The sequence below is a fragment of the Novosphingobium profundi genome, from assembly GCF_018491765.1.
Lineage (GTDB): Bacteria > Pseudomonadota > Alphaproteobacteria > Sphingomonadales > Sphingomonadaceae > Novosphingobium > Novosphingobium profundi.
Window position 1 is genome coordinate 1 of record NZ_JABWCU010000021.1, and the last position, 57205, is coordinate 57205.

The 57205-nt window shown below is 69.0% G+C and carries 49 protein-coding genes and 1 pseudogene (1 of these 50 cut by a window edge); 32 read left to right on the forward strand and 18 right to left on the reverse strand.

The features are described from left to right. A pseudogene (locus HT136_RS21280) lies at positions 1 to 277 on the reverse strand (sugar phosphate isomerase/epimerase); the annotation flags it as partial. Positions 278 to 308: 31 nt separating this feature from the next. Further along, positions 309 to 1421, reverse strand: a complete 1113-nt coding sequence (locus HT136_RS21285; RefSeq protein ID WP_214201873.1) for a Gfo/Idh/MocA family protein — start codon at positions 1419 to 1421, stop codon at positions 309 to 311. Positions 1422 to 1592: 171 nt separating this feature from the next. On the opposite strand from HT136_RS21285, the gene HT136_RS21290 reads away from it, so the two are divergent. Further along, positions 1593 to 2816 (forward strand): MFS transporter, encoded by a 1224-nt coding sequence (locus tag HT136_RS21290; protein ID WP_214201874.1) that lies wholly within the window; start codon positions 1593 to 1595, stop codon positions 2814 to 2816. A gap of 427 nt (positions 2817 to 3243) precedes the next feature. On the opposite strand, the gene HT136_RS21295 is transcribed toward HT136_RS21290, so the two are convergent. Together HT136_RS21295 and HT136_RS21300 are read right to left on the reverse strand one after the other, a co-directional pair. Continuing rightward, on the reverse strand, positions 3244 to 5424 hold the full coding sequence (locus HT136_RS21295) for a TonB-dependent receptor (protein ID WP_214201875.1): 2181 nt from the start codon (positions 5422 to 5424) through the stop codon (positions 3244 to 3246). Positions 5425 to 5645: 221 nt separating this feature from the next. After that, positions 5646 to 6323, reverse strand: coding sequence for a TetR/AcrR family transcriptional regulator (locus HT136_RS21300; RefSeq protein ID WP_214201876.1), 678 nt, complete (start codon positions 6321 to 6323; stop codon positions 5646 to 5648). Between the two features lie 92 nt (positions 6324 to 6415). On the opposite strand from HT136_RS21300, the gene HT136_RS21305 reads away from it, so the two are divergent. The 3 genes from HT136_RS21305 to HT136_RS21315 are packed head-to-tail and all read left to right on the forward strand — an operon-like array spanning position 6416 to position 10502. After that, the gene (locus HT136_RS21305) at positions 6416 to 7528 is read left to right on the forward strand and encodes an LLM class flavin-dependent oxidoreductase (protein WP_214201877.1); all 1113 of its coding nucleotides are present in this window, start codon (positions 6416 to 6418) and stop codon (positions 7526 to 7528) included. Next, positions 7525 to 8121, forward strand: a complete 597-nt coding sequence (locus HT136_RS21310; RefSeq protein ID WP_214201878.1) for an NADPH-dependent FMN reductase — start codon at positions 7525 to 7527, stop codon at positions 8119 to 8121. The genes HT136_RS21305 and HT136_RS21310 overlap by 4 nt, the downstream gene beginning before the upstream one ends. Next, positions 8118 to 10502 (forward strand): beta-glucosidase, encoded by a 2385-nt coding sequence (locus HT136_RS21315; protein WP_214201879.1) that lies wholly within the window; start codon positions 8118 to 8120, stop codon positions 10500 to 10502. The genes HT136_RS21310 and HT136_RS21315 overlap by 4 nt, the downstream gene beginning before the upstream one ends. Positions 10503 to 10569: 67 nt before the next feature. On the opposite strand, the gene HT136_RS21320 is transcribed toward HT136_RS21315, so the two are convergent. Next, a complete protein-coding gene (locus tag HT136_RS21320) occupies positions 10570 to 11628 on the reverse strand; it encodes a YeiH family protein (RefSeq protein ID WP_214201880.1) in 1059 nt (352 codons plus the stop codon). A gap of 110 nt (positions 11629 to 11738) precedes the next feature. Between HT136_RS21320 and HT136_RS21325 the strand changes: the two genes are divergently transcribed. Continuing rightward, positions 11739 to 12704, forward strand: coding sequence for a LysR substrate-binding domain-containing protein (locus HT136_RS21325; protein ID WP_214201943.1), 966 nt, complete (start codon positions 11739 to 11741; stop codon positions 12702 to 12704). Here the strand turns inward: HT136_RS21325 and HT136_RS21330 are convergent. From HT136_RS21330 to HT136_RS21350, 5 genes are all read right to left on the reverse strand, one after another. Then, positions 12626 to 13426, reverse strand: a complete 801-nt coding sequence (locus tag HT136_RS21330) for a hypothetical protein (protein WP_214201881.1) — start codon at positions 13424 to 13426, stop codon at positions 12626 to 12628. The two genes, HT136_RS21325 and HT136_RS21330, sit on opposite strands and share 79 nt — an antisense overlap. 136 nt (positions 13427 to 13562) lie before the next feature. After that, complete coding sequence (locus HT136_RS26665; protein ID WP_214201882.1) at positions 13563 to 14099, reverse strand: RcnB family protein; 537 nt, start codon at positions 14097 to 14099, stop codon at positions 13563 to 13565. A gap of 91 nt (positions 14100 to 14190) precedes the next feature. After that, on the reverse strand, positions 14191 to 15519 hold the full coding sequence (locus HT136_RS21340; protein WP_214201883.1) for a sensor histidine kinase: 1329 nt from the start codon (positions 15517 to 15519) through the stop codon (positions 14191 to 14193). A 10-nt stretch (positions 15520 to 15529) separates the two neighbouring features. Beyond that, a complete protein-coding gene (locus HT136_RS21345) occupies positions 15530 to 16294 on the reverse strand; it encodes a response regulator (protein WP_214201884.1) in 765 nt (254 codons plus the stop codon). Between the two features lie 122 nt (positions 16295 to 16416). Beyond that, positions 16417 to 16683 carry an EF-hand domain-containing protein gene (locus tag HT136_RS21350; RefSeq protein WP_214201885.1) on the reverse strand — a complete coding sequence of 89 codons (267 nt, stop codon included), beginning with the start codon at positions 16681 to 16683 and terminating at the stop codon, positions 16417 to 16419. A gap of 289 nt (positions 16684 to 16972) precedes the next feature. On the opposite strand from HT136_RS21350, the gene HT136_RS21355 reads away from it, so the two are divergent. From HT136_RS21355 to HT136_RS21370, 4 genes are all read left to right on the forward strand, one after another. Continuing rightward, entirely contained in the window at positions 16973 to 18085 is a 1113-nt protein-coding gene (locus HT136_RS21355; protein ID WP_214201886.1) for an efflux RND transporter periplasmic adaptor subunit, read from the forward strand. Next, on the forward strand, positions 18082 to 21195 hold the full coding sequence (locus HT136_RS21360) for an efflux RND transporter permease subunit (protein WP_214201887.1): 3114 nt from the start codon (positions 18082 to 18084) through the stop codon (positions 21193 to 21195). The genes HT136_RS21355 and HT136_RS21360 overlap by 4 nt, the downstream gene beginning before the upstream one ends. After that, entirely contained in the window at positions 21192 to 22541 is a 1350-nt protein-coding gene (locus HT136_RS21365) for a TolC family outer membrane protein (RefSeq protein WP_214201888.1), read from the forward strand. The genes HT136_RS21360 and HT136_RS21365 overlap by 4 nt, the downstream gene beginning before the upstream one ends. A 76-nt stretch (positions 22542 to 22617) precedes the next feature. Further along, the gene (locus HT136_RS21370) at positions 22618 to 23799 is read left to right on the forward strand and encodes a GGDEF domain-containing protein (protein WP_214201889.1); all 1182 of its coding nucleotides are present in this window, start codon (positions 22618 to 22620) and stop codon (positions 23797 to 23799) included. 10 nt (positions 23800 to 23809) lie between these two features. On the opposite strand, the gene pip is transcribed toward HT136_RS21370, so the two are convergent. Continuing rightward, the gene (gene pip / locus HT136_RS21375) at positions 23810 to 24751 is read right to left on the reverse strand and encodes a prolyl aminopeptidase (protein ID WP_214201890.1); all 942 of its coding nucleotides are present in this window, start codon (positions 24749 to 24751) and stop codon (positions 23810 to 23812) included. Positions 24752 to 24805: 54 nt separating this feature from the next. Beyond that, entirely contained in the window at positions 24806 to 25678 is an 873-nt protein-coding gene (locus tag HT136_RS21380; protein WP_214201891.1) for a LysR substrate-binding domain-containing protein, read from the reverse strand. Between the two features lie 152 nt (positions 25679 to 25830). Between HT136_RS21380 and HT136_RS21385 the strand changes: the two genes are divergently transcribed. The 5 genes from HT136_RS21385 to HT136_RS21405 all read left to right on the forward strand — a co-directional run bounded on the left by HT136_RS21385 (position 25831) and on the right by HT136_RS21405 (position 31663). Continuing rightward, on the forward strand, positions 25831 to 26715 hold the full coding sequence (locus HT136_RS21385; protein WP_214201892.1) for a transketolase: 885 nt from the start codon (positions 25831 to 25833) through the stop codon (positions 26713 to 26715). A gap of 29 nt (positions 26716 to 26744) precedes the next feature. Next, entirely contained in the window at positions 26745 to 27755 is a 1011-nt protein-coding gene (locus HT136_RS21390) for a transketolase family protein (RefSeq protein ID WP_214201893.1), read from the forward strand. A gap of 128 nt (positions 27756 to 27883) precedes the next feature. Next, entirely contained in the window at positions 27884 to 29200 is a 1317-nt protein-coding gene (locus tag HT136_RS21395; RefSeq protein WP_214201894.1) for an MFS transporter, read from the forward strand. A gap of 22 nt (positions 29201 to 29222) precedes the next feature. Further along, complete coding sequence (locus tag HT136_RS21400) at positions 29223 to 30098, forward strand: NAD(P)-dependent oxidoreductase (protein WP_214201895.1); 876 nt, start codon at positions 29223 to 29225, stop codon at positions 30096 to 30098. Between the two features lie 188 nt (positions 30099 to 30286). Continuing rightward, positions 30287 to 31663 carry a carbohydrate porin gene (locus tag HT136_RS21405; RefSeq protein ID WP_214201896.1) on the forward strand — a complete coding sequence of 459 codons (1377 nt, stop codon included), beginning with the start codon at positions 30287 to 30289 and terminating at the stop codon, positions 31661 to 31663. A 25-nt stretch (positions 31664 to 31688) separates the two neighbouring features. Here HT136_RS21405 and HT136_RS21410 read toward each other — a convergent pair whose 3' ends face one another. Then, positions 31689 to 32378 carry a winged helix-turn-helix transcriptional regulator gene (locus HT136_RS21410; protein ID WP_343222273.1) on the reverse strand — a complete coding sequence of 230 codons (690 nt, stop codon included), beginning with the start codon at positions 32376 to 32378 and terminating at the stop codon, positions 31689 to 31691. Between the two features lie 171 nt (positions 32379 to 32549). Between HT136_RS21410 and HT136_RS21415 the strand changes: the two genes are divergently transcribed. The 8 genes from HT136_RS21415 (at position 32550) to HT136_RS21450 (ending at position 40671) form a co-directional block, all read left to right on the forward strand. Continuing rightward, a complete protein-coding gene (locus tag HT136_RS21415) occupies positions 32550 to 32921 on the forward strand; it encodes a DUF1428 domain-containing protein (RefSeq protein WP_214201897.1) in 372 nt (123 codons plus the stop codon). A 3-nt stretch (positions 32922 to 32924) separates the two neighbouring features. After that, complete coding sequence (locus tag HT136_RS21420; RefSeq protein ID WP_214201898.1) at positions 32925 to 33740, forward strand: VOC family protein; 816 nt, start codon at positions 32925 to 32927, stop codon at positions 33738 to 33740. After that, on the forward strand, positions 33737 to 34216 hold the full coding sequence (locus HT136_RS21425; RefSeq protein WP_214201899.1) for a VOC family protein: 480 nt from the start codon (positions 33737 to 33739) through the stop codon (positions 34214 to 34216). Before HT136_RS21420 ends, HT136_RS21425 begins: the two co-directional genes overlap by 4 nt. Before the next feature lie 4 nt (positions 34217 to 34220). Then, positions 34221 to 34895, forward strand: coding sequence for a dihydrofolate reductase family protein (locus tag HT136_RS21430; RefSeq protein ID WP_214201900.1), 675 nt, complete (start codon positions 34221 to 34223; stop codon positions 34893 to 34895). A 143-nt stretch (positions 34896 to 35038) separates the two neighbouring features. Then, a complete protein-coding gene (locus HT136_RS21435; RefSeq protein WP_214201901.1) occupies positions 35039 to 35983 on the forward strand; it encodes a helix-turn-helix domain-containing protein in 945 nt (314 codons plus the stop codon). A gap of 185 nt (positions 35984 to 36168) precedes the next feature. Then, positions 36169 to 38772, forward strand: a complete 2604-nt coding sequence (locus HT136_RS21440) for a TonB-dependent receptor (RefSeq protein WP_214201902.1) — start codon at positions 36169 to 36171, stop codon at positions 38770 to 38772. A gap of 19 nt (positions 38773 to 38791) precedes the next feature. Next, positions 38792 to 39355 carry a VOC family protein gene (locus HT136_RS21445; protein ID WP_214201903.1) on the forward strand — a complete coding sequence of 188 codons (564 nt, stop codon included), beginning with the start codon at positions 38792 to 38794 and terminating at the stop codon, positions 39353 to 39355. Beyond that, a complete protein-coding gene (locus HT136_RS21450; RefSeq protein ID WP_343222274.1) occupies positions 39352 to 40671 on the forward strand; it encodes an MFS transporter in 1320 nt (439 codons plus the stop codon). The genes HT136_RS21445 and HT136_RS21450 overlap by 4 nt, the downstream gene beginning before the upstream one ends. Here HT136_RS21450 and HT136_RS21455 read toward each other — a convergent pair. The 5 genes from HT136_RS21455 to HT136_RS21475 all read right to left on the reverse strand — a co-directional run bounded on the left by HT136_RS21455 (position 40668) and on the right by HT136_RS21475 (position 44874). Then, positions 40668 to 41678 carry an alcohol dehydrogenase catalytic domain-containing protein gene (locus tag HT136_RS21455; RefSeq protein WP_214201904.1) on the reverse strand — a complete coding sequence of 337 codons (1011 nt, stop codon included), beginning with the start codon at positions 41676 to 41678 and terminating at the stop codon, positions 40668 to 40670. The genes HT136_RS21450 and HT136_RS21455 overlap by 4 nt on opposite strands. 24 nt (positions 41679 to 41702) lie before the next feature. Then, positions 41703 to 42557: an SDR family NAD(P)-dependent oxidoreductase gene (locus HT136_RS21460; RefSeq protein WP_214201905.1), complete on the reverse strand. Its 855-nt coding sequence runs from the start codon at positions 42555 to 42557 to the stop codon at positions 41703 to 41705. Further along, on the reverse strand, positions 42557 to 43714 hold the full coding sequence (locus HT136_RS21465) for a Rieske 2Fe-2S domain-containing protein (RefSeq protein WP_214201906.1): 1158 nt from the start codon (positions 43712 to 43714) through the stop codon (positions 42557 to 42559). The genes HT136_RS21460 and HT136_RS21465 overlap by 1 nt, the downstream gene beginning before the upstream one ends. A 72-nt stretch (positions 43715 to 43786) precedes the next feature. Next, positions 43787 to 44320 (reverse strand): 2,4'-dihydroxyacetophenone dioxygenase family protein, encoded by a 534-nt coding sequence (locus HT136_RS21470; protein ID WP_214201907.1) that lies wholly within the window; start codon positions 44318 to 44320, stop codon positions 43787 to 43789. 14 nt (positions 44321 to 44334) lie between these two features. Continuing rightward, on the reverse strand, positions 44335 to 44874 hold the full coding sequence (locus HT136_RS21475; RefSeq protein ID WP_214201908.1) for a 2,4'-dihydroxyacetophenone dioxygenase family protein: 540 nt from the start codon (positions 44872 to 44874) through the stop codon (positions 44335 to 44337). A 470-nt stretch (positions 44875 to 45344) separates the two neighbouring features. Here HT136_RS21475 and HT136_RS21480 point away from each other — a divergent pair, with 470 nt between their 5' ends. From HT136_RS21480 to HT136_RS21525, 10 genes are all read left to right on the forward strand, one after another. Beyond that, a complete protein-coding gene (locus tag HT136_RS21480; protein WP_214201909.1) occupies positions 45345 to 46106 on the forward strand; it encodes an IclR family transcriptional regulator in 762 nt (253 codons plus the stop codon). A gap of 27 nt (positions 46107 to 46133) precedes the next feature. Further along, entirely contained in the window at positions 46134 to 47597 is a 1464-nt protein-coding gene (locus HT136_RS21485; RefSeq protein WP_214201910.1) for an amidohydrolase family protein, read from the forward strand. Between the two features lie 72 nt (positions 47598 to 47669). After that, a complete protein-coding gene (locus HT136_RS21490; protein ID WP_214201911.1) occupies positions 47670 to 49040 on the forward strand; it encodes an MFS transporter in 1371 nt (456 codons plus the stop codon). Continuing rightward, positions 49040 to 51883: a M14 family metallopeptidase gene (locus HT136_RS21495; protein ID WP_214201912.1), complete on the forward strand. Its 2844-nt coding sequence runs from the start codon at positions 49040 to 49042 to the stop codon at positions 51881 to 51883. The genes HT136_RS21490 and HT136_RS21495 overlap by 1 nt, the downstream gene beginning before the upstream one ends. A gap of 6 nt (positions 51884 to 51889) precedes the next feature. Continuing rightward, entirely contained in the window at positions 51890 to 52723 is an 834-nt protein-coding gene (locus HT136_RS21500) for a carbon-nitrogen hydrolase family protein (protein ID WP_214201913.1), read from the forward strand. Continuing rightward, the gene (locus tag HT136_RS21505) at positions 52720 to 53577 is read left to right on the forward strand and encodes a creatininase family protein (protein WP_214201914.1); all 858 of its coding nucleotides are present in this window, start codon (positions 52720 to 52722) and stop codon (positions 53575 to 53577) included. Before HT136_RS21500 ends, HT136_RS21505 begins: the two co-directional genes overlap by 4 nt. Then, on the forward strand, positions 53574 to 54263 hold the full coding sequence (locus HT136_RS21510) for an RraA family protein (RefSeq protein WP_246544074.1): 690 nt from the start codon (positions 53574 to 53576) through the stop codon (positions 54261 to 54263). The genes HT136_RS21505 and HT136_RS21510 overlap by 4 nt, the downstream gene beginning before the upstream one ends. Beyond that, positions 54263 to 54757 carry an Lrp/AsnC family transcriptional regulator gene (locus HT136_RS21515; protein WP_214201915.1) on the forward strand — a complete coding sequence of 165 codons (495 nt, stop codon included), beginning with the start codon at positions 54263 to 54265 and terminating at the stop codon, positions 54755 to 54757. The genes HT136_RS21510 and HT136_RS21515 overlap by 1 nt, the downstream gene beginning before the upstream one ends. A 187-nt stretch (positions 54758 to 54944) precedes the next feature. Then, the gene (gene metC / locus HT136_RS21520; protein ID WP_343222275.1) at positions 54945 to 56144 is read left to right on the forward strand and encodes a cystathionine beta-lyase; all 1200 of its coding nucleotides are present in this window, start codon (positions 54945 to 54947) and stop codon (positions 56142 to 56144) included. A gap of 79 nt (positions 56145 to 56223) precedes the next feature. Next, positions 56224 to 57205: the beginning of a TonB-dependent receptor plug domain-containing protein gene (locus tag HT136_RS21525; RefSeq protein ID WP_214201917.1), read on the forward strand. The gene runs 1484 nt beyond the window's last position; only the first 982 of its 2466 coding nucleotides appear in the window; its start codon is at positions 56224 to 56226; the stop codon falls past the right edge of the window.

Genomic DNA, 57205 nt, shown 5'->3' on the forward strand with positions numbered 1-57205 from the left:
AGGCCGGGTGGACCGCGACGAGCTGGCCCTGGAGGTGGGTCGAGAGCTCGGTGATCGCGATCCCCTTGTCGGCGAGCATGCCGGTGATCTCGTCGCAATAAGTCTGGCTTTCGGCCGCCTTCTCAAGATCGAACAGGCGCGCGTCGTTGCTGGGCAGCTGGATCCCCTCGTAGCCGAGCGCGGCGGCCCATTCGGCGATGCTCTCGAGGCTGTTGAAAGGGGCTTGCGGCCCGGCGAACTGGGCGAGGAAGATCGCCGGTCCCTTGATGGTCTTCATGTCGTGCTGGCCTTGAAACGGGAGGAAACGGTTAGGGGAACGCGACCCAGCCGAGGTTTTCGCGGCTTGCGCGCACGGCGGTGTCGATCAGCTGCATGCCGCGAAGGCCATCGGCCATTCCCGGCACGAGCGCACCTTCCTCGCCGCGCAGCATTCTTGCAAAATCGCGGTAGAGGTTGGCGAAGGCCTCGAGGTAACCTTCCGGGTGTCCGCCCGGCGTGCGGCTGGCGGCCAGCGCGGCGGGGCCGAGCGCGGCGTCGCCCGCCTGGATCAGTTCGGTGCGTCCGTCGAGATGCATCAGGCGCAGTTCGTTAGGGCACTCCTGCTTCCAGTCGAGGCCCGCCTTTTCGCCATAGACGCGCAGGCGCAGGCCATTGCGCTCACCCACGCTGATCTGGCTGGCGAGCAGGCAGCCGCGCGCCCCGTTGGCAAAGCGCAGCAGGATCTGGCAATCGTCGTCGAGAACGCGTCCGGGCACCACCGCACCGAGATCGGCGAGAAGTTCGCTGACCGTGAGCCCGGTGACGAATTCGGCCAGCTGGAAGGCGTGCACTCCGATATCCGCGATGCACCCGCCCAGCCCCGCCCGCGCCGGGTCCAGCCGCCACTCGGCCTGCTTGCCCGCGGCCTCCCCGGCCAGCCAGCCCTGCGGATATTCGACCAGGACCTTGCGGATCGCGCCGAGCTCCCCGGCCGCGATCCGGCTGCGCGCCTCGCGCACCAGCGGATAGCCCGAATAGGTATAGGTCAGCGCGAAAGGCACGCCGCTCTCGGCGACGAGGCGCGCCATCTCGCGCGCTTCCTCGAGCGTGGCCGTGGCCGGCTTGTCGCAGATCACCGCAACGCCCGCCGCAAGCGCCGCGCGCACGGCGGGCAGGTGGTGGAAATTGGGGGTGGTGACCGCGACGAAATCGATCCCGTCGTCGCGTTCGGCCTCGCGCGCGAGCATCGTCGCCAGATCGGGATAGGCCCGGTCAGGGTCGATGCCATAAGCGCTTCCCGCCAGGCGCGAGCGCGCCGCGTCGCTGCTGAAGGCGCCAGCCACCAGCTCGATTTCGCGGTCCATTTCCGCAGCGAGGCGATGCACCGGACCGATGAACGATCCCGGTCCGCCGCCGACCAGTCCCATGCGCAGGCGAGCCATGCGAACCTTTCCTTCTCCCGACGTTTTGTAATTAGTATTCTAATTTGATCGAGCCCCCACGGTCAAGCCGCGAATGGCAAGATTTAAGTCATTGACCTGGGTCAAGCGGAGCGATACCAGATAGGAATATAGGTTCTAATATGCGTCACGTAGAACGCAGTTGGGAGTAGGATGAACCCGATCTCGCGCTTTTTCAGTCGCCTCACGCTCGTCCCCCAGGGGATCACGCTGGTTGCCGCCGGCTTTCTGCCGATCTTTGCGATCGTCTCGATGTTCCCGATCGTCGCCTCGATGATCGGGCACTTCCAGACCGACCCCGACGCCGCCTCGAAAGTGCCGCTGATGGTCACCGCACCGGGGCTTACGGTCGCGCTTCTCGCCCCGTTTGCGGGCTTCTTCGTCGATCGCTTCGGGCGTCGCCGGCTGCTGCTGGGCTGTACGCTGTTCTACGGCGTGTTCGGCACGCTCCCCTTCTTCCTCGACGATCTCGACCACATTTTCGCGAGCCGCCTGGCGCTCGGCATCTGCGAGGCGGGCATCCTGACCATCGTCAACACGCTCATCGGCGACTACTGGGACGACGAGCGCCGCCGCAACTGGCTGTTCCTGCAAGGCGTGGTGGGACCTTTCCTCGCCTCGGGCGTGATCCTGCTCTCGGGCATGGTGGCAAGCGTGCGCTGGAACGGCGGCTTCCTCGTCTACCTCGTCGCCTTCCCGATCTTCCTCGCGATGCTGGCCTTCCTGTTCGAGCCCAAGGGCGCAGCCGCGCACGACAATCCCGAACCCAACGCCAGCCATCACGACGGCAGCTCCAGCGCCTTCCCCTTCGGGGCGGCCATCGCCGTCGCCGCGATGACGCTCTTCGCCTCGGCGCAATACTACGTCTTCATCGTCAATGGCTCGATCGCTTTCGGCGAGATCGGCGTGAAGGATCCCGCCGCCGTCGCCCAGATGAGCTTCCTGCCCAGCCTCTTCGTGATGGTGGGGGCGCTGATCTTCCGCCTGCTCTCGGGCCGGTCGAACGCGGTTCAGCTTGGGACGTTCCTCGGCATCCTGGGCACCGGCCTTGCGATCATCGGCCTGGCGCGCGGTCCGGCCGAGATGATCACGGGCCTGTGCATCCAGCAGACCGGCGCGGGCATGGCCGTGCCCACGCTGATCGCCTGGGCGCAGACCAAGTTCCCCTTCGCGCATCGCGGACGCGGCATGGGAATCTGGACGGGGGCGTTCTTCTTCGGCCAGTTCAGCTCGCCCTGGCTGGTGCACAACGTGGTCGGCCTCGTCGGCTCGATGCAGGGCGCGTTCCTGTGCGCGGGGATCACCGCATTGGTCGTGACCGCCGGTGCCCTGGTCCGCGCCGGGATCGGCGGCACCGGAACGCGCGTCATGGCCTGACGCCGTCGCACTTTCGCGGATATCGAGAAGCCCGGCATGGCCAAGCGCCATGCCGGGCTTTTTCGTGGCTGTTGCGGGGCGACGCCCGGCAGCGCCGCAGCGACGACGTGCGACGGGGCAGAACCACCCAATGGCGTCGCGAAGGCCTTCCGCGCGAAGGCCCAATGTCCGGGGACCGGTCCGCCGACCCCACCAGGTAGCCTTACCTCGCAATTAGCCGACGGATCCACGCGCTGGCATTTGCAGCCAAAAAGGGTTCGCCCCGCCTTGCGGCCCCGCCCCTCGCGCACCACGACACCTCGGCAAACCAGCGCACCGCAGCCCTCCCCGGCCCCACATACGAAAAGGCCCCGCCGGACATGTGTCCGGCGGGGCCTTTTCGCGATCACTCCGCCCCCGGGGCTTAATCCGGGGGCGAAAGCCGGGATCAGAAGTCCACGCTGCCGCGCACACCGAAGGTGCGCGGGGGCTGGAACTGGTAGGTGTTGAGGTCGGAATTGAAATTGCGCGCCGCGTAGGAGAGCACGTTCTTGTCGAAGATGTTCTTCACGAAGGCGGTCAGCTTCCAGCCGTTGTCCGAGGCGTAGCCCAGCGTGGCGTTGGCCATGGCGTAAGCGGGCGAGCGCGTATCGGCGTTGTTGAAGACGCTGAAATAGTAGCTCGAGGAATACTTCACGTCGACGTGCGCGGTGACCTTGCCGGCGGGCATCATGAAGTCCTGGTCGACCGAACCGGTCACCACGAACTTGGGGGCGTTGGGCAACTGGTTGCCACCGATCTGCTGGGCCACGCCGCCGCCGTCGTTCACCTCGATGTTCTGGCCGAACTTGGTGTGCAGGTAGGTTCCGTTGACCCCCAGGCGGGTGTGTTCGGCCACGAGCGCGTTGATCGAACCTTCCGCGCCATAGATCTTCGCGCTGCCCACGTTGAACGTGCCCGCGCTGCCGTCGAGCGCGTCGGCGGTCTGCGAGGCCTGGTAGCCGCGATAGTTGGTGTAGAAGATGTCGGCGTTGATCTGGAGAGTGTTGCCCAGCAGCGAGTTCTTGGTACCCAGTTCGAACGCGTCCACGGTTTCCGAGCCATAGGGGATCGAGGCGGCGCTGCCGTTCGAGTTGAAGCCGCCCGGCTTGTAGCCGCGATCGTACTTGCCGTAGATCATGGTGTCGGGCGTGGGCTTGTATTCGAGGCCGCCGTGCCAGGTTGGCTTGCTTTCCTTCATGTTGCCCGAGCCATCCACCGAGAACGGCACGGACGAGAGCATCGGGAAGGCCAGCGCGGCGAGATTGAGCACCGACCCGCCCTCGCGAACCTTCTTGTCCCAGGTGTAGCGCCCGCCAAGGCTCGCGGTCAGGGTGTCGGTCAGATCATACTCGAGCTGGCCGAACACCGCCTTCGAGCGCGTCTTCACGTCGTAGTCGAACTTGATCCCGTAGGTGCGCGAGAAGTCGAACGGCGTACCCGCGAAGGGCGCGTACATGTCGTAGTCGAAGACGCCCGAATCGATCGTGTTGTCTTCCGAGAAGTAGAAGAAGCCGGCCTGCACGAAGAGACCGTTGGTCTTCTCGTTGCTGATGCGCAATTCGTGGTTCCAGGTCTTGGGCTTTTCGTTCTGGCGGAACTGGCGTGACGCGAAGGGATAGGCGACGCCGGTCGCGTCGAGGACGTTGTTCCACTCCGCGGTGTCATAGCCCCCCTGGTACATGAAGTTGAGGCCCATGTCGGCGGCATAGGACAGTTCCCAACGGATGCGGTCCAGGGTGACACTGGTCGACTGGGGCACGTTCGAGCTGGCCTTGCCGATGTTGTCGACGTCGATCGCGGTCTCGAGAGGGCGGGTGAACTGCGCGTCGCCATCGACGGTGCGCGAATCGTGCTGGTAGGAGACCAAGGCGCTCAGGCCGCCCGACTGATAGAGCGCCTGGATACGACCCGAGGCGAAGTTCTCGTCGTCGAGGCGGCGCATCACGCCGTCGGAGCGGCGATAGCCATCGTGGCTCTGGAACGTGCCCGAAGCGCGCACCGCAAGGGTGTCTGTGAGCGCGAGATTGGCGCCCAGCTCGCTGTTGAACGTGCCGTAGTTGCCCACTTCGAGCGAGGCGTAGCCGCCGTTCTCGAAGCTTGGGCGCTTGGTGATGATCGAAATCAGGCCGCCGGTGGAATTGCGCCCCTGCAACGTACCCTGCGGGCCCTTGAGCACCTCGATGCGATCGAGGTCGTACATCGAGGAGGCCAGCGAGAACGAGCGGTTGGTGAAAAAGCCGTCGCGCGCGACCGGCACCGAAGGGTCGCCGATCTCGGTCACGTCGGTCGAGGCGATGCCGCGCACCGCGACATAGGCCGAACCGGTCGAAGTCGCCATGTTCACGCTGGGGTCGATCGCGGTCAGGTCGCGGACCGAGGCGATGCCCTGGTCGCGCAGTGCATCGCCCGAATAGACGTTGAGCGCGGTGGCGGTGTCCTGCGCGCTCGAGGCGACGCGGTTGGCGGTCACGATGATGTCGCCAAGGCCCTGCTGCGCGGCGGTGTCGCCTTCGTCGGCACTTTGCGCCAGGGCCGGCAGGGGCACGGCGAGCGCGGACACGGAAATGAGCAGGTGATGAAGCTTCACGGCATTCCTCCCAAAATGCGCGGTCGGGAATTTTCCCATACCGTCAGTTATTAAAACTCGAATTTGAGTTCTAATTAAGGGTGGGATGGGGAGCCGTCAAGCCTCATGACAAACGCCTGCATCGCGCAAGCGCGAATGCGGATTTCAGGCAACACCGAGCGCGCCGTCTCCCGTAGGGAGGCCGCGCGAGGCAAGTCGTCAGGAGGGTTCTGGTGGGGCGCTCAGGGGTTGCAGGTCAGGTAGGCAAGGCACATGCGCCCCAGCTCGACCTTGAGCGAACCCCAATCCTGCGGGTGGACCGATTCGCCGGTCGAGCCGAGGCTGAGTTGCCGGGCCAGCGTCGCAAAAATGATCTGGTAGGCGGCATTCGCGCGGACTTCGTTGTCCTCGCCTGCAAATTCGCCGCGGAACACCAACATCGTCTCGGTCGCGAGCTTTGCCGCGCGATTCGCGCTGGCGCGGCCCGGTTCGGCCACCAGGGGATCGAAGGCGGCGCGCATCATGCTGAGGCGCAGCAGCGGGGCATGTTCGCGCAACAGCTCGGCAAAGGCCTCGACGTAGCGCGGCACGAATTCGGATAGCGTCGAGCTTTGCGCGCGCAAGGTGTCGATCATCGCGTCCTCGGCCTTGGCGATGTCGCCAAGGTGATCGGCGATCACCGCGCGCACGAGGTTCTCCTTGCTCTCGAAGCGAAGGTAAATCGAACCGATCGAGACGTTGCCCTGCTTGCTGACGTCCTGGAGCGTGAATTCCTCGCTCCCACGCTCGAGCATCAGCTTGCGCGCGGTGGCGAGCATCCGTTCGAAGGAGGCCTTGCTGCGCCCCTGCAGGGGCGTGCGGCTCACCGTATCGACGGCAAACGTGTTTTTGCCGGAACGCGGCGCGGGCTTGATTGACATGGGTGCCATCATCAGCTTATCAAAATCAGAACGTCAATTCTAATTGAGAGTCGCCGCCCCAAGGCGGGACCTATTCACCGGGGGAGGTTCCTTTGCGTTTTTCCGTTTTCCTGAACGCCCGTTCGCTTGGTCCCGAGCAGGATCGCCAGTTGATGAAGGATCTGGAAAGCCACGCCAAACTGGCGAGCCAGAACCATTTCGACGCGATCTTCCTGCCCGACCACCACTTCAACGGCTACATGCCGGTGGCGAGCGACAGCTTCATCTTCGCCGGGTACCTCGCCGCGCAGATGCCGCATATGCACTTCGGCTTCTCGGTGGTCTCGGTGCCGCTGCACCATCCGGTGCGCCTTGCCGAGCGCATCAACGTTCTCGACCAGTTGACCGACGGCAAGCTGCTCGTCGGCGTGGGTTCGGGCACCACGCCCGAGGAGATGATCGGCTTTGCGGTCGACTATCGCGATGCGGGCCGGATCTCGGACGGCAACCTGGAGATCATCGAGCAGCTCTGGGCCAAGCAGATGGAAGACCCCGCGGTCGTCATCGACAACGGTCCCTACAAGGGCCGCGTGCTCCAGCGCATCACGCCTGCGCCCTATAGCCCCGGGCACGCGCGCCTGATGCCCGTCGCGATGAAGGAGGCCAGTTCGCGCCGGGCGGCCGAGAACGGCTGGCCCGCCTTCATCCCGGCGTTCACCCCGCCCCGGATCGGCGGCACCGAGCCGTTCGAGCACGTCGCCAAGTGGTTCGGGATCTACAAGGGCTTCCTCGAGGACGCGGGCCATGCCCCCGAAGTGGTCGCCTCCGCGCTCGACTGGACGACGCACACTTACCAGTGCGTCCACGTTGCCGAGAGCGATGACCAGGCCCGCGAAGAGCTTGAAGTGATCCTGCGCGCCTATCAGGACGCGGTCGAGCGCGAAGCCGAGTTCAACGCCCGCGCCGAGAGCGACGCGGCCAACACCAAGACCGACCGCACCCCCAACGCGCTCTCCGAGGACTGGATCGGCACCTGGTGTCTCTACGGCTCGCCCGAGACCGTGATCGAGCACCTGATGCCGTATCAGGAGCTGGGCATCGGCAATATCCTGTGCGGCACCACCACCGGCCCGCTGACACAAAAGCGCCTCGAACTGGGCAACCAGACCGTCGAACTGCTTTCGAGCAAGGTCATGCCTGCCCTGCGCGCGGCGGTTCCGGCATGAGCGCGCCGCGGATCGTCGGGATCGGCGGCACCAACCGGCAAGGTTCCTCCAGCGAGCGCATGGTCCGCGCGGTGCTCGAGGCCTGCGCGGCGCGGGGCGGCGAGGTGGTCCTGTTCGACGGCCCGTTCCTCGCCCGCCTGCCCCATTTCAATCCCGAGGACCCGGCGCGCACGCCCGAGGAAAGCGAACTGGTCGAAGCGGTCCGCACGGCCGATGCGCTCGTCATCGGTTCGCCCGGCTACCACGGCGGCTATTCGGGCCTGGTGAAGAACGCGGTCGACCTGCTCGAGGACTTGCGCGGGGACGCGCGCTGCTATTTCGACGGCATGCCGGTCGGCCTGCTCGTCACGGCGGCGGGCAGGCAGGCTTGCGGCACCACGCTTTCGGCGCTGCGCGACGTCGTCCACGCGATGCGCGGATGGCCCACCCCCATCGGCATCGCGGTCAATTCGGTGGCGCAGCGCCCCTTCGCGCCCGACGGCGCGCTGGCGGATCCGCAGATCGCCGAGACGGTCGACGCGCAGGCCGCCCAGATCATGGACTTCGTCGCGAACGCCCGCGCGCGCCAGGCGAGCGCGGAGGTCGCCGCATGACGACGCTTGACCTCGGACAGTCCTGCGCGCTCACCGCGGGCGGCGCGATGTGGGCCTCGCAAGCGATCGACTACGCCGGCATTCCCGCCTTCACCATGTCCGACGGGCCGCTCGGCATCGCCAGCGGCAAAGTCGACGAACGCGACGTGGCGCGCCTCTCCCCCTGCCCGACGCTGCTCGGCGCGACCTGGGACCGCGAGCTTTGCCGCCGCGTCGGCGAAGTGACCGGCCACGAGGCAGTGGCGCGCGGGATCGACGCGGTGCTCGCCCCCAACGTCAACCTGGCCCGCAGTCCGCTTGCCGGGCGCGCCTTCGAATACTTCTCCGAGGACCCGGTGCTGACCGGCGTGCTCGCGGCGGAGTGGACGAAGGGCCTGCAGGCAACGGGCACCGCCTCCATTCCCAAGCACCTCGTGTGCAACGACAGCGAGACCGACCGCGACAACGTCAATGTGCGCGTCGACGAGCGCACGCTCCGCGAAGTCTACCTGCTGCCCTTCGAATACTGCGTCAACGCGGGATGCGCGGGCCTCATGGCCGCCTACAACAAGGTCAACGACGCCTGGTGCTCCGAACAGGCGCACGTCCTTACCGACATCGTGAAGGGCGAATGGGCCTTCCCCGGGCTGGTGATGAGCGACTGGTTCGGCACGCATTCGAGCGTGGGCACGATCTCGGCAGGCCTCGATCTCGAGATGCCCGGCCCCGCCCGCTTCATGGGCAGCAAACTCCTGCCGCTCGTCGAGAGCGGCGAAGTCGAGGCCACGCGGATCGCCGATGCCGCCGCACGTGTCGCATATACCGCGCGCAAGGCGACCGGCGCCAAGGCACCGGCCCCGGACGCGCACGACGTCGACGAGACTTTGGTCGAAGCGGCGGCGGCGGGCTTCACCGTGCTGCGCAACGAAGGCAGCATGCTCCCGCTCGCTCCGGGAGAGGTGAAGCGGCTCGCGGTGATCGGACCCAACGCCTTCGCGCCCTGCTTCCAGGGTGGTACCTTCGCCAAGATCTCGATCTCGCCCGAGGCGCCGACCCCGGTCGAGACGCTGCGCGCGCTCTATGGCGAGACCTGCGAAGTGGTCTGCGAACCGGGCATCGACCCACAGCCGCGCCTGCCCGCGATGCCCCTCGTGCCCGCGCACGACCTTGGCGATGGCTGCACGGCAGGCCTCACCGTGCGCTATTACGACCAGCCCGGCTGCGCGGGACCCGTGCGCAGCGCGGAGACGCGCAACACCAATTCGCTCGTCTGGTTCGTGGGCGTGCACGACGACACCGCCGACTTCGCAAGGCCCGGCTCCTTGCGCGCCGAAGGCCGCTACACCGCGCGGCATACGGGCCTGCACAGCTTCCACCTCGGCTCGACCGGGCTGGCGCGCATCCTCGTGGATGGCGAGGAAGTGATCCGCTGCGGCGGCGCGGTGCCAGCCAAGGACGTGATGGGCCACCTCAAGCGCGGCGACAGCGACGCGGTGACGCTGCGCCTCGAGGCGGGGCAGGAAATTACCGTGACGGTCGAGTTCGACTGGACCGGGGGCCGGGTGGCAGGCCTGTGGTACGGCCTGCGCGGGCCGGACAGCGCCGAGGAAATGCTCGCCCGCGCCGTCGAGGCCGCACGCGATGCCGAGGCCGTCTTGCTCTTCGTGGGCGAGACCTCCGATTCGAGCGTGGAAAGCAAGGACCGCAAGGACACGCGGCTCCCCCAGGGGCAGCTTGACCTCATCGACGCGGTCTCCGCCGCCAACCCGCGCACGGCGGTGATCGTCAACGTCGGCCATGCCTTCGACGCCGGCTTTGCCGACACCGCGCAGGCGCTGCTTTCGGTGTGGTATCCGGGCGAAGGCTATGCCCGTGCGCTCGCCGAAGTGCTGAGCGGCCAGCGCGAACCCTCGGGCCGCCTGCCGGTAACCATCGCCGCGCAGGAAAGCCATTACCCCGCCTTCGATCTCACCCCCGAGGCCGACGGCAGCCTGCCCTATCGCGAGGGGACGGCGATCGGCTATCGCGGCCTGGCCGCCGCCGGACACCGCGCCCGCTATCCCTTCGGCTATGGCCTTGGCTATGGCGTGCTCGACTGGTCCGAGCCCGGCCTCGACGGCGACCAGCTCCACCTGACACTGGCGAACCCCCACGCCCGCGAAGTCAGCGACGTCGTGCAGGTCTACCGCGACGAACCCGAACGCGCGCTGGTGGGATTTGCCCGCTTCACCCTGGCCCCCGGCGAAAGGCGGCGCGTCGCCGTGCCGCTCGAAGCCATGGCGCTCAGGATCTGGAGCGAGGACAGGTGGTCGGCGCTTGCGCCTTCCGGAGGCCTGCGTCTCGCGCGCCATTGCGAGGATGAGGGCGTGGTCGTGGCCAACGCCGCGCTCGCTTCGAACTGAGTGTGCCCCGGAGCCCTGCCCGCGCAGGGTTCCGGAAGGCCCTCCGGAAAGGACGACGGGGGCGCGATCAGGCCAGCCCGAGCAGCGCGAGCAGCGCCAGGCTGATCGCGCCCAGCGCCAGCAACGAGAGGACGACCGCCGCGCTCACGCGCCCTCCCGCCGCGGCCACCGTGCGCACATCGACGCCGAGCCCGAGCGCGGCCATCGAGACCACCGTAAGGCCACTGGCAAGCGCCTGCGCCGGCGCGATCAGCGCGCCCGGCACCAGCTCCAGCGAGCGGGCCGCGACGCACGCCAGGAAGCCCGCGATGAACCACGGCACGAGATGGGCGAGCCCCGGAGCTCGGGGCTCCCCGCCGCCCGCGACCGTCTCGTCCGCGCGCGGCGGCGCCCCGGCGAGGCGCGGCGCGAGAAGCGAGAGCACCAGGCACACCGGCCCCAGCATGAGCACGCGCACCAGCTTGACCAGCGTGCCCGTCTGCACCGCCACCGCGCCCAGCGGCGGCGCCGCCGCCAGCACTTGCGGCACCGCGTAGACGGTGAGCCCGGCCAGCGCGCCAAACGCCACGCCCGTCAGGCCGAGCGCGAAGGCCAGCAGCGGCAGGCCGAGCACGACCACCACGCCCAGCACGGCGGTGAAGGCGATCGCAGCGGCCACCTCGTCGCTGTCGGCCCGGATCACCGGGGCCACGGCCGCGATCGCCGAATTGCCGCAGATGGAGTTCCCGCAGGCAACCAGCAGCGCCATGCGTAGGGGCAGTCCCAGGAGGCGCCCGATCGCGAAACTGGTGAAGATGGCGAGCACCACCACCCCGGCGATACCGCATAGCAGGCCCGGCCCCGCCGCCAGGATCGTCGCCGCGCTGACCGAGAGACCGAGCAGCACGACGGCCAGTTCGAGCAGGAATTTGGCGCTGAAGTCGATCCCCGCCTGAAATCGGCGGCCGGGCGTCCAGAGGCTGCGCACGACTGTTCCGACGAGGATCGCAAGCACCAGGGCCTCCACCCAGGCCTTGCCGAGGCGCGCGCGCTCAAGGTGCTCGAGACCATAGGCAAGCGCGCTCACCAGAAAGCAGAGCAGCAATCCGGGTATGTGCGCGCGGCAGCGATCGAAGAGACGGGACATGCGCGATTTCCTTTCGCACCACGAGCTAGGCCGCCGCGTTCAATCCTTCCAACGGATTGATCTTGTCATTTCAATCGTCAATCATGATCATTCGTGGTAACGCCTTGCGCATGACCCTCGACCAGTTGCGGATCTTCGTGGGCGTCGCGCAGCGCGAACACGTCACCGCTGCGGCGCGCGCCCTCCACATCACCCAGTCCGCCGCCTCGGCGGCGATCGCCGCGCTCGAGGAGCGCCACGGCGTCAAGCTGTTCGACCGGGTCGGGCGCGGCATCGCGCTGACCGAGGCGGGGCGGCTGTTCCTGGCCGAAGCGCGCGCGGTGCTCGCCCGCGCCGCGCAGGCCGAGACCGTGCTGGGCGAACTCGGCGCGCTCGAACGCGGGACGCTCACCCTCGTCGCCAGCCAGACGATCGCGGCCTACTGGCTGCCCCCGATCCTTGCCGCCTTTCACCGGACCTACCCGGCGCTGGGCCTCACGCTCCAGATTGCCAACACCCAGCAGGCTGCGCGGCGGGTGCGCGAGGGCGAGGCCGATCTCGGCATCGTCGAAGGACTGGTCGAGGACCCCGCGCTCGCCCGCTGGACGCTCGGGCAGGATCGGCTCGTGCTGGTGCGCGCCGCCCCGTTCGGACCCGAGACGATCGACGCGCCGTGGCTGCGCGCGGCGCCCTGGGTGCTGCGCGAGGAAGGCTCGGGAACGCGCTCGGCCTGGGCCGCCCACATGCGCGCGCTTGGGCTCGATCCCGAGGAGCTCGACGTCCACCTCACCCTGCCCTCGAACGAGAGCGTGCGCACGGCGGTGGAGGCGGGCGCAGGGCTTGCCGCGCTTTCCGCGCTGGTGGTGGCGCCGGCGCTGGCCTCGGGCACGCTCCACGCCGCATCTCTTGCCTTCCCCGCAAGGCCCTTCTTCGCGCTGCGCCACAAGGAGCGCTACCGCACGCGCGCGGCCGAAGCTTTCCTGAGTCTCGTCGAGAGCTGGCCCGAGAGGTCGGCGAATCAGGGAGCCGGCTGCGTGGCGGGCATCGGCGCTGCGGGCGCGGCTCCGGCGGGAGCCAAGCGGAACGCGAAAGGATAGCGCGCGCCCTCGATCGTCACCGTCAGGCGCAACTGCGCGTACGAGCCCCCGCTCGCCGCGCCGGGCACGACGATCATCCCGCCGTAGCTGCTGCCCGGATCGACCGTGGTCGTCTCGAGCGCCTGCGCGCCGAGTTGCGCAAGGGTGTAGTCGAGCTTGCGGTCGATCCCCCGGATCGCCATGGCGCCGCCCGTCACCGCCATCGCCGCGCCGACCTGGCCGGGTGTGTCGTCGTGCCAGTGGATCGCCTCGACATACCCCGGGCCACCAGGCCCATGGTGCGGATCGCCATGCCAGCGGTAGACGGTCCCCTCGCGCGAGGCGGTCGAGGCGACCCCGACCACGACCCCGGCGAACAGCGCGGTGCCGATCTTGGCGCCGCGCGCCTTGTCCTTCGCCGCGCGTTCGAGCTGCTCGGAGGTGGGGATCGCGAGCGGCGTGCCGTCGCGCGTGACCGCGACATTGGCGGTCCCGAAATTTACCGCGCGCTCGCCCTCGTTGAAGAAGGCCAGCGAGAAGGCGACGCGCCCGTCCTCGACCGGCAGCGGGCGGACCTCGACGGTGCCCTGCGGGAGTTTGAGCGACACTGTCGGCGTGCCGTGGTCGTAGCGCGCGGTCTCGGCGCCCAGGTGTTCGGGGGTAAGCGCGAGCGGCGTCGCCGCCCCGGCCGCTTCGGGCAACAGGGCCAGCGCCGCGAGCAGCGGAAGGAAGGGAGATTTCATGGCGTCTCGCTTGGTCTGGGAAATGGGGGTGGCGCGCGCAGCACGAGGGGGGCTTGGGGGACGGGCTGCGCGCGCCGGATCGAGGCGGGCACGGGCGAAGAGCGCGCCCGGACCTGCCTCGATCGGGGACCTGGAACTACCAGCCGCCCGCGACGGACTGGACGATGACCCCGCTCGACTGGCGGATCAGCACGAAGTTGGTGCCCGCAAAGTACCAGCCGTAGCCAGGAGGAGGCGGGGCGAGGCCGTAACCCGCCGGATTGACCACGACGTAGCGGCGCATCTCGACCGGGAACGTGACGCCCACCACCCAGGTCGTGTGCACATAGGCGCGCGGCACCGCGTAATAGCCGTAGCCGGGCGCGAAGTAGTACCCCGCGCGCGGGCCCTTGTAGTAGACGAAGCCCGGATGCCCGCGCCACCATCCCGGCCGCCCGCGGTCGACCACCACGACGTTCGTGTGGCCGTGGCGGGGCGGCGGGGGAGCGCCGTGGCCGTCATGATGGTGCGGCGGCGGCGCGTGGCCCGACGGGGGATGGCCCCCCGGCGGGGGACCACCTTGCGCGTCGGCGGGCAGCGCGAAGGCAAGGGCGAGGCCGCCGACCAGCGCAGCGACCAGCGCAACGCCATGGCGCGAGCGGCGCCGGGTGAGGAAAGGGTCTGGAACATTCACGTCGGGGGGCTCCTATCTGGTACTCCCCGAGGTTGGCCTCCCCGTGCAAACGCCGTTCGCGCACAATGTAACGATTTTTCTCAGGCCCCGCTCAGCGCTCACGGCGCAGCGTCAGGATGGCGCGGAAGCCGCCTTCGCGGCGGTTCTCGAGCCGCAGGTCGCCCTCGTAGCGGCGCGCCAGCGCCTGCACGATCGAGAGGCCCAGGCCCACCCCCCCGGTCTGCCGCGCGCGCGAAGGCTCGCTGCGCTCGAACGGGCGCAGCAGCCGCGCGAGATCGCCTTCGGCAACCCCGGGGCCCTCGTCCTCGACGAGGATGTGGACGCAGTGCGTTTCCACCAGCACGCGCACCCGCGCGCTGCCCCCGCCATAGCGCAGCGCGTTGTCGAGCAGGTTGGCCATCATCCGCTGGAACGAGAGGTGCGAGGCGCACACTTGCACGTTTTCGCCCACCGGCGCGATCGCGATGTCCTGCGCGCTGCGCCCCCGCTCGAGCGCGAGCGCGGCCAGTTCGGTGCGCAGCTCGCAGCTCGCGAGCTCGGTCGCGCCGCTCGCGGATTCGCGCGCAAAGGTCAGCGTATCGGCGAGCAGGTCGCGCATTTCCGCAATGTCCTGCGCGGCGAGGCGGCGCTGTTCGGGGTCCTCGATGAACTCGCTGCGCAAGTCCATGCGGGTCAGATAAGTGCGATAGTCGTGCGCGATTGCGGCCAGCATGCGCGTGCGCTCCTCGAGCAGGACCTTGAGCCGCGCCCTCAGGTCACGGATCGTCTCGCCCAGTTCGACGAATTCGCGCGGACCGGGCAAGTCCACCGTATCGAGCCGATCCTCGCGCACCGCGCGGGCCAGCCGTTCGACCGGCCGCGTCGACTGCGCCGCGAGCCAGAGCACGACGAGAATGTCGAGAACGGTGACGACCAGCAGGAACAGCACGAGATTGCTCAGGATCTTGGTGATCGGCGCGGTCACTTTCTGCTCGACCGCGAAGGCCTGCCCATCGGGAAGCTGGACCGTGACGCGGATCGGGCTCGAGGTGATGCCGGGCTGGTCCTCGAAGCTGCGCGGCACGTCCGAACCGAAGACCTGGACCCGGAACGGGCGTCCCCCGAGCGCGTCGCGGTAACGCACGAGCGTCTCGGGGGTGACCGCGCCGGGCATCGCGGCCGGAAGCGCGGAGCGCAGCGTGACGCGCAAGGTGGCGTCGCTGAAGGCCCGGTCGAGCTGCGCGTGGGTTTCGGGCGGGGTGCGCTCGAAGGCGGCTGCGATCAGCGCCACCTTGGTCGGGTCGGGCAGCCGGTAGAAGGGCTCCATGTGCGCCGGATCGGCGAACTTCAGGAAGACCCCGATGATTGCGATCATCGCCAGGAGATGGAGGACGACGATGACCGCGATGCGCTCGCGCAGGCGGATCGAACGCAGGCCCATCAGCCGCGGCTCACGTCCGCACGACGCTCGGCACGAAGAGGTAGCCGTCGCCGCGCACGGTACGGATCATGCCCGAGCCGCGCGGCTGGTCGCCCAGCTTGCGGCGAAGCCGGCTCATCTGCACGTCGATCACCCGGTCGAACGGGTTGGCCGCCCCCCCGCGCGTCCAGTCGATCAGGAGATCGCGCGAGAGCACCCGGCGCGGATGGAGCACGAGCGCGTGGAGCAAGTCGAACTCGCTGGTGGTCAGCAGCACCGGCTCGCCCGCCGGGTTGGTGAGGTCGCGCGCGCTCGCGCGCAGCACCCAGCCCTCGAAGCGGAAGGTCTCGCCGATCTCCTCGCCCCCGGCGGCCACGATGTCGCGCGTGCGGCGGATGATCGAGCGCAGCCGGGCCAGCAGTTCGCGCTTGTTGAAGGGCTTGGCGAGGTAATCGTCGGCGCCCAGCTCGAGCCCGATGATGCGATCGATCGGATCGTCCTTGGCGGTGACGATGAGGATCGGCAGGCGCGGCATTTCGACGCGCAGGCGCCGGCAGATGTCGAGCCCGTCCTCGCCGGGCAGCATGAGGTCGAGGATCAGGCAGTCGAGCCGCGCCAGCACGTTCTCGTCGAGACCGCGCGAACCTTCGAAGGCCATGACCGTGAAGCCTTCGCGCTCGAGCAGCGACTTGACCAGCTCGCGGATGCCCGGATCGTCCTCGACCACCGCGATCGTGCCCTGCGAGGGGGCCTCGTGCGCGACCTGCGCGCGATTTTCCGGGAATGGGACGGTCATCGGGTCGGGTCTTCCTGGCGCATCGGGTAGCGGAGAGCTGGGGCGAATACCCCCTCCCGCACGTCCGGGCGAGGCCCGGATGGTGCGGGAGGGGGGCGACCCGCGAGGCGGAGTGGGTAGGCTCAGCGCCGCTTGGCGGCGGCGGCGCGCAGTTCGGCGGGGGTGACCTTGCCGTCCTTGTCGGTGTCGACGAAGGCAAAGCCGCGCTCACGGTGGCCCGAGGCCGTCCATTCGGCGAGCGAGAGCGCACCATCGCCGTCGGTGTCCATCTTGGCGAACATCGCGCGCGCCTGTTCCTGCTGTTCGGGCGTGGGGGCGGTCTGCGCGCGTACGCCCGTCGAACTCGCCGCCAGGGCGCCCAGGGTGAGCAAAAGGGGAAGTGCCTTCATCGAAAATCCTTCGTGTTCGCGTCACTCGCAAGGTGAGCTGCCCCTTCCTTAGCCGGTCTGCGCGGCTCCCGTTCGCGACAAACGTGAAGAGACATTTCCGTTTGTAACGAACCTGCGCCCCGCCGCCAACAGCACGGGTTCCGGCCGAAAATGGCGCGCATGGCCCCGGGCCGCTCTGCAACAATCGGTTACATTGGCCATGATCGGCTGTTGCACGCACCCGCCATTGCCCGGGTCTCGACCTGCACCGGGGCGCGCCGTCGCCCCCCTCCCCGGCCATGGAACCACGATGCCCCCCCTTCGCCCCCTGTTTCCCGCCAGCGCGCTGTTGCTGCTGCTTGGCGCCTGCTCGCACGACGCGCCCGCCAAGGACGAGCGGCGCCCCGTCGCCGTCCTCACCCTTTCGCGCGAAGCCCATAGCTACGAGACGCGCTTTACCGGCACGATCCGCTCGGCCTTCGAAAGCCAGGTCGGCTTCGAGGTCGCCGGACGCATCGTGGCGCGCGCGGTCGAGCCGGGCGACATGGTGCGCGCGGGCCAGGTGCTGATGCGGCTCGATGCGCAGGACTACGCCCGCGCGCTCGACAGCGCCGAGGCGCAGAGCGCGGCCGCGCGGACCGGGGCCGCCACCCAGCGCGCCGACCTCGCCCGTTCGCGCGAACTGCTCGCCAAGGGCTTCATCTCGCCCGCCGAATTTGACCAGAAGCAGGCCGAGACCGCGCAGGCTAACGCGCAGTTGCGCGCCGCCGCCGCGCAAGCAGGCACCGCCTCGGCGCAACTGGGCCGCACCACGCTGCGCGCGCCGCGCGCGGGCGTGGTGACCCAGGTCGAGGGCGAAGTCGGACAGGTCGTGGGCGGCGGCCAGGGCGTGGTCATGCTGGCCGACACGCGCAAAGTGGAGATTGCGGTAGCGCTGCCCGAAGGCGGCCTCGACCAGGTCCGCCGCGCCGCCGCGCTCAGCGTCAGCAGCTGGAGCCAGCCCGAAAAGCGCTATCCCGCGCACCTCCACTCGATCGCCGGGGCCGCCGATCCGGCGACGCGCACCTTCGCGGCGCGGGTCACGGTCGACGTGCCGCCCGGCGTGCTGGCGATGGGCGAAAGCGCCGAGCTTCACGTCGTGTGCGAACCGGCCCGGAGCGGCGATAGCCCGGCGAGCTTCGACGTGCCGCTGAGCGCCGTCGCGCAAGGCCGCGACGCGAAGAACGGCGCGCGCGCGCAGGTCTGGGTGGTCGACCGCAAGACCCTCACCGTGTCCCCGCGCCCGGTGCGCCTCGGCACGCCGAGCGGCCATACGATCCGCGTCGTCTCGGGCCTTAAGCCGGGCGAAACCCTCGTCACCGCCGGGGTCCAGCTCCTCCACGCGGGCGAGAAAATCCGCATCGTCGACGTGCCCGCCTCATGAGCGACACCTGCGAAAACGCCGCGAAGCCGCGCGACGGCAACTTGTCTCGCTGGGCGCTGGGACACCGCCAGTTCGTCGGCTTCCTCATCGCCGTGGCGAGCGTGGCGGGCCTCCTCTCCTACCTTTCGCTCGGCCGCAAGGAGGACCCCGAGTTCACCGTCAAGACGATGATGATCACCGTCGGCTGGCCGGGTGCCAGTGCCCAGCAGATGGGCCAGCAGGTGATCAAGCCGATCGAGACGATGCTGGCCGAGAACATCCCCGAGATCGACTACGTCAAGAGCAAGGCCCTGCCCGGCCGTGCCACGATCAACGTCACCCTGATCTCGACCGTCAAGAGCAGCCGCATTCCCGACATCTGGTACGACGTGCGCAAGACCGTCACCGACAACCGCGCCGATTTGCCGGGCGGCGTCGTCGGCCCCGCCTTCAACGACGAGTTCGGCACGACTTACGGCAACATCTACGCCATCACCGGCGAGGGGTTCGGCGAGCCGACCCTGCGCCGCTACGCCCAGACCCTGCGCGACCGCGTCCAGCAACTGCCCGACGTCGCCAAGACCGAACTTGTCGGCGACCAGGACGAGGCGGTCTACGTGACCTACGACAGCGCGCGCCTGGCCGGCACCGGGATCACCCCGCAGGCGATCGCCGACGCGCTCGAGGGCACCAACGCGGTCGCGGCCTCGGGCATCGTCGAGGCCGGGCCCGAACGCGTGCGCCTGCAGGTCAGCGGCGCTTACGACGCGCTCGCCGACATCACGGCCACCCCGATCCTCGTCGACGGGACCAGCGTCCGGCTCGATTCGATCGCGCGCGTCGAGCGCAAGCCCGTCGATCCGGCGAGCTTCACGATGCGCTTTGGCGGTCACGATGCCGTCGCGGTGGGCATCAGCCTGCGCTCGGACGGCGACGTTGCGCGGCTGGGCGAGAACTTGCGCGACACCGTCGCGCAGCTCCAGTCCGAGATGCCGCTGGGAATGAGGATCGCGACCGTCTCCGACCAGACCCGCGTGGTCGACGAATCGGTGGGCGAATTCACCCGTTCGCTGTTCGAGGCGATCGTCATCGTGCTCGCGGTGAACTTCCTCTCGCTCGGCTGGCGGCCGGGGATCGTCGTCGCCTTGTGCATCCCGCTGGTGCTGGCGATGACCTTCACGGGCATGTTGATGATGGGCATCGACCTCCAGCGCATCTCGCTGGGCGCGCTGATCATCGCGCTCGGCCTGCTCGTCGACGATGCGATCATCGTGGTGGAATCGATCGCGACCCATCTCGAGGCGGGCTGGACGCGCCTGCGCGCGGCGGTCAGCGCCTATACCGTGACCGCCAAGCCGATGCTCATCGGCACGCTGATCACCGTCGCCGGGTTCCTGCCCATCGTGATGAGCCAGGCGACCGCCAGCGAATACGTGAAATCGCTGTTCCAGGTGATCGCGCTCGCGCTTGTGCTCTCGTGGATCGTCGCGGTGATCTTCACCCCCTACATCGCCTTCCACCTGCTGCCCCAGCGCGAGAACGCGCGCGAGGACGCGCCCGAGCCCGACGAACAGTACACCGGCCGCTTCTACGCCTGGTTTCGCCGCGTGCTTGAACACTGCCTCACCCACCGCAAGCTCGTGGTCGGCGTGAGCGCGGCTCTCTTCGTGGCCTCGCTCGCGCTGTTCCAGTTCGCCGTGCCGCGCCAGTTCTTCCCCGCCTCGGACCGGCCTGAAGTGGTCGTCGACCTCCAGCTTTCGCGCAACGCCAGCTTCGCGCAGACCCAGGCGCTGGCGACGCGCATGGAAGTGCTGCTTGCCGGCGACAGCCGGGTGACGTCGGTGACGAGCTACGTCGGTGGCGGTTCGCCGCGCTTCTATCTGCCGCTCAACGTGCAGACCCCCGACCTGACGCTCGCCGAACTGGTGCTCCAGACCACCGGCGAGGAGGCGCGCGAGGACGTGATCGCCCATGTGCAGGACCTGCTCGCCACCCGTTTTCCCGAGGTGCGCGGCCGCGTCAGCCGGCTCGAGAACGGGCCTTCGGTGGGCCAGCCGGTGCAGTACCGCATCGCAGGCGACGACCTGGCCGCGCTCGAACCCGTCGCCGAGCGGCTCGAGACGCTGCTGCGCCAGGAGGCGAGCACGCGCGACGTCAATTCCGACCTCGGCGAACCGCTCAAGGCCATCCGCGTGCGCCTCGACCAGGACAAGGTGCGCGCCCTCGGGCTCTCGACCAAGACCGTCCAGCAATCGCTCCAGACCGCCCTTTCCGGCGCAGGCACGACGACCTACCGCGACCGCGACCTCGGGCTCGACGTGATCCTGCGCCTCGACGAAGCCGAACGCACCGATCCCGCGCGCATCGCCATGCTGCCCATCGCAACCCCGCAAGGCACGGTGCCGCTCGCGCAGCTTGGCCACGTCGAGGCGGCGAGCGAACCCTCGGTGCTCTACCAGCGCAACGGCCAGCCCACGATCACCGTCTCGGCCGACGTCGAGGGCGAACAGGCGAGCGAACTCACCCGCCGCATCGAACCCGAGATCGCGAAGCTGCGCGCGCAGCTGCCTGCGGGCGCCTCGATCGTCCAGGGCGGCTCGCAGGAGCAGAGCGCAATCAGCCAGCGCGCCACCCTGGCCGCCGTGCCCTATGCCGTCTTCGCGATCGTCGTGCTGCTCATGCTGCAACTCCAGGACGTGCCGCGCATGCTGGTGGTGCTGGCAACGGGGCCGCTGGCGATGATCGGCGTCGCGCTCATCATGGCCGCCTTCCGCATCCCCTTCGGCTTCGTCGCCATGCTCGGCTCGCTTGCGCTGTTCGGCATGGTGCTGCGCAATTCGGTGATCCTGATCGCGCAGATCGACGCGCTCTCCGGCCACGGCCGCACCATGCGCGAGGCGGTGCGCGAAGCCGCCGTCCACCGCCTGCGCCCAATCATGCTGACCGCACTCGCCGCGATCCTCGCGATGATCCCGCTTACCCGCTCGACCTTCTGGGGCCCGATGGCCTGGGCGATCATGGGCGGGCTGATGGTCGCGACCCTGCTCACCCTCATCGTCCTGCCCGCGCTCTACGAGCTGGTCTTCGACCGCCGCAAGGCCGCCCCGGCCGGAGAGGAGCCCACCCGATGAACCGCTTTCTCGCCACTTGCGCCGCCGGCGCCCTCTGTGCCCTTGCCCTGCCTGCGCAGGCCACCGACCTGCTCGAGGCCACCGCCGCCGCGCTGCGCCACGATCCCGACCACGCCGCCGCCCGGGCCGCGCGCGATGCGGGAAACGAGGCCGACGCGCAGGCCCGCGCGCTCAAGCGCCCCGCCGTCCAGGCCCAGGGCGGCTACCAGTACGGCCGCACCGAGACCAACGCCCAGCTGCCCGAGGACCTTGATCCCTATTTCTCGGGCAGCCGTTCGGGCAGCCGGGCGAGCGTCGCCGTCCAGGCGGTGCAGCCGATCTACGACGCCGCCAAGGCCGCACAGGCGACCCAGCTTCACGAAAAGGCGGCGAGCGCGCGCGTGCAGTTCGCGGGCGAGCAGCAGCAGCTCGTGCTGCGCGTGGCGCAGGCCTATTTCGGGGTGCTTTCGGCCGAAGATTCGCTGACCGCCACCAGGCGCCAGTACGAGGCGGCCGAGGAACAGCGAAAGAGCGCGCAGGCCCGCTTCGACGCCGGACGCGCGCGCATCACCGACGTGCGCGAGGCCGAGGCGCGGCGCGACCAGAGCAAGGTCGCGAGCATCGCGGCCGAGACCGACCTCGCGCTTGCCCGGGCCCAGTTCGGCGAACTGACCGGGCTTTCGGGCGAAGGCCTCGAGCGCCCGCGCGCCGATTTCGTCCCCGGCCTGCCCCCCGTCTCGCTCGACACCGCGACCGCGACGGCGCAGGATCAGGCCCCCGCCGTCCTGGCCGCCGAGCACGCCGCGCGCGCGGCGGGCGCCGACGTCGACCGCTACAGTCTGGCCGGACGTCCGGTGGTCGAGGGCGTCGCCAGCTATCAGGGCCAGTACCGGCTTGGCGGCGACAGCGGCAACGGCGTGATCCCCGACCGCATCGAGACCGCCTCGGCCGGAATCCGGGTGACCATCCCGCTCTATACGGGCGGCGGCCTCGCCTCGCAGCGGCGCGAGGCCGAGGCGCTGACGCTCCAGGCCACGCGCGAACTCGAGGCCGCGCGGCGCGACGCGCGCCTGCAGGCGCAGAAGGCCTGGTATGCGGTCGGCAACGGCGCGCGCCGGATCGCGGCGCTGGGCACCGCGACCGGCTCGGCCACGGCGCAGGAAGACGCGGCGGCAACCGGGCTCGAAGTCGGCATCCGCACCCAGGAGGACGTGCTCGACGCCCAGGGACAGAGCATCGGCACCGACCGCGACCGGCTTGGCGCCATCTACGACTACCTGCAGGCGCGCCTCCAGCTCGGCGCGGCCATGGGCCAGCTCGGCGAAGAGGACGTGCGTGCGCTCGAACGCGACATGCGCGGGGACTGAACGCCAAGGGCAAACAGCGTTAACAGGAAATTCGCCAATGGGCCTGTAAGGAGACGGGGAATTCTCGGTAGCCCCCATGCAGGTCGATCTCTACACCCTCTACTTCCTTGCCATCGGCACCCTGCTCCTGAGCGCCGCTATGACGCTGTCGGAGCGACACGCCCGTCCGCAGCGCAGCCGCGAGCTGCGCCTGTTCGCCGCCGGTTATGCCACGCTGGCGGCGGGCTGCGTGTTCGCGCTCGCGCGCACCCGGCTGCCCGGCAACTTTGGCGCGCCACTCGCGAACCTGGTGATGATCGGGGGCTATCTCCTCCTGCTCCAGGGCGCGGCGCGGCTGGGCGGACGCGACCGGCGTGCGACCGCGCTCGCCGTCTACGCCCTCGTCGCGGGAGCCTGGATCCTCGCCGGACCGGGCAGGCAGGTCCTGCTATGGAACTACCTGAGCGCGCTCCCGATCGCATTCGTCAGCGCCCTGACCGCCCGGGAAATCGCGTGCAACGCGGCCTTGCGCGGACTGCGCAGCCGGCGCATCGCGCTCGCCTTCGTGCTGGTGCACGCGCTGTTCTACGCGGGCCGGGCCCTTCTCCTGCCGGTGCTGGTCGAGCGCTTCGGGTCTGCGCTGCTTCCCCTTTCCAGCAACCTCACGATGTACGAAGGGGTGCTCTATTCGGTCGGCCTGCCGATGGGTCTGCTCGCCCTGTTGCGCGAGGAGACCCATGGAGAGCTTCTCGCCGGCACGTATAGCGACTATCTCACCAAGCTCGGCAACCGGCGCTGCTTCTTCGAGCAGGGCGAACGCACGATCCGCGCCAATCCGGCCGGTGCCCGCGTCTTCCTGCTCGCCTTCGACCTCGACCATTTCAAGGCGATCAACGACCGCTTCGGCCATGCGACCGGCGATGAGGTGTTGAAGGTGTTCGCGCGCGTTGCTCAGGCGCGGATCGGCGACAGGGCCCTGCTGGCGCGGCTGGGCGGCGAGGAATTCGCCGCGCTCCTGCCCTGCACCGACGAAGTCGAGGCCGCCGCCCTGGCGCAGGACGTGGTCAGCGGGTTCGCCGAGGCGGTGCGCGCGCGCGAGGCCGGTCCCGACTTGGCCGCCACCGTCAGCGTCGGACTTGCCGAGCTGGGCGCGGACGGCGCCGAGCTTGCCGCGCTGCTCTCGGCCGCCGACGCGGCGCTCTACCGGGCCAAATCCGAGGGTCGCAACCGCGTCATGGCCGCCAGCCCCGGCCGCTTGCGCGCCGTGCGCAGCGCCTGAACGTCCCGGTCTACCGCGCGAAAGCGTCGGTCGCGCGCACGAGCGCGTCGAGGATGCCCGGCTCGTTGTAGGCGTGGCCCGCGCCCTCGATCATCTCGAAGCGCGCCTGCGGCCAGGCGCGGTGGAGCGCCCAGGCAGTCTCGGCCGGGCAGGCCATGTCGTAGCGCCCCTGGACGATGACCCCGGGGATCTCGGCCAGACGGTGCGCCTCGCGCAGCAACTGGCCCTCTTCGAGCCAGCCGTTGTGGACGAAATAGTGGTTCTCGATCCGCGCGAAGGCGAGCGCGAAATCGTCGCCATCGTGGGTTGCCGAAAGCGCCGGGTCGGGCAGCAGGCGGATCGTCTCGCCCTCCCACACGCTCCAGGCGCGCGCGGCGGCGAGGCGCGCGGCGTGGTCCTCTCCGGTCAGGATCGCACGGTAGGCCGCCACCAGGTCGCCGCGCGACTCGGGCGGGATCGGCGCGAGGAAGCGCTCCCACTTGTCGGGATAGATGCGGCTGGCGCCGTGCTGGTAGTACCAGTCGATCTCGCTCTTGCGGATGGTGAAGATGCCGCGCAGCACCAGTTCGCTCACCCGGTGCGCATGGGCCTGCGCATAGGCGAGCGCGAGCGTCGATCCCCAGCTCCCGCCGAACACCAGCCAGCGCTCGGCGCCCGTCATCGCGCGCAGGCGCTCGATGTCCTCGACAAGGTGCCAGGTGGTGTTGCCCTCGAGCCGGGCGTGCGGGGTCGAACGCCCGCAGCCGCGCTGGTCGAACAGCAGGACGTCGTAGCGCGCGGGGTCGAACAGGCGGCGATGCTCGGGCGAGATGCCACCGCCCGGCCCGCCGTGGAGGAACACCGCGGGCTTCGCGCCGGGCGTGCCCACCCGCTCCCAGTAGACCTGGTGGCCCTCGCCGACCTCGAGATGGCCACGGGCGTAAGGTTCGATCGGGGGATAGAGCGTGCGCATGGTCGCCTCATAGCCGCTGGCGCGAGCGGGGGCCAGCGCCCCTGCCACGACGCACTAGGCCCCCTCGCTGGCCAGTTCCTCGTCGAGCCAGGCCTCGAAGGCACGGATGATCGGGCGTTCGGCGTGGATCAGCGGGTAGACCAGCGAGTGGAGCGTCTCGCGGATCGCCGCCTCGGGCAGCGGCGTGACCAGCCGCCCCTCGGCGATTTCGCGCTGGGCGAGCCGCGTCGATTCGAGCGCCACCCCCAAACCGTTCGCCGCCGTGGCGATAACCATGAAGCTGCGGTCGAAACGCATCGCGTAGCTTGCGGGCGGGGGGATCCCACAGGCCGCGCACCAGCGCGCCCAGGTCACCCGGTTGCGATCGCCATTGATGATCGGCAGGCCCAGCACGTCCTCGGGACAGGTGACCCGCTTCGCCAGTTCGGGCGTGCACAGCACGGTCACCGTCTCTTCGCCCAGTGGCACCGCCTTGACCGGACCGGCGAGCGGGGGGCCGTTGACGATGTCGGCGTCCACCTCGTCGGCGGCGAAGCGCGAATAGTCGGTGCTCGCGGTGATGCGGATGTCCATGCCCGGATGGCTGGCCAGGAAGCCGGGCAAGCGCGGGGTCAGCCACAATGCGGCGAAGCTGGGCGCGGCGTGAAGGCGCAGGAACCGCGCGCGCCGCGCCGAGACTTCTTCCAGCCCGCGCCGGATTTCGACGAAGCCCTGCGCGACGTGGCCGTAGAGCGCCTCGCCGTCGGCGTTGAGGCGCACCTGCCGCGTGCCCCGGTCGAACAGGCGGGTACCCAGGCTGTTCTCGAGCTTGGTGATGGCGTGGCTGACCGCGCTCGGGGTCAGGCCGAGCTCGTCCGCGGCCATGCGGAACGATCCGTGGCGGGCGGCGGCTTCGAAGACGCTGAGAGGTTGTAACGCGATGGCCATGAGTGAATCTGATTCATGATATAGTGTGAAAGCGTCATTTGTCACCAACGCAATCACACTTGATAGAAGCGGCACGAGATCAGTGAACCTGACGCGCAGAGAGGATCGCCAGCCAAGGCCTGCGGTTTCCCGGCGCGTCGCGAGGAGAGACCATGTCGCTTTCTGCAAGTCCGTCGACGCCGACGGCATCCGACACCAACATGCCGCTCGCCGAGCTTTCGCGCCGCGCCTACCACATCCGTCGCCACGCGCTGAAGATGGGCCAGGTGCAGGGCCAGGGCTACGTCGGCCAGGCGCTCGGCATCGCCGACGTGCTGGCGGTCGCCTATTTCCGCGCGCTGAACCTGCGCCCCGCCGAGCCCGAATGGGAAGGCCGCGACCGTTTCCTGCTCTCGATCGGGCACTACGCCATTGCGCTCTACGCTGCGCTGATCGAGGCCGGGGTGATCCCGCTCGAGGAACTGGAGACTTACGGTTCGGACGACAGCCGCCTGCCGATGTCGGGCATGGCCTCGTACACGCCGGGCATGGAGATTTCGGGTGGCTCGCTCGGCCAGGGCCTGGGCATCGCGGTGGGCATGGGGCTCGGCCTCAAGCGCAAGGGCACCGGGCAGTTCGTCTATAACCTGCTCTCGGACGGCGAGCTGGGCGAAGGCTCGACCTGGGAAGCCGCCGCCTCGGCCGCGCACTGGAAGCTCGACAATCTCATCGCGGTGGTAGACTTCAACAACCAGCAGGCCGATGGCCCCTCCACCCAGGTGCTGGGCATGGGCGACATCGCCGCCAAGTTCGAGGCCTTCGGCTGGCACGCGCAGTTCGTCGACGGAAACGACATGGAGGCGCTCGTCGCCGCCTTCGACACTGCGCGCGAACTCGACGATCCGCGCCCGCGCGTGATCGTCGCCCAGACCCTCATGGGCCAGGGCGTGCCTTTCCTCGAGACCCGCGAGAAGACCCACTTCATCCGCGTCGACGAGGACGAATGGGACAAGGCGATCGAAGTGCTCGACACCGGCTTCGCCGCCGCGGCCGCCTGATCCCTCTTTTACCGGAAAGACACTTTCGCATGTCCGTTGAGACCCCCGCCAAGCCGCGCCTCAAGACTTCGGCGATGATCGCCTCGATCGCCGCCGAGGGCCAGCGCACCATCTCCGCCCCGTTCGGCCACGCGCTCGCCGAGCTGGCCGCGAAGAAGCCCGAGATCGTCGGCATGAGCGCCGACCTTGCCAAGTACACCGACCTGCACATCTTCCGCGAGGCCCATCCCGACCGGTTCTACCAGATGGGCATGGCCGAGCAGTTGCTGATGATGGCGGGCGCCGGCATGGCGCGCGAGGGCTTCCAGCCCTGGCTGACGACGTACGCCGTCTTCGCCACGCGCCGCGCCTACGATTTCCTGTGCCTGGCGATCGCCGAGGAAGGGCTCGACGTGAAGGTCGCCTGCGCGCTGCCCGGCCTCACCACCGGCTACGGCCCGTCGCACCAGGCGAGCGAGGACATCGCGATCCTGCGCGGAATGCCCGAGCTGACCATCGTCGACCCGTGCGACGCCATCGACATCCAGCAGGCGGTGCAGCCGATCTCGGACCACAAGGGCCCGGTCTACATGCGCCTCCTGCGCGGCAAGGTACCCGCCGTGCTCGACGAGTACGACTACACCTTCGAGCTGGGCAAGGCGAAGATGCTGCGCGAGGGCGCAGACGTGCTGTTCATCTCCTCCGGGCTGATGACGATGCGCGCGCTCGAGGCGGCCGACGCGCTGCGCGCCGACAAGGTCGAGGCCGCCGTGCTCCACTGCCCGACGATCAAGCCGCTCGACGAGGCCACGATCCGCGCGGCGGTGGCCGCCAAGCCCGGACGCCTCGTCGTCGTCGCCGAGAACCACTCGGTGATCGGGGGCCTTGGCGAAGCGGTCGCGGCCTCGCTGCTGGGTTCGGGAACGGTGCCCTCGGGCTTCCGCCAGATCGGTCTTCCCGACCGTTTTCTCGACGCCGGGGCACTTCCCACCCTGCACGATCGTTACGGCATCTCGACCGAACAGGTCGTCGCGCGCACTCTCGACTGGCTGGACGCCTGAGCGGCCAGCCTCCCACGGAAACGTCCCGCGCAAGCTCCTCCCGGATCGGCGCGGGGCGTTTCCACCCTCCCCCTTCCGCACGCTGCCGCATTGCCGAATACCCATAAGAACATAAGAGGAGAGATGACTTGAACTTCGCAACCGAGATGCCTCGGGACCTGACCCCAGCCAGCGACGCACGCCGCGAGAAGGTCTATTCCAGGGTCACCTGGCGGCTCATGCCCTTCCTCTTCTTCTGCTTCTTCGCGGCCTACCTCGACCGGGTCAACGTGGGCTTCGCCAAGCTGCAGATGGCCGGCGAACTGGGCCTGAGCGACTATATCTACGGGTTGGGCGCGGGCATCTTCTTCATCGGCTACGCGCTGTTCGAAGTGCCCAGCAACCTCATCATGCACAAAGTCGGCGCGCGCCTGTGGATCGCGCGGATCATGATCACCTGGGGGATCATCTCGGGGCTGTTCGCCTTCGCGCAGACGCCGATGCACTTCTACATCCTGCGCTTCCTGCTCGGCGTCGCCGAGGCCGGTTTCGCGCCGGGCGTGCTGCTATACGTGACCTACTGGTTCCCCTCGGCCCGTCGTTCGCGCGCGATGTCGATCTTCTTCATCGCCATCCCGATCTCGGGCGTGCTGGGCGCGCCGATCTCGGGCTGGATCATGGACGCCTTCCACGGTTCGTCGGGCTGGAGCGGCTGGCGCTGGCTCTTCGTGCTCGAGGCCGTTCCCGCGCTGCTCGCCGGCATCGCCACCTTCTGGCTCCTGCCCAACCGCCCCGCCGACGTCGACTGGCTCTCCGAGGACGACAAGCGGATGATCGCGCAGGACCTCGCGGCCGACAACCAGGCGACCACGCAGCACATGTCGATCCGCCAGTTCCTCGCCGACAAGCGGCTGTGGCTGCTTAGCCTGCTCTATTTCTGCATCGTCATGGGGCAATATGCGATCTCGTTCTGGCTGCCGACCATGGTCGAGGCCGCCGGGGTCACCGATCCGCTCGAGAACGGCCTTGTCACCACCATTCCCTTCGTCTTCGCGGTGGTGCTGATCCTGGTCCTCGCCCGCAGCGCGGACTTGCGCCGCGAGCGCCGCTTCCACCTGATGTTCCCGATGGGCCTGGGCGCGCTGGCGCTCGCGCTCTCCCCGCTCGCCATCGGCAACCTGCCGCTCTCGGTGCTGGTGCTCTCGTTCGCGACGGCGGGCCTGCTTACCTCGACCGCGCAGTTCTGGTCGATCCCGCCCGCGTTCCTGGGCGGCGTCTGGGCCGCGGCGGGGATCGGCGCGATCAACGCCATCGGCAACGTCGCGGGCTTCGCCTCGCCCTTCGTGATCGGCTGGATCGTCGAAGTCACCAAGTCGCTGCCCGCCGGGCTCTACACCATCACCGCGGTCGAACTGATCGGCGTGGCGCTCGTGCTGCTGATCCCCGCCCGCCAGGTCAACCGCTGAAACTCCCGCAGGAAAGAACAACATGAGCAAAGTCGCCTTCATCGGTCTTGGCGCCATGGGCATGCCGATGGCCCTCAACCTCCTCAAGACCGGCCATGCCGTCACCGGTTTCGACTTGCGCACCGAGCCGATGCAGGCGCTGGTCGCGGCCGGGGGATCCTCGACGACCAGCGCGGCGGCCGCCGCCAGCGAGGCCGACGTGCTGATGCTGATGGTGGTCAACGCCGCGCAGGCCCGTGCCGTGCTGTTCGACGGCGGCGCGCTCGAGGCCCTGCCGAGTGGCGGCGTGGTGCTCCTCACCGCCACCTGCCCCCCCATCGAGGTCGCCGCGATCGCCGCCGAAGTCGAGGCCAAGGGACGCCGCTTCGTCGATGCGCCCGTCTCGGGCGGCACGGCGGGCGCGAAGGCGGGCACGCTCTCGATGATGGTCGCCTGCTCCGACGCGCTCTATGCCGAGCTCCTGCCGGTGCTCGAGGGCGTGGGCGGCAAGCTCTTCCATGTCGGCCAGGAGGCGGGACAGGGCGCGGCGATCAAGGTCGTCAACCAGCTCCTGTGCGGCGTCCACATCGCAGCCGCCGCCGAGGCGCTGGCGCTGGCGACGAAAGTCGGCGTCGATCCCGCGCTCGCGCTCGAGATCCTGGGCGGCTCGGCCGCCTCGAGCTGGATGCTCAACGACCGCGGCCCGCGCATGCTCGAGGCCGAACCCGAAGTGACGAGCGCGATCGACATCTTCGTCAAGGACCTCGGCCTCGTGCTCGAAGCCGGCCGGGGCGCCAAGGCCGCTTTGCCGCTCGCGGCAACCGCGCACCAGTTCTTCCTCAGCACCTCCGGGCGCGGCGAGGGCCTGGCCGACGACAGCCAGGTCATCCGCGCCTACCACCTGCTCAACGGAAACTGAGCCGAGCCGAGCAGAGCAGAGCAGAGCCGAGCTGAGCCAAGCCGGGCGGGGCCCCGACCCCGCTTCCATCCCCACACCAGCAGACGAGCGGCCGGACGAACCGGCACGCCGTCCGGCGCGTGCCTCTCGCGAAGGGGGGCGCGCCGGACGGATGGCCCGCTGCGCCCACCCGAGAGGACCTCCGAAAGATGCCCGCAGCCACCCTTCCCCCCGCCACGCCGACGAGCGAGATCGTCACGATGGCCCGCGCCGACCAGACCCATTCGCCCCGCTCCACGCAAGTCCAGCCCGCCCCGGCTGCCCGAGAATCCCTACCGCCCGAGCCCGCTTCGCTCCCCAAGCCTGCGCCCGCCACGACCGATCCGCACCTGCTTGGCGACTGGGCGGGCATCCGCACCGGCCTCGAGGACATCGGCATCACCCCCAAGGTCAGCTACATCGGCTTTGCCGCCGCCAACCTGAACCAGGGCTCGAACAAGACCGCGCGCTACGCCGGGCAGCTCGGCGCCAGCCTCGATTTCGACATGGGCACGATCGCAGGTCTCAAGGGCGGCACCTTCCACGTCGGCGTCACCAACCGCCACGGCCAGAACATCAACGACACCAATGACCTGGGCCTCCTGCAATACCCGCAAGGGGTCTATGGCGCGGGCGAGATCTGGCGCCTTGCGGGGCTGTGGTACCAGCAGGACGTGGGGCCCGCCGAGATCAAGCTGGGCAAGGTCTCGATGGGCGAGGACTTCGGCTCGACCACCTGCCACTTCCAGAGCCTCTACTTCTGCGGCGTCGTGCCCGGCCACACCAGCTTCAACTACTGGTACAACTTCCCCGTCACCACCTGGGGCGGCCGGGTGAAAGTGAAGGACAAGCTGGGCTACACGATGGCCGGCATCTACCAGCGCAACGACAACGTCTTTCCCGACAACAAGGGCTTCTACATGGGCTTTTCGGGCGGCAAGGGCGCCTTCGTCGCGGTCGAGCGCGGCTTCCAGGTCCATCTCGGCGGCGATCCCAAGCGCCCCGGCGTCTACAAGCTGGGCGTCTTCTTCGACACCTCGAAGAGCGACAACCTCGTCTACGACGCCGACGGCGGATTTGCCGAGCTGACCGGCAAGCCGCTTGCCCGCGAACGCGGCCGGGCCAGCATCTACGCGGTTGCCCAGCAGCAGATCCTCGCGCCCGACGCCGACGGGGCCGGCGGGCTCAACGCCTTCTTCAACTACGTGGGCGCGGACCACCGCACCAACAAGCTGGTCAACGTGATCACCGCCGGGGTCACCTATTCGGGCCTCCTTCCCGGGCGCCCGAAGGACGAGATCGGACTGGCCATCGGCCGCTCGCGCGTGAACCGCAACTTGCGCGACCTCGAACTCGCCACCAACGCCGCGCTGGGCGAGGATCTCCAGCCCCAGCGCAATGAATACGCGATCGAGGCGAACTATGCGATCGCGGTCATGCCCGGCCTCAGCCTGCGCCCGAACCTGCAGTGGTACATCAACCCGGGCGGGCGCAGTTCGGCCGACAACGTCCTCGTCGCGGGAACCGGGCTTTTCGCGACCTTCTGAAACCGTCAGCGCCCGGTGGAGACTTTCAGGCCAGAGGTTCGGGCAGGCGGAACAGCGCCGCGTAGCGCAGCGCCAGAGCGCGCTCACCGGTGATCGTAACGCCCGCCTCACGCTCGAGCTCGTCCCAGGCGATCCCGGCGTAGAACCCGGCGGCGAGAGCGGCGGCGCGCGGTGCGCGAAACACGGCGTCCGCCCCCGCCACATCGCCGCGCACGATGGGAAGGCCCTGCGGAGCGGGCGTCGCGACAAAGCAGTCGCCCGCGCTCTCTTCGCCGATCACGAAGCCGATCCGGCCCGTGATTCCAGCGATCCCAGCCAGCCCGGCCGGATCGACCATCGTGCGCATCGAGAGCATGAGCGAGACCGGCGAGAGCGGCAGCGTGGGATCGTGCGCGCGCGAGCGCGCGGCCCAGCGCCCCGCTTCCTGGATGAACGGCTCGGCGGCGTAGCCCCAGGCGGTCAGCTCGTAGACCTGGACCCGCCCCGGTGGCGGCAGGACCCGGCGCACCAGCACCCCGCCCCGCTCGAGCGCCTCGAGCCGTTCGGTCAGGACCTTGGCGCTGATCCCGGGCAGGCTCGCGCGAAGGTCCGAGAAGCGCCGCGCGCCCAGCATGAGCTCGCGCACGACGAGGAGCGACCAGCGTTCGCCGAGCAGTTCCATCGCGAAGGCGGTTCCGCAGGCGTCGTTGTACCAGCGGCCATGTCCGGCGCGCACATCTTTGGTTTCTTTAAGTAACGACATCGTTGCTTTTAGTAACCAGAGATGAGACAAACGGCAAGGGCCGAGTCGCGACATCCCGGCACCCGCACGCATCCGGCCTCGGCCGCGCGCGCACCGGCAGGCCATTCGCGCATCAGGAGAGCCCCAGACGAGGAGAGCTGAGCCATGTACGTGCAAGGATTCGTCGTTCCCGTGCCCGCCGACAACCAGGACGCCTACCGCGAGGTCGCCGAGAAATTCTGGTCGATCGCGCGCGACTATGGCTGCACCGGCCACATCGAGGCCTGGGAGGCCGACGTGAAGGACGGCAAGGTCACCGATTTCCGCAAGGCCGTCGACCTCCAGGATGGCGAGAAGGTCGTCTTCAGCTGGATGACCTGGCCCGACAAGGCCACTGCCGACGCCGCGCACGGCTCCATGATGGCCGACCCGCGCATGGAAACCGAATTCGGCCCGCCCGACGGCAGCGCCATGCCGTTCGACGGCAAGCGCATGATCATCGGCGGCTTCGACGTCATCCTCGACAGGAAGGCCTGAGCCATGGCGACAGAAAACCAGGCCGGCGCGTTCATCTGGTACGAACTGATCTGCGCCGATCCGGCCAGGGCCAAGGCCTTCTACGACGCCGTCGTGGGATGGAACATTGCCCCCGAGGGCGCGGCCATGGCCTCGGGCGCCACCTACCACATGATCGCGCGCGCCGACGGCGGCAACGCGGGCGCTGTGCTCGGCATGTCTCCCGAGATGCGCGAGCACGGGGCAAAGCCGGTCTGGATGGGCTACGTCGGCGTGCCCGACGTCGACGCCGCGCTGGCGCGCTTCGTGGCGGCGGGCGGCGCGGTTCACCTGCCCGCCTTCGACCTGCCGGTCGGGCGCATTGCGATGGTCGCCGATCCCTGGGGCGCCCTCCTCTACCTGATGACGCCGATCCCGCCCGAAGGTAAGCCCGAGGCGCGCAGCGACGTGTGGTCGCCCGATGCGCCGCAGCACGTGCGCTGGAACGAGCTGTGGAGCACCGACCAGGCCGCGGCGCGCGCCTTCTACACCGAGACTTTCGGCTGGGGCCAGAACGGCGCGATGCCGATGGGGCCCGCGGGCGACTACCTTTTCCTCCAGCACGGCGATGACACGATCGGCGCGCTCGGCCAGGCCCGGCCCGAGGGCGAAGGGTCGCGTTGGGAGTATTTCCTGGGCGTCGCGGACATCGAGAGCGCCTGCGCGGCGGTGGAGGCGGGCGGCGGGACACTGCTGGGCACGCCGCAGATGCTCCCGGGCGGCGAATATTGCGTCTATAGCCGCGATCCCGAAGGGGCGAGCTTCGGCCTCGTTGGCCCCCGCGCGGGAGAGCCGGCATGAGCGGGAAGATGACCACCGTCCTGTGGTTCGACGGCGATGCCGAGGAGGCCGCGCGCTTCTATGCGCAGACCTTCCCCGACAGCGCGATGGGCGCGGTGTTCCGCGCGCCCTGTGACTATCCCAGCGGGCGAGCGGGCGATGCGCTCACGGTCGAATTCACGCTGCTGGGCCAAAGCTTCAGCGGGCTCAACGGCGGCGACCTGTTCAAGCCCAACGAAAGCGTGAGCTTCATGGTCGAAACCGAGGACCAGGCCGAGACCGACCGCTACTGGAACGCCATCGTGGCGGGCGGCGGGCAGGAAAGCGCCTGCGGCTGGTGCAAGGACAAGTGGGGCTACAGCTGGCAGATCACCCCGCGCACGCTGCGCGAGGCGCTGGCCGCAGGCGGCGAGGAAGCAACGCGCGCCTTCGCCGCCATGATGGAGATGGGCAAGATCGACGTCGCGCGCATCGATGCGGCGCGCAAGGGGGAGTGAGGCCATGGCGCGCAAGATCACCGGCGCGGCGTTCCTCTCGCTCGACGGCGTGATGCAGGCCCCCGGCGGCCCGACCGAGGACACCCAGGGCGGCTTTGCACAAGGCGGCTGGATGTTCCGGATCTGGGACCCGGGCATCGACGAGACGCTGGGCCACCTGTTCTCGGGCGACTACGATCTCCTCCTCGGCCGGCGCACTTACGACATCTTCGCCGCCTACTGGCCTTATGCCGAAGGCGACAACACGCCGATGGCCGAGGCTTTCGAACGCGCCAACAAATACGTCCTGACCCGCGGCGACGCGCCGCTCGAATGGGCCAACAGCCATGCGCTTGCGAGCATCGACGAGGTGGCCCGGATCAAGGCGCAGGAAGGCGCGGACATCATCGTCCAGGGTTCGAGCACGCTTTACCCCGCCCTCCTTGCCGCAGGGCTCATCGACGAGCTGATCGTGATGACCTTCCCCGTCACGCTCGGCCGGGGCAAGCGGCTGTTCGGCGAGGGCACCCCGGTCCAGCGGCTCGAGATGATCGACCACCGGGTGACCGCCAAGGGCACCGTGATCGCGACCTACACCCCCGGCCACACGCTTCCCCCCTACCCGCCCGAAGGCCCGATCCCGGCGACCAGCGAACGCGAGATGGTCCGCCAGCAGCGCCTGCGCGAGGGCACCTGGTAAGCGCCGGCCCCAAGTCTGACGAGGCTTGACAAGCCGCGCCCCAAGCGCCGATCCTCCCGGGCGCACCCGCGACATCGACGGTGCACGCGGGACATTCGCACCAAAAGCGAAGCCCGCGCTGGAGAGGACAGGAAAGGTTGGCGATGGAAGCAATCCAGACTTTCGCGACATCCACTCTGCCGCAAAGCCAGCGGCTGAGGTACTGGAACGAACTGGCCGAACGGATTTACTCGGGCACCTATGTGAACGCCGACGAGAGCTTCCACGGCCGCATGCAGACCTGGAATCTGGGCGACCTGCACATGATCCGCCCCACCGGCGGCCACTCGCACGTCGGCCGGCGCGAGCGCGGCCACGGGGCGGACAACATCATCCTCCACCTCCAGTCGCGCGGTTCGTGCCGCCACCGCCAGGACGCGGTCGAATGCGTGCTCCAGCCGGGTGACTTCGTGCTCTCGTGCGCCAACCGCGGCTACGAGATGGAGCTGGCCGAGCACGAACTGCTGGTGATCGAGTTTCCCCGCGCGCCGGTGCTCGAACGCTTCACCGGGCTCGACGGCGTGCTCACCCGCAAGATCCACGCCTCGGGCCTCGCCAGCGGCCGCGTCTTCATCGACTACCTCCACTCGATCTGGCGTCAGGGCGGCGCGAGCGCGCAGCCGATGCCCTGCGACCCCTTCTGGTCGAACGGGGTGGCCGACGTCTTCTACGACCTCCTCGCGATGGCCTTGCGCGAATCCGCAGGGCACGAAGGGGGCCTCGTCACCTCGCTCTCGCTGCAACGCCAGCTGCTCGACCACGTCGAGGCCAACCTCGACGATCCCGACTTGCGCACCGGTACGATCGCGGCCGCGCTCTCCACCTCGCCGCGCACGGTGCAGAACGCCTTCGCGGCAATGGGCACCACGCCTTCGGCCTATATCCTCGATGCGCGCCTGCAACGCGCGGCCGACCGCATGACGGCGGACCCCGCCGCCACGATCACCGCCATCGCCTTCGACCTCGGCTTCAACGACAGCGCCTATTTCTCGCGCTGCTTCCGGCGCAAGTTCGCGATGTCGCCGCGCCAGTGGCGCAATTCGGCCTGACGGTGCGCGGGCGCGCTCGAACCAGGCGCCCGCTTGCGCGCCCATCCTGATCAATCTGCGTCCCCGTCCAAGTCATCGCCCCCAAGGCGCGCTAGCCTCCCCTACCATGCCGGAGGTCGATCACAGCCGGCGTGCCAAGAACGAGCGAGGGGACATGGAGCCCCCCGCCGAATGGGGGAATTGCCATGAAACTGCATCGTATTTCGATGGCCGCTCTGGCGTGCGCGCTCGCCTCGCCGTTTCCATCCACCTCCGCGCTCGCCCAGGACGATACGCCCGATACCGCCCCGGACGCCGCCTCAGCCCCCGCGCCGCAGCAGGCGCGCCCGCGCGCCAATCCGGGCGTCATGGAAATCATCGTCACCGCACAGAAGCGCGCCGAAAACGTGCAGGACGTGCCGATCGCGATCAGCGCCTTCGGCTCCGAGGCGCTGCAGGAGCGCGGCGTGGGCGACGTGTCGCAGCTCTCGGGCATCACCCCCAACGTGACGCTCGACGCCTCGACGCCCTTCTCCGGCTCGAGCGCGGTGCTCGGCGCCACCATCCGCGGCATCGGCTCGAACGACTTCGCCTTCAACATCGACCCGGCCGTCGGCGTCTATCTCGACGGGGTGTACCTGGGCCGTTCGGTGGGCGCCAACCAGGACCTGCTCGACGTCGAGCGCATCGAAGTCCTGAAAGGCCCGCAAGGCACGCTGTTCGGGCGCAACACGATCGGCGGCGCGATCTCGATCGTCACGCAGACGCCCGGCCACGACTTCCGCGTCAAGGGCGACGTCACCACCGGCAGCTACCGCCGCTTCCAGGTGCGCGGCCTCGTCGACATCCCGATCAGCGAGGCGCTGACCTCCTCGCTCGCCTTCGGCGTGCTCAAGCGCGAGGGCTACCAGCGCCGCGTGCCCTATCCGGGCGACACCGGCGCCAACGATCCCTTCACCGCCTTTCCCGCCGCGGGCTACAAGATCAACGGCGATCGGCAGGGCGGCGACGACAACTGGAACGTGCGCGGCAAGCTGGTGTGGGACGATGGCGGCCCCTTGCGCGCCACGGTGACCGCCGACTTCACCAACATCGATGCCGAGGCGACGCCCAACGTGGTGCTGGCGGTCACACCCTATTCGGGCGCCTTCGCGGGGCTTGCCGAAAACAACGCGCCGGGCACCGCGCTCGACGTGACGACGGGCAATTCGGGCTTCCTCTTCGCCGGGCTCTACAACTTCTGCATCGGCGCCACCGCCAGCGAGATCGCCGCGCGCAACGCGCAGAACCTGTGCGGGCCGCGCAACAGCGTGAACGGCTACAATACGCTTGCCGGCCTCGCCAGCCGCAACGTCGACGCCGATCCCACCAACGACCTCCTGCCCTACGACGATCGCTGGGTGACCACCAACATCGACGAGACGTACGCGACGGGCAACAATTTCTCGCGCCTCAAGCAGTCGGGCCTCGCGCTCGACCTGCAGTACGACCTTGCCGACACGGTGACGGTGAAGTCGATCACCGCCTACCGCAAGGTGGACTTCTCGGCGGGCATGGACCTCGACAATTCGCCTCTGCCGATCCTGCACACCTCGATCGTGGTCGACCAGCACCAGTTCAGCCAGGAGCTGCAGGCGACCGGCTCGGCGCTTGACGACAGCCTGCACTTTGCCGTGGGCGCCTACTACTTCAACGAGGCGGGCGACTTGCACGACTACGTGACCTTCTCCGCCGGGCTGCTCCAGGTCGATGGCCCCGGCCGGGTGGAGACCGACGCCTATGCCGGCTACGGCCAGGTCGACTGGCGCCTCAGCGATCTCATCGGCTTTACCTTCGGCGCACGCTACACCACCGAGAAGAAGCACTACTACGGCGCGCAGGCCGACGTGAACGGCTTCAACTACAAGCTGTTCAACTGCACCCCGCCGTCCGCCGCCTGCGCCGAAGCGCTCGGCTTCCCGATCCCCGACGAACCCTTCCGCTACTACCCCGAGGACCCGAGCGCGCAGGACTTCGACAATTTCTCGTTCAAGGCCGGGGTCGACCTGCACCCCACCGACGACGTGATGGTCTACGGTTCCTTCGCGCAAGGCTACAAGACCGGCGGATGGACCACGCGTCTCTCCAATCCCCTGCTCGAGGCGCCGACCTTCAACGAAGAGAAGGCGGAGACCTGGGAAATCGGCGTCAAGTCGACGCTGTTCGACCGCATGCTCCAGCTCAACGCCGCCGCCTTCACCACGCGCTACGAGGGCATCCAGCTCAATTTCCAGCAGGCGCTCTCCCCGGTGGTGCAGAACGCGGGCACGGCACGGATCAAGGGCTTCGAGATCGAGGCCATTGCCGCCCCCGTGCAGATGCTGACGGTGACCGGCTCGGTCGGCTATCTCGACGCCTACTACACCGAGGTTTTGGCGCAGGCGCAGGTCGCGCCGAGCGCGCTGCAGGCCGGCGTCTACAAGGGCGCGGACCTGCCCAAGACCCCGCACTGGAAGTTCAACGTCTCACCCCGCCTCGAAGTGCCGCTCGGCAAGGGCACGCTCGTCGCGCTGGCCGACTGGACCCACACCACCTCGATGCGCAACGACACCGAAGGCACCTACATGCTTGCGCGCCCGATCGTCGACACCATCAACGCCAGCGTCACCTACACCCCGCCCGGCAAACAGTGGAACCTGACCGTGGGCGGCACCAACCTCACCGACCAGCGCTACCTCGTCACCGGCCAGGCGCAGATCGCGGGCGGGCAGATCTACGGCACCTACAACCGCCCGGCCGAATGGTACGCGCGCCTCGGCTTCGAGTTCTGAGGCGATGACGGGCACGCACATGAGCCAGGTCGCACCGCCGCGCGAATGCCTGGGCTACGGCCAGCCAGTGGGCGGCGTGGTACAGACCGCCTTCGTGGTCGAGGACCTTGCCGCCGCGATCGAACGCCAGATCGCCGATTGCGGCGCGGGGCCCTTCTTCCGCCTCGACCACTTCCTGCGCCCGGGGCAGGTCTATCGCGGAGCACCAAGCCGTGCGGACATCGCCCTCGCGATGGGCTTTGCCGGGCACATGCTGATCGAGCTGATCCAGCCGCTCGACGAGCACCCTTCGGTCTACCGCGAGGCGATCGCGCGGCGCGGCTACGGCTTCCACCACTTCGGCGTCGGCGCGCGCGACGTGGACGAGGCCGCCCGGGCCTACCGGGCGCGCGGTTTCGTCGAAGCCTTCCGCGCCGAAGTGCCGACCGGGGGCGAAGTGATCTATCTCGACGGCGGCAACGGCGCGCAGGACGGCTTCATTGAACTGATCCCGGTGAGCGCGGGGATGGACGCGCACTTCACCGCGATGTGGCGCGCCTCGCTGGACTGGGACGGGCGCGACCAGGTGAGGCCGTTCCTGTGAGCGGCGCCCATACCCCGGCGCTGGAACGCGCGCCCTCGCCCGCCTCGGCGGGCCACGCACGCGAGGCGGCGCGGCGAAGCGCAGGCTACCAGACCTGGCTGGTGCTGCTGCTCAGCCTCAACTTCGGCATCCTCTTCTTCGACCGCAACGCGCTCAACTTCCTGATGCCCTTCGTCCAGCCCGACCTCGGCCTCAGCAACACGCAAGTCGGCGTGCTCTCCTCCGCGCTCTCGCTGACCTGGGCGATCTCGGGCTTCGTGGTCGGGCGCATCTCCGACCGGCTCGGCTCGCGCAAGCCCGTGCTGGTGGTGGCGACGCTGGGCTTCTGCGCCTGTTCGTTCGTCTCGGGCGTGGCGCACAGCTTCCTCATGCTCCTGGGCGCACGCCTGCTGATGGGCGCGGCCGAGGGCGGAGTCATGCCGATCAGCCACGCCATGGTGGTGAGCGAAGTCGCCCCCAAACAGCGCGGCATGGCGATGGGGGCGGCGCAGAACCTGGGCTCGAACCTGCTCGGCTCGGCGCTTGCCCCGCTGGTGCTGGTGCCGATCGCGCTGGCGCTGGGCTGGCGCACGGGGTTCTACATGGCCGCTCTTCCCGGCATCGTCTCGGCCGCGCTGATCTGGTTCACCTTGCGCGAACCCCCACGCGCAATCCACGAACCCCAGGGCACCTCCCCCTCCGCGCCGCCAGCACCCGGCCCGATGCCCACGCTCGGCGAGGCGCTGCGCCACCGCAATGTCGTGCTCTGCGCGCTGATCGCGATCCTGCTGGTCTCCTATCTGGTGATCTGCTGGGCCTTCATGCCGCTCTACCTCACGCAGGCGCGCGGGCTCACGCCCGGCGCGATGAGCGGCCTGATGGCGACGCTGGGCGTCTCGGCCGGGCTCGGCAGTTTCCTCGTGCCCGCGATTTCCGATGCGATCGGCCGCCGCCCGACTTTCGTCGCCACCGCGCTTGCCGGCCTGATGCTGCCGCTCGGCGCGCTCTATTTCGAGGGGCCCCTGCCCGTGTTGGGGGCGCTGTTCTTCTTTGGATGGAGCCTCAACGGCATCTTCCCGCTGTTCATGGCGACCGTCCCCGCCGAAAGCGTCGATCCGCGCCTGACCGCCACCTTGACCGGGGTGGTGATGGGGACCGGCGAGATTCTCGGCGGTGTCTTCGGCCCCCTGCTGGCGGGCGCGGCGGCGGATGGCTTCGGGCTGGCGGCCCCCTTGTGGATCATGGCCGCGCTCGCACTTGGCGCCTGCCTGCTCGCGCTCGGCCTGATCGAGACCGCGCCGCGCATCGTCGCGAGCCGAACGCGCGCGAAGGCCTAGGCTCCGGGCGCGATCAGCACCTTGCACTGCCCGTGGCCGCGCGTCTTGAGGCTTTCGAAGACCTCGGGTGTCGCGCCCAGCGCAATCGTCTCGCTCACCAGCGCGCGCGGTTCGAGCGCGCCGCGCGCCAGCGCGTCGAGCGCGGCTTCGTATTCGGGACGGGTGAAGAAGGCGCTCGTCACCAGCCGCACTTCCTTCGACAGCATCGCGAAGGAGTTGAAGGTGTCGGGCCGGGTGCACAGCCCGAGGAGCAGGATCGTGCCGCGTGCGCGCACCTGCTCGACGGCCTGCGCGATGAGGCCGGGCAGCCCGACGCATTCGAAGACGATGTCGGCCTTGCCGCCGAGCGCCCGCTCGGCGCTGCCGACCGGGTCCTGCGGCTCGACCACGAAGGCGCTGGCGCCCATCTGCCGTGCGCGGTCGCGCTGGTCGGGAAAGATGTCCTGCACCACCACCGCCGCCGCGCCGTGCCGCCGGGCCCAGAACGCCACCGCAAGGCCGATCGGCCCTGCGCCGAGGACGAGCACCCGGTCCCCCGCCTTCAATCCGCTCATCGCCACGCCGTGGAGCGCGACCGCGAGCGGCTCGATGATCGCGCCGTCGGCCAGCGAGACATCGCCGGGCAGCACCACGCACTGGTTGACCCGTGCCCGCGCGTACTGCGCATAGCCCCCGCCCTGAAGGCTGAACTGCGCGCACCAGGCCACTTCGCCGCGCCGGCAGGCCTCGCAGTTCCCGCAGCTCTTCAAGGGCACGACCGAGACGAGATCGCCGCTCTTCAGCCCCGCGACCTCGCGCCCGAGCGCGACCACCTCGCCCGCGAATTCATGCCCCAGGACGTCGCCCTTGCGGCAGCCATAAGCCGCGTCCTCGGTCATGTGCAGGTCCGAACCGCAGATCCCGCAGCGCGCGACGCGCACCACGACCTCGCCCGCCTCGGGCACGGGATCGGCGAGATCCTCCAGCGCAAGCGGCTGGTGGAGGCCCTGGAAGGTGACGGCTTTCATCGATCTACGTCCTCGTTGCGGGGCTCACAGGCCGGTCAGCGGCTTGACCGGGCCCAGCTGCATGCCCCCGTCGATGACGACGTGCGAGCCGGTCATGTAGCTGCCCGCATCCGAGGCGAGCAGCAGCGCGAGCGGCTTGATCTGCCAGGTCTCGGCTACCGAGCCGGTCGGCACCAGCTTGTCCCAGGCCTTGCGCGCCGCGGGGTCCTTCTTCAGCCAGCCGCCGCCGATGTTGGTGACGAAGGGGCCGGGCGCGATGGCGTTGACGCGGATGCCGAAGGCGGCCAGCTCGAAGGCGGCGTGGCGCATGAAGTGCATGACCCCGGCCTTGGCGGGCATGTAGGGCACGCCGACGATCGCCTCGTTGACCACCGCCGCATTCGAGGAGGTGCACACGATCGCTCCGCCGCGCCGCCCGGTCGCGGCCTCGTTGCGCTTCATCACCCGCGCCGCCTCGCGCAAGGTGTGGAACTGGCCGGTGAGGTTGACCGCGATTGAGCGTTCCCAGGCGGCCGGGTCGTAGACGTCGAGCTGGCCCTGGGGGTTGCGCGTCTCGGCCGGGGTCCAGAAGCCGTTGCCCGCATCGTAGCCCGCGTTCGAGAAGGCGATGTCGCAGCCGCCGTAGGCCGCGACGTGCCCGTCGAAGGCGGCCGCCACTTCGGCAAGGTCGGCGACGTCGGCCCGCGCAGCGCGCGCGACGAAGCCTTCGGCGCGCAGCCGCGCCGCCTCGCGCTCGGCCGCCTCGCCATCGAAGTCGGTGAGGGTGACATGGGCCCCCGCCTCGCAGAGCACTTCGGCATAGGCGAGGCCAAGGCCCGAAGCGGCCCCGGTGACGAGGCCCGAACGGCCGGAAATATCGAACTGGTCGAGAGTCTTCATCACACCACCGGAAGTACGGGACTGGCGCTCATCGCCGAGCGGGCGAGCAGCTGGTCGAGCGGGGTCTCGCCGGGGCGCGCGATGTGCCCCTTCTTTTCGCCCGCGATGAGGCGCGCCAGCACCTGCCGCGCGCGTCCGCCCGAGACGTCGGCGGGAATCGCGACCGGGCGCAGCGTCTCGATGTCGCGCGTGCCGAGCGCGGCCTGCTGGGCCTCAATCATCGGCTTGTCCTGCACCGCGAAGGCATAGTCGATCGAGGCCTGCCAGAAGGCATCGACTTCGGGATCGTCGATCGCGTGGTTGCGCACCACGCTCCAGCGGTAGAGCGTGCGCCGCGCGTCCACCGGGGTCAGGTGGTGCCCGGTGAAGACCCAGTAACCCTCCTCGCGCGGGCGACCGACGGGGGCGAGCCCGACGTCGAGCAGCAAGTGCCCGGGCGCGTCCCAGCGCATGTAGAGCCAGTGGTCGACCTTCTGATCGGGATCCATCCCCATGCGCTCGAGCAGCTGGCGCCAGACCGGGGGCACCTCGCCATCGGGGCACCAGCGGTTGGCCCAGACGCTCGAACCCTCGACCATCGTCTCCAGCTTCGAAATGGTGATCGCCTCGCTCGAAAGCGTGCCCTCATGAAGGAAGTCGGCGTGGGTGAGGTCGAGCAGGTTGTCGGTGATGAGCTCATAGTTCGCGGCGGTGTCCATCACCCCACGCACGGTGCGAAAGCCGCGCGCGGTGTAGCAGCCGAAATCGGGGATCAGCGCCGCGTCGGCGCACGCCGGATCGCCGGTCCAGATCCACAGCAGGGGGCCGCGCTCGACGAGCGGGTAGGCGGGCACCTTCATCGCCGGGGAGATCACCCCGCCGTGGTGCGGGTTGAGCACGCAGGCCCCGCCCGCGCCGAACACCATGCCGTGGTACATGCACTGCACGTCATCGCCCCGCCGCCGCCCGCGGTGGAGCGGGGCAAAGCGGTGCGGGCACAAGTCGCCGATCGCGACCGCCTGCCCGTCACCCTTGCGGTAGAGCAGCACGGGCAGCTCGCAAATCGTGCGGGCGACGAGGTCCTCGCCCGTCACCTCGTCGGCCCAGGCGGCAACGTACCAGGCGTTCTTCAGGTAGCCCCGGCCCTCGCTTGCGGGCGGCGCGTTTCGGCTTGCCACGTGCATCACTCTCCCTCCTCTTGCGGCGCGCCCCGCACCTTGCGGCGGGTCGTCGCGCCCTGGTTCACCGGCTCACAGATAGAGCTGGGGATTGGGCGTCAGCCCGTTCTCGCGGCAGTAGGTCTCGTAGTGGTTCATGAACCACCACACGTCGAGCGTCTCGACGTGGTTGCCTTGGGCATCGTAGAACTCGTTCGCGCCCTGCATCCAGAACAGCGCCTTCATCCCCTGCGGATCGTCGGTAACGAGCGTGTGCGCGGTGCCCGGCGTCTCGGTGATGAAGTCGCCCGGACGGCACACCCAGTCGTACTCGAGATAGCGGAACGAGCCCTCGAGCCCCACCGCCCAGACGGGCCCCCGGTGCTTGTGCGTGCCGATCACGCCCGGCCCCTTGATCCACAGCACGTTGCAATAGACGTTCTGGCGCACGTCGAAGGCAAGGTGGCGGATCGCGGCGTTGTCGCCGAAGGGCACCCAGGGGCTCTCCGCCTCGGACGAACCGACATAAGTCCCTTCGACCCCCTTGCGCCCGATCAGCTCGCCGTAGAGCTCGGGAACCCTGACGATCGCGTAGGCGCTCGAGGGCGGTGCGGTCATCGTGGCCATGGCGCGTCCCCCTTTCAGATGTAGAGCTTGGGATTGATCGGGATGCCGTGCTCGCGGCAATGCGTCTCGTAGTGGTTGATGAACCACCAGACGTCGGCGGTGTCGACGAAATTGGCGTTCTCGTCGTAGAACTCGATCGGGCCCTGCATCCAGCCGAACAGCTTGACGCCCTCGGGGTGGTCGGTGACCAGCGTATGGCTCTCGCCGGGCACTTCGAGGATGAGCCCGCCCGGGCTCGCCACCCAGTCGTATTCCAGGTACTTCACCGAGCCTTCGAGGCAGACCATCATGATCGTGCCGCGGTGCAGGTGCGTGCCCACCACCCCCGGGCGCTTGATCCACAGGATGTTCGAGAAGATGCCGGTGCGCACGTCGAAGGCCAGGTGCTTGATCGCGGCGTCCTCGCCGAAAGGCACCCAGGGGCTGTCGACGTCGCTCTGCGCGTCGATGTAGCGCCCGCCGGGGCTCAGCCGCTCGACCAGCGCGCGGTGGGCGAAGGGAACATCGACGATCTCCGCCTTGGTCGACGGGGGGGCGGTCATCACTGTGGTCATGGCTGGATCCTCTCAGGGCCTGGTGCGGCGCGTTTGTTTCCGGCGTTTCCGGCCTGCCGGTCGGGCAGGCCGCGCCGCGGTTCGTGCTCTTGTCGCAGGCCCGACCATAGCCACCGGCCCTTCGCGCGACTTGCATTGCCGCGAAAGGGGACAAGGACGATCACGCACGAACCGATTGCAGGTCCCTCTTGCAAAGATACCCGGACGCTTCCGCAAAACGGCTTCGCGGCGAAACAATGCTGTTCAAAGGAGTGAATGCACGTTCGAAGATTCGGGTACGGCAGGGTCGCAAGGACCGAACGAACCGGTGATCTTCCACCCGCCAGAACGGCCTGAAATCAATCGATCATCCCTTAAAGACAGGAAATTCGGGATGTTTGTTCGAACAAAATGCAAACGTTCACAAACGGATTGACAACAAGACGCCCCAACGTCAGTCTGTTCGCATATTCGAACAGCGGGACATATATATGAACGGCGAGATCAAATCGGCGGCCCGCGTGCTGGACATGCTGGAGATGTTCTCGACCCGTTGCGGCGGCCTCACCCTGACCGAGGTGGCGCGCGGTCTCGATCTTCCCAAGAGCAGCGCGCTGGGTCTGCTGCGCACGCTGCACAACCGCGGCTATCTCGTGCGCGAGGACGAGGACGACACCTACCGCCTCAACGACATCGTGCGCCGCGACGGTTTCGCGCGCCATGGCCGCATCCTGCGCGTGGCGCCCCCGATCATGAAGGAACTGGCCTTTGCCTCGGGCGAAACCGTCCTGCTCGCCATGCCCGACGCGCCCGGCCAGGTCCGGCTGATCGCCAAGGAGGTCTCGCCCTCGGACATCCGCTTCGACATCGAGCTGCCGCGCAAGGTGCCCGCCTACTGCACCGCGCTGGGGCGGATCATGATGACCCGCTTCGACCCCGCCGCGCTCGAGGGCGCGCTCGACGCCGCCCCGCGCGCCGCGCTTACCCCCGCGACGCTGGTCGACCGCTCGGCCGTGCTCGCCGCGGTCGACGCGGCGCGCGCGACGGGCTTCGCGGTCGTTTCGGATGAATTCGCGATCGGCGGCACCGGGCTTGCCGCGGTCATTCCGCTGGGACCGGGGCAGCCGCTCGCGGCGCTGGGGCTGGGCTGCATCACGCAGCGCTACCACCAGGATCCCGGCCGCCTCCAGGCCCTGCTCGGCGAAGCGGTCAACGACATCGCCGAGAAAATGGTCGTCTACGGCAACAGCTAAGTTGAAAATACGTAACAGGGAAAAGCAATGAAAATCCCTTTCCTGCGCAGCCACCGGGTCGCACTTCCGGTATTTGCCGCGAGCCTCGCCGTCGCTCTGGTCCCAACTCTGACGTCGACGGCGATCGCCTCGGCCCCCGATACCGGGGCCGGGGCCCCCATTCCCCTCAACGACCGCCACGAGTGGATCGCGCCCGGCACGCCGGTGACCGCCGACCCGCGCCGCGTACCGGTCAAGCCCCGGCCCGCCGCCGGCAAGCAGACCGTGCTCGTGGGCGGCACGCTGTTCGATGCCCGCAAGGCAAGCCTGCGCCCTGCCACCGTGGTGATCGAGGATGACCACGTCGCCGCCGTGCTCGCCCCCGGCGCGCACGACTGGGAGGCCGACGCGACGGTGATCGACGTGACCGGCAAGACCGTCATGCCCGGTCTCATCGACATGCACACGCACATCGCCTACCCCGACGGCGATACGCCGATCGACGAGCAGGCCGATGCCTCGGCCAGCACGCTGCGCGGCGTGCGCAACATGCGCTGGTTCATCGCGTCCGGCATCACTTCGGTGCGCGATCTCAACGGCCCGGGCAACACCACCTACATGCTCGCCGAAGCGAGCCAGGACGACACGATCGCGGGCCCGCGCGTGTTCACCGCCGGGCACCTCATCACCGGCACCGGCGGCCACGCCACCGAGCGCCCGTTCCGCCCCAGCCACGGCCCCGACTACGCCTGGGAGGCCGACGGCGCCGAGCAGTGGCGCGAAGCCGTGCGCCGCACCTTCAAGCTGGGCGCCAGCGTGATCAAGGTGGGCAGCCACTTCGCCCCCGACGAGATCAAGGCCGCGGTCGACGAGGCGCACCGTCTCGGCCTCAAGGTCACCTGCCACTGCGAGACGATGTACATTCCCATGGCGGTCGACGCCGGGATCGACATGATCGAGCATCCCCTGCCGCGCACCGACGCGACGATCGCCGACATGGCCCGGCACCACACCGCCAGCATCCCCACGCTCCAGGTCTACCAGAACGTGCTCGACCGCAACGGGGGCTACTACGGCACCACCTCGGGCCGCTTCAACCTCACCTCGCAGGGCATCTTCGACGTGTTCAAGCGGCAGAAGGCAGCGGGCATCGTGATGGGCGTGGGCACCGACACCATCGGCGATGCCAACAAGATGATCCCCAACGTCTACATCGCCGAGCTCAAGTGGTTCGTGAAGGGCGGCTACACGATCCCGCAGGCGCTCCAGGCGGCGACCTGGACCAACGCCCAGCTGCTCGACATGGCCGACCGCCTCGGCACCATCGAGCCGGGCAAGCTGGCCGACGTGATCGTCATCGACGGCAACCCCGCCGCAGACCTCGACGCGCTGCGCAAGGTCTCGCTCGTGTTCAAGGGCGGGCATCTCGAGGCCGAGGACGGGGCGGTGATCTGGGCCGTGCGCGAACCCAAACCGCTGCTCAAGCCCTCGCCGCCTGCCGACGTGAACTGACGCCGTGAACTGACGCCATGAACTGATCGGGCGCCTTCGCCCTCTCGCAACCCCAGCCAGGATCCGAACCCCATGACCACCGACACGGCAGCTTCTGCCGAAGGGCCCGCCCTGCGCGCCGCCGACGCGAGCCCGGCTCCCGGCCAGACGGTCACGAACCACGTGGCCAGCCGCGTGGCCAGCCGCAAGGACATCGCCCGCGCGCTCGCCTCGGCGATGATCGGCAACTGGTTCGAGCTGTTCGACTTCATCATCTACGGCTACTTCGCGGCGCAGATCGGCTACGCGATGTTTCCTGAGAGCGACCCGGTAACCGTTATCCTCTCGAGTTTCGCGACCTATGGCGTGGGCTTCGTGATGCGTCCGGTCGGCTCGATGGTGCTGGGCTCGATGGGCGACCGCTTCGGACGCAAGTCCGCGCTGGTGCTGACGATGATGCTGATGGCAGGGGCAACCTGCGCCACCGGCCTCATCCCGACGTACGCCACGATCGGGCTCGCCGCGCCGCTGGCGCTGGTGGTCTGCCGTCTCGTCCAGGGCTTTGCCGCGGGCGGCGAATGGGGCGGGGCGACGACCTTCCTCGTCGAATACGCACCAGCCCACCGGCGCGGGTTGTTCGGCGCGCTCCAGCAGCTGAGCACCAGCCTCGCGGTGGTCTCGGCGGTGCTTGTCGCGCTGCTGCTCAACACCGTGCTTTCGGCGCAGGACCTGCAAGCCTGGGGCTGGCGCGTGCCCTTCGTGCTCGGCATCCTGATCGCGCCGCTCGGCTTCTACTTGCGCGCCAAGGTGCCCGAGACCCCCAACTTCCAGGCCGAGGCCGACAAGCCCGAACACCCCTTGCGCGAGGCGCTGACCGTGCACCGCCGCACGGTCGCCACGATCGCGGCGATGGTCGTGATCTGGACCGTGGCGGGTTACACCTACGGCACCTTCCTCGTCAGCTTCGCCAGCCAGGTGCTTGAGGTTTCCTCCAAGTACGCGCTGATCGGCACGCTGGTGGGCGCGCTCGCCAACATCGTGGTGATCCCGCTTGCGGGCTGGGCCTCGGACTACGTGGGCCGCAAGCCCTTCCTGCTGGCGAGCGCAACGGGCTTCCTCCTCTGCTCGATCCCGCTCTTCACCTTCATGGCGCACGATCGCAGCGGGATCTCGGTGATCACCGCGACGGCGGTCGCCGGCGTTTTCTCGGGCCTCTTCAGCGGCACCGCGCCCACCTACTTGTGCGAACTGCTGCCCACCCGCGTGCGCTACACCGCGCTTTCGGTGGGCTACAACGCGGCCGTCATGCTGTTCGGCGGCTTCGCGCCCTTCATCGCCACCTTGCTGGTGCGCGTGACCGGCCTTGCCACCGCGCCCGCCTTCTACGTGACCGGCGCCGCGCTGGTCTCGCTCGTCACCATCGCGCTCGTACGCGCCCCCGATCCGAAAAAGGCGATTGCCTGATGACCCCCACCCGCGCCCGTTACCTCCTGTGCGGCCTGTGCCTGCCGCTCGCGCTCGCCCCGCTGAGCGTCCCCGCCGCCCATGCCGCCGAAGCGGCTCCCGCCGCGCAGGGGGCCAAGGCCGTCCCCACGCCCGAGCAGGTGCTTGGCCACACCATGGGCGAGGACCGCTACGTCCCCTCCTATGACGAAATGCTGCGCTACTGGCAGGCCGTGGCCGCGGCGAGCGACCGGGTGAAGCTGATCGACATGGGCCCAACGACGCAAGGGCGCCGCCAGGTCATGGCCGTCGTCTCCTCGCCCGAGAACCTCGCCAAGCTCGACCATTACCGCGAGATCAGCCGCCAGCTCGGCACCGCCGAGGGCATCGACGAGACCACCGCGCGCCGCCTTTCGCGCGAGGGCAAGAGCCTGGTCTGGATCGACGGCGGCCTCCACGCCAGCGAGATCGAGGCGCAGACCGCGCTGATCGCGCAAGTCCACGATCTCGTCGCCTCCGATGATCCCGAAGCGAAGAAAATCCGCGACAACGTGATCACCCTCTTCGTCCCCGACAACCCCGACGGCCAGCAGTTCGTCGCCGACTGGTACATGCGCTTCAAGGACCCGATGAAGCGCGAGAAGGACCTCACCACCCTTCCCCGGCTCTACCACCCCTACGTCGGCCACGACAACAACCGCGACTTCTACATGGCGAGCCAGGTGGAGACGCAGAACATGGTGCGCGTGCTCTACCGCGACTGGCGCCCGCAGATCGTGATGAACCAGCACCAGACGGGCCCGGCGGGCACCGTGCTGTTCCTGCCGCCTTTCCGCAACCCGTTCAACTACCACTACGAACCGCTCGTCATCACCAGCCTCGACGAAGTCGGAGCGGCGCTCAACAGCCGCCTCCTTTCGGAGAACAAGGGCGGCGCCACCACCCGCTCGGGCGCGCATTACGACACCTGGTACAACGGCAACCTGCGCACCTCGACCTATTTCCACAACGCCATCGGCATCCTGGTGGAGATCATCGGCGGCCCGGTTCCCGAGACGATCCCCTTCGTCCCCGAACGCCAGGTGCCGGGCAACGACCAGCCGCTGCCGGTCAGGCCGCAAGCCTGGCCGCTGGCGAACTCGATCGCCTACAGCCAGTCGCTTTCGCGCGCGATCCTGACGTACGCGGCCGACAACCGCGAGAAGCTGCTCTACAACCGCTGGCAAATGGGCGCGAACGAGATCGCCAAGGGTTCGCGCGACAGCTGGACGATCTCGAAGGACCGCATCGACGCCGCACACGTGGCCGCCGAGGCGCGCGGCGAAAAGCCGGTGCCAGTGCGCACGCGCGGCTGGGCCGAATTGAAGCCCGATCTCTACGACAAGGTCCTCCACGATCCCGCCGAGCGCGACCCGCGCGCCTTCATCGTGCCGGTCGACCAGCACGATTTTCCCACCGCAGCCAATTTTCTCACCGCGCTCTCGCGCCTCGGCGTCGAGATCGAGCGTTCGACCGCGCCCTTCGACGCGGCGGGCAAGCACTTCGCGGCGGGCACCTACATCGTCGATGCGGCGCAGGCCTACCGCGCCCACGTGCTCGACCAGTTCGAGCCGCAATACTACCCCAACAACTTCGAGTACCCCGGCGGCCCGCCGATCCCGCCGGCCGACAGCTCGGGCTATACCCCCGCCTTCCAGATGGCGGTGGAGTTCACCCGTTCGCTCGAACCCCTCACCGTCCCCACCGTGCGCGTCTCCGGCGACATTCCCCCCGCGCCCGAACCGATCGCGGATGCCGGGGCCGAAGTCGCCAAGGGCGGCTGGCTGATCTCGCACGACCAGAACGCGGCCTTCCACCTCGTCAACCGGCTGCAGAAGGCAGGCGTGGCGGTGCGCGTCTACACCAGCGCGCTGCCGGTTGCCGGACGCGCCGCCGCGCCGGGGGCCTATTACGTGCCCTATTCGGCGAAGGCGCAGGCGCTCGTCGAGGCGGGCGCAAAGGAACTGGGCACGCTGGCCCAGGCTGTGCCCAAGGCGCCCGAGGGCAAAAGCCTTGCGCTTACCAGCCCGCGCGTGGGCATCGTCGATCTCTACGGCGGGCTGCACCCCACCGGCTGGCTGCGCTGGATCTTCGACGGCGAGGAGCTGCCCTACACGGTCCTCTACCCCCAGGCGCTCGACAAGGGCGGCCTTGCCAAGAAGTTCGACATCATCATCATCCCCGACGCGGCGATCCCCAACGCGCGCTCGGGCGTCAACGGGGGCATGTTCCGCGGCCGCTTCGACAATCCGCAGCCCGCCGCCAGGGACATCCCCGAGGAATACCGCGCCTCGCTCGGCGACATCACGGCGGACAGGACGATCCCCGCGCTCGCGCAGTTCGCGAAAGACGGCGGCACGCTCTTCGCGATGGGCTCCTCGTCCTCGGGTCTGGCCGCCGCGCTGGGATTGCCGGTTTCCGATCCGCTCGAGGTCGAGAAGGACGGCAAGACGGTGCAGATGCCGCGCACCGAGTTCTACGTGCCCGGCGCGCTCCTGACCGCCAGTGCCGATACCGCCCAGCCGCTCGCCTGGGGCCTCAATCCCAAGGTCGACCTCTTCTTCGACCAGAGCCCGGTGTTCCAGACCAAGGCGCCCGGCGCCAGCGTCGCGGTTTCGTTCGGCGAAGGCAAGCTGCTCCACAGCGGGTGGGCCTGGCATCCCGAGCACCTCAAGGACACCGCCGCGGTGCTCTCGATCCCGCAAGGCAAGGGCCAGGTCGTCCTCGTCGGCCCCGAGATCGCGCTGCGCGGCCAGACCCAGGGCGCCTTCAAGATCCTCTTCAACGCCATCACGCTTTCGCCCGCCCACCTCCAAGGAAACTGACACGCCATGCTGCGCGCTGCCGTCATCCAGCTCAACACCCAGAACGACAAACAGGCAAACCTCGCCGCGATCGAGGCGCAGATCCGCGCCTGCGTGGCACGTGAACGCCCCGACTGGATCCAGTTGCCCGAGCACGCCGAGTGGCTCGGCGGTTCGTCTGGCGCCCCTGCGGTCGCCGAGCCTTTCAAGGACGGGCCGACCTACGCCCTCCTTTCGCGCCTCGCGGCCGAGCTGAAGGTGTGGATCCACGGCGGCTCGTTCTACGAGCAGTCGGACAATCCGGGCCGCGCCTACAACACCACCGTCGTGTTCGACCGCGACGGCGTGGAGCAGGCGCGCTACCGCAAGATCCATCTCTTCGATGTCACCACCGCCGATGGCGCCAAGTTCCACGAGAGCGCCACCGTCGATCCCGGCAGACAGATCGTCACCTACGATTGCGAGGGCGTGAAGGTCGGCTGCGCGATCTGCTACGACGTGCGCTTTCCCGAACTGTTCCAGGAGCTGATGCGCCAGGGCGCGCAGCTGATCGCGCTGCCCGCCGCCTTCACGCTTCTCACCGGCAAGGACCACTGGGAAACGCTGATCCGCGCCCGTGCGATCGAGACCGAGTGCTGGCTGGCCGCCGCCGCGCAGTGGGGCTCCTACCCCACGCCCGCGGGCGAGCGCCAGTCGTTCGGCCAGTCGATGATCGTCGATCCCTGGGGCGCGGTCGTCGCGCGCGTCTCGGACGGCCTCGGCTTTGCTTCGGCGAGCATCGACACCGATCTCGTCGCCCGGGTGCGCCAGCAAATCCCGGTCGGCGCGAACAAGGCGATCCATATCGAGGCGAGCTTGTGAGCGAGCCTGTGATCGGGCCGCGCCCCTACGCCCTGCAAGACCTCAGCCACACCGCCTTTGCCGCGCGACTGGCCGAAAAGCCCGTCATCGTCCTCGCGCTCGGCAGCCAGGAGGAGCAGGGCCCGCACGCGCCGATGGGCGATTTCCTCGCCGCCGAGAGGATCGCGATGGCCGCCTGCGCGCAGGCCGGGGCGATCTGCGCACCGGTGCTGCCCTTCGGCTATGCGGAGTTCTTCCGGGGCTTTCCCGGCGGCATGCAGCTGCGCGGGGACACCTTCCGCGCGGTGCTGCGCGACATGATCGACAGCTTCCTCGACCATGCCATCGCCCATGTCGTGATCGTCAACGGCCACTCGACCAACGCCCCGCTCATCGCCGAAGTCTGCCAGGAAGTGCGCCGCAGGACCGGCGTGCTGGTGCCCGCCATCCACCTCTGGCGCTCGCTGCCCGACGCGGTCTGGGCTGAGGCGCATGGAGCCGACGCATCCGCCGCGCGCGGCCACGGTGCCGATCCGGTGACCTCGGTGATGATGCACCTTTCGCCCGAACTGGTGAACCTCGACGCGGCCTCGCCCGCACGCCGCAAGCCGGTCTTCGGCCTGCCCTCCGACCCGCACTTCGCCAGCGCGCACTTTGCCGGCATCTCGCTCGACCTGCCGCTCGACGCGACCGAAGTGGCCGACGACGGCGTGGGCTCGGGCGATCCGGCGCTGTGCACTCCCGAAGCGGGCGCGATCTTCACCCGCTTCCTCACCGACCACGTCGCCAGTTTCCTTGCACACTGGCGCCAGTGCGACCCCACCCGCCCCACCCGCGCGCCCGGAAACATCGCGCCCGAAAGCCCCACCGCATGAGCCGCGACGTCCGCCCCATGCCCGCCCCGGCCGAGCCCTGCCTCGTCGCGGCGCTGCGCGAGGTCGACACCGCGACGCTCGGCCACTGGCGCCTGTGGGGCCTGTGCGATCCCGCGCTGCGCCCGCTCGCGCCCGGCATGAAGGCCTGCGGAACCGTGGTCACGCTCTCGCTGCCCGGCCCCGACGGCGCGCTGCTGCACGAGGCGCTCGGGCTGCTGCGCGCGGGCGACGTGCTCGTCATCGATCGACTTGGCGACACGCTCCACGCCGCCGTCGGCGGGATCGTCGCCGAAGCCGCCAGCCGGATCCGCCTCGGCGCGATCGTGCTCGACGGTCCGGTGGCGGACACCGCCGAGATCCTCGCCACCGGCCTTCCGGTCTGGGCGCGCGGCACCAGCCAGCGCACCACCCGGCGCCTGGGCCTTGGCGGGCGTTTCAACGCGCCCGCGAGCGTGGGCGGCGTGGTCGCCCATCCCGGCGACTTGGCGCTATGCGACAGCGACGGGGTGGTGATCCTCTCGGCCGAGGAAGCCGCCGGCGACATCGCCCGCGCGATCAAGAGCGCGCGGCGCGAAAGCGCGATCCGCGAAGGCCTCGCCGCCGGGCGCCGCCTGCCCGATCTGCTCGAGGCGCCGATGCTCGCCGCCGCGCTTGCGGCCACTCCCTTGCCCGAAGGGGCTCGCTGATGGCCGGCCGGATATCGCTCGACGCGGCCGACCTGCGCATCCTGGGCGCGCTGCAGAAGGACGGCACGCTCTCGATCGCGGCGCTCTCGGAGCGGGTCAACCTCTCGCACAATTCGTGCTGGCGCCGCCTCAAGCGGCTCGACGCGGCGGGCGTGATCAAGGGGCGCGTGGCGCTGCTCGATCCGGCCAAGCTCGGCCTCCAGCTCACCGCCTATGTCTCGATCCGCACGCGCGAGCACTCCGAGGCCTGGCTGCGCGAATTCGCCGCCGCCGTCGAGAGCCTGCCCGAGATCGTCGAACTCTACCGCATGACCGGCGACGTCGACTACCTGATGAAGATCCGCGTCCCCAGCATCGAGGCCTACGACGCGGTCTACAAGCGCCTGATCGCGAAAGTGCGCCTGACCGACGTCAGCTCCGCCTTCGCGATGGAGGAGATGAAGAACACCACCGAACTCCCGCTCTTCGCCGCCCCTTCGGGCGAGGACGAATGATCATCCCATGAAGCGACCGATCAGCCCGACATCCATCCCGAAATTTGTGCAATCGCGCAAGAAACGGGGTGGGACTGTCAACGCGCCCGCCGCCTAACACGGGGGCATGGAATCGCGAGGGCCCGGGCCACCTGCCCGCCGTCCTCGCCCTGCCCCAGACACTCGACAAGTATCGGAACATCCTCACGTGCGCGACACCCCCTCGACGACCTCCACCAGCGAAGCCACCCGCCTGATCCACCCGCAGGGCGACGCCAAGGCCCCCGTGCGCACGGCCGCCCCGGTGCTTCAGCGCGGCACCACCGTGCTCCACGCCTGTGCCGCCTCATTCGGCCAGACGCTGCCCAGCTACGGGCGCTCGGGCCTCGCCACCCACGGCGAACTGCGCCAGGCGCTGTGCGACCTGGAGGGCGGCGACGTCGCCGAGCTCTACCCCTCGGGCCTCGCCGCGCTTGCGGGCGCGATCCTCGCGGTGTGCCGCACCGGCGACGAGATCCTGATGTGCGACACCATCTACGGTCCCACCCGCCGCTTCGCCGAGACCACCATGGCCGACTACGGCGTGACCACGCGCCCCTTCCCGGCAAGCGCCAGCGCCGAGGAGCTTGAAGCCATGCTCGGCGAAAAGACCCGCCTGATCGTGCTCGAAAGCCCCGGCTCGCTCACGCTCGACATGATCGACGTGCCCGCGATCGCGGCGATGGCCCGCCGTCGCGGGGTGCTCACCCTGATAGACAATACCTACGCGGCGGGCCTGCTGTTCAAGCCGCTGGCGCACGGCGTCGACATTTCGGTCCAGGCCATGACCAAGTACATCTGCGGGCACTCGGACGTGTTCATGGGCTGCGCGGTGGCCCGCGGCGAGGTGGGCGCGCTGCTCCAGCGCGGCACGCGCGCGATCGGGTGGACGATCTCTTCCGACGATGCCTACCTCGCGCTGCGCGGGATGAAGACGCTCGAGCTGCGCCTTGCCCAGCACGGCGCGGCCGCGCTCGAGGTCGCGCGCTGGCTGTCGGCGCGCCCCGAAGTGAAGAGCGTGCTGTGCCCCGCCCTCCCCGGCGCGCCCGGCCACGAGATCTTCGCGCGCGATTTCAGCGGCGGCAACGGCCTCGTCACGATCGAGCTCGACGGACCGCTGGCCGCCACCCCGGCCTTCCTCGATGCGCTCTCGATCTTCGGCCTCGGCTTCAGCTGGGGCGGGTTCGAAAGCCTTGCCATCGCCTGCAACGACCAGCTCGAAGCCCGCGCCTTCGAACGCGAATGGACCCGCCCGGTGATCCGCCTGCACATCGGCCTCGAGACGACCGGCGACCTCATCGCCGAACTCGACGGTGCACTCGGCGCCTTCGCAAAGGCGGCCCAAACCCTTTCCGGCGTGCCTGCCTAGGCCCGCCACCCCCGACAGCAAGAAACACGAAAAATCCAGTTCGCGCCTCCTGTCAGCGCACCACAACAGGGAGTTAACCATGAGAAAGCATCTACTGACCTGCTCCGTTCTGGCGCTGGGAATCGTCCAGGCCCAGACCGCCCTTGCCCAGAGCGGTGACGCCGCCGCCAGCGACGCCTCCGACGGCGGCGCGGCCATCGTCGTCACCGGCTCGCGCGGGCAGCCGCGCACCGTCACCACCAGCCCGACGCCGATCGACGTGATCAGCGGCGAGCAGATCGCGCAGATGGGCGGCTCGATGCAGCTGCGCGACGTGCTGACCCAGCTCGTGCCCTCGTTCCAGTCGCAGCAGGTGGGCTCCTCCTCGTGGAACTCGGTCATGCGCCCGGCGGGTCTGCGCGGGCTTTCGGGCGTCCATGTCCTCGTCCTCGTCAACGGCAAGCGCCGCCACAATTCGGCGATGATCGACCTTGCCTCGGGTTCGACCTCGATGGGCGGCAACCCGGTCGACCTCGACATGATCCCGACCAGCGCGATCGAGCGCATCGAGGTGCTGCGTGACGGTGCCGCCGCGCAGTACGGTTCGGACGCCATCGCGGGCGTCATCAACGTGATCCTGAAGGGCAGCGCCGACAGCGGCAGCGCCTCGATCGAGGCCGGCCAGCGCTACAAGGACAGCGTCAACGGCAGCGACGGCGAGACCGTCTCGGCCCAGGTCTCCAAGGGCTTCCACATTGGCGACAACGGCTCGATCGTGCTCTCGGCCGAAGGCAAGCTGCAGAAGAAGACCGTGCGCAATTCCGATGCGACCGCGCGCGTCTACTCGCAGATCGACGGCGAGGACGACCCGCGCGAGGCGACCGCCAACCGGCGCACCTACCAGGGCGGCCTGCCGCAGATCCGCGGTTTCAACCTGGCGCAGAACAGCAGCTACGACACCGGCGACCTGACGCTCTACTCGAACGCCACCTTCGGCTACCGCGAGACCCGCGTGGGCCAGTCGGGCCGCCGCCCGAGCACCACCAGCGACATCATCGCGATCTACCCCGACGGCTTCACGC

Bases quoted from the DNA above. Each gene is read 5' to 3' on its own strand.
- HT136_RS21285 (WP_214201873.1), bottom strand. From the start codon at position 1,421: ATGGCTCGCCTGCGCATGGGACTGGTCGGCGGCGGACCGGGATCGTTC.
- HT136_RS21290 (WP_214201874.1), top strand. From the start codon at position 1,593: ATGAACCCGATCTCGCGCTTTTTCAGTCGCCTCACGCTCGTCCCCCAG.
- HT136_RS21300 (WP_214201876.1), bottom strand. From the start codon at position 6,323: ATGTCAATCAAGCCCGCGCCGCGTTCCGGCAAAAACACGTTTGCCGTC.
- HT136_RS21310 (WP_214201878.1), top strand. From the start codon at position 7,525: ATGAGCGCGCCGCGGATCGTCGGGATCGGCGGCACCAACCGGCAAGGT.
- HT136_RS21315 (WP_214201879.1), top strand. From the start codon at position 8,118: ATGACGACGCTTGACCTCGGACAGTCCTGCGCGCTCACCGCGGGCGGC.
- HT136_RS21320 (WP_214201880.1), bottom strand. From the start codon at position 11,628: ATGTCCCGTCTCTTCGATCGCTGCCGCGCGCACATACCCGGATTGCTG.
- HT136_RS21325 (WP_214201943.1), top strand. From the start codon at position 11,739: ATGACCCTCGACCAGTTGCGGATCTTCGTGGGCGTCGCGCAGCGCGAA.
- HT136_RS21330 (WP_214201881.1), bottom strand. From the start codon at position 13,426: ATGAAATCTCCCTTCCTTCCGCTGCTCGCGGCGCTGGCCCTGTTGCCC.
- HT136_RS21340 (WP_214201883.1), bottom strand. From the start codon at position 15,519: ATGGGCCTGCGTTCGATCCGCCTGCGCGAGCGCATCGCGGTCATCGTC.
- HT136_RS21345 (WP_214201884.1), bottom strand. From the start codon at position 16,294: ATGACCGTCCCATTCCCGGAAAATCGCGCGCAGGTCGCGCACGAGGCC.
- HT136_RS21350 (WP_214201885.1), bottom strand. From the start codon at position 16,683: ATGAAGGCACTTCCCCTTTTGCTCACCCTGGGCGCCCTGGCGGCGAGT.
- HT136_RS21355 (WP_214201886.1), top strand. From the start codon at position 16,973: ATGCCCCCCCTTCGCCCCCTGTTTCCCGCCAGCGCGCTGTTGCTGCTG.
- HT136_RS21360 (WP_214201887.1), top strand. From the start codon at position 18,082: ATGAGCGACACCTGCGAAAACGCCGCGAAGCCGCGCGACGGCAACTTG.
- HT136_RS21365 (WP_214201888.1), top strand. From the start codon at position 21,192: ATGAACCGCTTTCTCGCCACTTGCGCCGCCGGCGCCCTCTGTGCCCTT.
- HT136_RS21370 (WP_214201889.1), top strand. From the start codon at position 22,618: ATGCAGGTCGATCTCTACACCCTCTACTTCCTTGCCATCGGCACCCTG.
- pip (WP_214201890.1), bottom strand. From the start codon at position 24,751: ATGCGCACGCTCTATCCCCCGATCGAACCTTACGCCCGTGGCCATCTC.
- HT136_RS21380 (WP_214201891.1), bottom strand. From the start codon at position 25,678: ATGGCCATCGCGTTACAACCTCTCAGCGTCTTCGAAGCCGCCGCCCGC.
- HT136_RS21385 (WP_214201892.1), top strand. From the start codon at position 25,831: ATGTCGCTTTCTGCAAGTCCGTCGACGCCGACGGCATCCGACACCAAC.
- HT136_RS21390 (WP_214201893.1), top strand. From the start codon at position 26,745: ATGTCCGTTGAGACCCCCGCCAAGCCGCGCCTCAAGACTTCGGCGATG.
- HT136_RS21400 (WP_214201895.1), top strand. From the start codon at position 29,223: ATGAGCAAAGTCGCCTTCATCGGTCTTGGCGCCATGGGCATGCCGATG.
- HT136_RS21405 (WP_214201896.1), top strand. From the start codon at position 30,287: ATGCCCGCAGCCACCCTTCCCCCCGCCACGCCGACGAGCGAGATCGTC.
- HT136_RS21415 (WP_214201897.1), top strand. From the start codon at position 32,550: ATGTACGTGCAAGGATTCGTCGTTCCCGTGCCCGCCGACAACCAGGAC.
- HT136_RS21420 (WP_214201898.1), top strand. From the start codon at position 32,925: ATGGCGACAGAAAACCAGGCCGGCGCGTTCATCTGGTACGAACTGATC.
- HT136_RS21425 (WP_214201899.1), top strand. From the start codon at position 33,737: ATGAGCGGGAAGATGACCACCGTCCTGTGGTTCGACGGCGATGCCGAG.
- HT136_RS21430 (WP_214201900.1), top strand. From the start codon at position 34,221: ATGGCGCGCAAGATCACCGGCGCGGCGTTCCTCTCGCTCGACGGCGTG.
- HT136_RS21435 (WP_214201901.1), top strand. From the start codon at position 35,039: ATGGAAGCAATCCAGACTTTCGCGACATCCACTCTGCCGCAAAGCCAG.
- HT136_RS21440 (WP_214201902.1), top strand. From the start codon at position 36,169: ATGAAACTGCATCGTATTTCGATGGCCGCTCTGGCGTGCGCGCTCGCC.
- HT136_RS21445 (WP_214201903.1), top strand. From the start codon at position 38,792: ATGAGCCAGGTCGCACCGCCGCGCGAATGCCTGGGCTACGGCCAGCCA.
- HT136_RS21455 (WP_214201904.1), bottom strand. From the start codon at position 41,678: ATGAAAGCCGTCACCTTCCAGGGCCTCCACCAGCCGCTTGCGCTGGAG.
- HT136_RS21460 (WP_214201905.1), bottom strand. From the start codon at position 42,557: ATGAAGACTCTCGACCAGTTCGATATTTCCGGCCGTTCGGGCCTCGTC.
- HT136_RS21470 (WP_214201907.1), bottom strand. From the start codon at position 44,320: ATGGCCACGATGACCGCACCGCCCTCGAGCGCCTACGCGATCGTCAGG.
- HT136_RS21475 (WP_214201908.1), bottom strand. From the start codon at position 44,874: ATGACCACAGTGATGACCGCCCCCCCGTCGACCAAGGCGGAGATCGTC.
- HT136_RS21480 (WP_214201909.1), top strand. From the start codon at position 45,345: ATGAACGGCGAGATCAAATCGGCGGCCCGCGTGCTGGACATGCTGGAG.
- HT136_RS21485 (WP_214201910.1), top strand. From the start codon at position 46,134: ATGAAAATCCCTTTCCTGCGCAGCCACCGGGTCGCACTTCCGGTATTT.
- HT136_RS21490 (WP_214201911.1), top strand. From the start codon at position 47,670: ATGACCACCGACACGGCAGCTTCTGCCGAAGGGCCCGCCCTGCGCGCC.
- HT136_RS21495 (WP_214201912.1), top strand. From the start codon at position 49,040: ATGACCCCCACCCGCGCCCGTTACCTCCTGTGCGGCCTGTGCCTGCCG.
- HT136_RS21500 (WP_214201913.1), top strand. From the start codon at position 51,890: ATGCTGCGCGCTGCCGTCATCCAGCTCAACACCCAGAACGACAAACAG.
- HT136_RS21510 (WP_246544074.1), top strand. From the start codon at position 53,574: ATGAGCCGCGACGTCCGCCCCATGCCCGCCCCGGCCGAGCCCTGCCTC.
- HT136_RS21515 (WP_214201915.1), top strand. From the start codon at position 54,263: ATGGCCGGCCGGATATCGCTCGACGCGGCCGACCTGCGCATCCTGGGC.